Origin of the sequence: Sphingopyxis sp. BE235, assembly GCF_031457175.1 — a bacterium.
Taxonomy (GTDB): Bacteria; Pseudomonadota; Alphaproteobacteria; order Sphingomonadales; family Sphingomonadaceae; genus Sphingopyxis.
The window spans coordinates 1-56098 of record NZ_JAVDWC010000008.1 but is presented as its reverse complement, the minus strand read 5'-3'; the positions used below and the strand labels follow the sequence as shown (position 1 = coordinate 56098).

Sequence of the window (56098 nt, the reverse complement as noted above, 5' to 3'; positions counted from 1 at the left end):
GGGTGCCGCGCCATTAGGAGTTTCGCCTGCGCGCACGGCCAGATACTCGGCAAAGCGATACGGCGAGATCGAATGTGTCCGAAATTCCTATATGTTTTTCGGACATCGCCATCGCTGCGGCTGGGATCTCATGGCCAAGAATGTTCCTATTCGGTATAAATATTGACTTTAGCACAATAACGGAACATATGGACCATGAAAGGAGCCCGACATGGCAACAGCCGTAGCGAAGACGATCGACCGGAAGGATCTTACCGGCCCGGCGCTGCGCACCTTTTTCAACATCGCCGAGGCGTGGAAGCTCAGCGAAAGCGAGCAGATGGCGGTCCTCGGGCTCGACAGCCGTTCGACGCTGCATAATTGGAAACGCGGCGAGGTCGCGGCGCTTTCGAAGGATGCGCTCGAGCGGATTTCCTATGTCATGGGCATCTACAAAGGCTTGCAGATTCTCGTGCCGCAGACCGCGGACGAGTGGGTCCGCAAGCCGAACAAGGCGAAGAGCTTCGCCGGCAAGTCCGCCCTCGACCGGATGGTGTCGGGCAATGTCTCGGACCTTTATGTCGTGCGGCAATATATCGACGGGCAGCGCGGCTAAGCCCATGCCGCTCGACATTCCGGTCACGGCGACGAGCTGGTCGCCCTGCTACCGCATCATCCCCAGCCGCTTCCCGCCGATCGGCCTGTTCGAGAAGGTCGCCGATCCGGACGATCTCGAGGCGGTCTTCCAGATCGAGGCGATGACCAACGATCGCCTCCGCGACGAAGTCGGCATACTCGCGCTGGTGCCGCCCGAGGACCGTGTTTCGGGCCCCGGCACGACACCGATCATGGCGGCCTTCACCCATCTCAATCCCGAGGGCAGCCGTTTTACCGACGGCAGCTTCGGCGTCTTCTACGCCGGCCACACGCTCGACACCGCGATCGCCGAAACGCGGCATCACCGCACCAGATTCCTCACCGCGACCGACGAGCCTGCCCAGGAGATCGACATGCGCGTCTATGCCATCGACCTTGAGGCCAGTCTCCACGACATTCGCGGTCTCGCGGACAGCCATGCGCATCTCTACGATCCGGACAGCTATATCCATGCGCAAGGGCTCGGGGCGGAGCTCCGCGATGCGGGTTCGGACGGTATCCGCTACCAGAGCGTCCGCCATCCCGGCGGCGAATGCGCCGCCGCCTTCCGGCCGCGCCTCCTGTCCAATTGCCGGCAGGAACGGCATCTCTGCTATATGTGGGACGGCACGGCCATCACGACCATCTATGAAAAGAAGAGCCTCGATACGTAAAAGGGCACGATAGCGTCCGGGCTCCAAGCCGAACGGTTTTTGTCAGGCATCATCGTCCAAGAAATCTCCCCGCATCGACAGGCGTCAACTGCGACCGCAGCCCTTCTGCCAGCCGCGCCGGGCCGACGCGGCGGAGATCGGTATTGAAATCGTCGCGCTGCGGCTCAAGCGCGTGGACCGCGATGCCCAGCGGCAAGGCGCGTTCGTTCAGCGCGGCCCAAGCGGCGCGCCCCGCGGGATCATCGTCGCGCGCGACGTAGAGGCGCCGCAAGCCTGTCGGAAACAGGAGCGCCGCGAGATGCGCCGCCGAGAGGCCGGCGACGAGCGGCAGCGATGGCGCGACCTCGCGCAATGACAGCATGGTCTCGATGCCCTCACCGAAAGCCATGACCTCTCCCGCCAGCCCGAAGCGAACGCCATGCCCCAAAAGATGTCCCATCGCGCGCCGCGGATAGGCCACCGGCGCCTTGGCCGGCCGTGCCGGATCGAGCCAGGTGCGATGGACGCCCATGAGCGAGCCGTCCAAATCGGTGACAGCGGCGATTATCGCCGGGAATGCCGGCTTGACCGATGGGGCATCCTCTTCGGACCGGCGATAATAGCAATGCGGATGATATCGCAGCGCCGGCAAATCCCCGCCCCGCCGAAGAGCGCGGCCCGCGAGATAGATTGGCACCAGCGTCCCGGCGATGGGTTTCGAAGCCGCCCAAAGCCGCGCGGCCGCCTCCCTGCTTCCCGGGCTCGCCCGCCGCGGACGCGGGTTGCGCTTCACCAGGTCAGGCGGAGGCAGGCTCAGGAAGCGCCGCGCCTCGGCAAGCGTTTCGCCGAGGCTCATATGCGTGCAGCTCGCGGCGATGATGTCGAGCAAGTCGCCATGGTCGCCGGTCGCCGCATCGGTCCATTTTCCAGCGCGCGGCTTGCCGTCGTCACCGCTGAGACGGACATAAAGACTTCGCCCCGGCGCATTATGCACATCGCCGACCAGCCAATAATGGCCTTCACGGCGACCGTTCGAGAGATAGTGACGGCACACCGCCTCGGCATTTTCACCGAGACGGCGCGCGAGTTCACGGGCTGGACTTTCCATGCGGGGCTCCTTCAGGCGGCCTTGCGGTCGCTGACCCGTTCAATCGGAAACCGATCGACGAGCTTCGCGAACACATCGGCGCCAGCAGCCCCTGCCGGCACGTAGAGCTTCAATTTCCACGAGACGATCTCCGAAATCAAGCCAAATGCCTTGAGGCGCTCGATCCCCAGATCGTTGAAACCGGTGAGCTCGATCCGCCAATCGTTCATCGAGCGGACGCGCGCGACGCGCTGACCCTCAGCGAGGTGAAGGACGGCTTCGCCCGCAAGCAGCGTCGACCAGGCTTGTTCGGCCGACAGCTTCGGCGGCCCGTCATCGACGATCCGCGCGGCCCATGCGGGCGATACGCGGCGGCCGATGACGCGCTCGCCCGCATCGGTTTGCAGCCGGTAGACCCGCGTCGACTCGTTCGGCAGGCTGCGCCAGATCGGCAACAGGAGCCCCGAGACCATGTGCAGTGTTCCGGTCTCATAGTCGGGAAGCTCTCCAAGTTCGGCTTCCCACGCCGCGGTAAACGCCTCCGCATCGACGATAGTCCAGTGGCTCGCCCCGAACTGCTCGGCGAGGATCAGCACTGTCTCCATCGGGCGGATCAGGCGGAAACGGCGATGCACCGCACCCTCGTCGTCGATGAGGCTGCGCGCGCGCAGCTTGACCGCTGCCCGGCCCGAACGCCCGTTCACCAGCAACGCCGCGTCCTCGGTCCGTGCGAGATCGAGCGCCTTGCCGAGCGAGAGCGGGACGACGCGGTCCCTCCGGTCGATGGTCAGAAGCTGGGTCTCGGCGCCGGTGCCGGGATGGGTGTAGATCGTCCGGCGATCGGTGACGACGAAACTCTCGGCGCGCAGCGTTTCGAGACCGACCTCATAGCTGCCCGCCGCCACCGCCGCCTCGATCCGCGCGATGAGGAGCGCCTCGAACGCCTCGAACAATATATTCTGAAGGTCGATGGTGAGCGCGAGCATGCGGTTGAGGAAGGTCGTGATCGGCGGCAGTTCGTCGCGAATCCCGCCTTCGGCATCGAGCAGCGACAGCCCGGTTGCGGTCTCGAAGCTGAGCAGCGAACAGCCCTCCACCTTGCCGCGCACGATCAGCATGTAGAGCTGGCGGAGCGCGTCGCGGGCATAGAAGGATTCCAGATTGTCGTGCGCGCTGAACATATTCTGGCCGCCCGTCTGCCGCTGCCCCCGCGTGATCGCGCCCATCGTGTCGAGCCGCCGCGCGATCGTCGAGATGAAGCGCTTCTGCGCCTTCACGTCGGTCGATACCGGGCGGAACATCGGCGGCTGCTTCTGGTTCGTGCGGTTCGTGCGTCCGAACCCCTGGATCGCGGCATCGGCCTTCCAGCCCGCCTCGAGCAGATAATGGATGCGGCGGCGCTGGTTCTTCGCGCCAAGGTCGGCATGATAGGACCGCCCGGTGCCGCCGGCTTCCGAAAAGACGAGAATTCGCTTCTCATCGTCCATGAAGGCATGGGTCTCGCCGATATTGGCGCTGCCAGGCCGGTTTTCGACCGCGAAACGGAGGTCACCGTCATCGCCGACCCGCGGCACGATCCGCCGCGAGCGCCCGGTCACCTCGGCCACCTTGTCGGCCCCGAAATGCTGGACGATCTGGTCGAGCGCGCCCGGCACCGGGGGCAAGCTCGCCAGCTTCTCGATCATCGCATCGCGGCGGCGGCAGGCTTCGCGGCTGACGATCATATTGCCATCGCCGTCATAGGCCGGGCGCGAGGAAAGATTGCCGTCGCCGTCGGTGCAGGGTTCGAACAGCTGGACCGGGAAGCTCGATGCCAGATAATCGAGCACATATTCGCGCGGCGTGATGTCGACCGACACATCGTTCCACTCGTCCGCCGGGATCTCGGCGAGCCGCCGCTCCTGCAAGGCCTCGCCGGTCGAGACAATCTGGACGACCGCCGCATGGCCCGCCTCGAGATCGCGCGCGATGCTCGCGATCGCGCTCGGCGTCTGCATCGCGGTGATGAGATGGTTGAAAAAGCGCTGCTTGGTGCTCTCGAACGCCGATCGCGCCGCCGACTTGGCCTGCGCGTTGAGCGTGCCATGTTCGGCGCTCGTCACCCCCGCCGCCTCCATCGCGGCATCGAGATTGTTGTGGATGACCTGGAAGGCGGCGGCATAGCTGTCGTAGATGCGCCGTTGCTCGCCCGTCAGCGCATGTTCGAGCAGTTCATATTCGACGCCGTCGAAGGAGAGCGACCGCGACGCGTAGAGGCCGAGCGCCTTCAAGTCGCGCGCGAGCACTTCCATCGCCGCAACCCCGCCGTCCTCGATCGCCGCGACGAAATCCGCCCGTGACACGAACGGGAAATCGCTGCCGCCCCAGAGACCCAAGCGCTGGGCATAAGCGAGATTCTGCACGGTGGTGGCCCCCGTCGCCGAGACATAGACGATGCGTGCCTCGGGAAGCGCATGTTGGAGGCGAAGCCCGGCCCGCCCCTGCTGCGATGGCTTCTGATCGCCGCGCTCACCCTTGCCGCCCGCGGCGTTGGCCATCGCATGGGCCTCGTCGAAGATGATGACGCCATCGAAGTCGCGGCCGAGCCATTCGACGATCTGCTCGATCCGGCTCGCCTTCCCCTCGCGCCCCTGCGAACGCAATGTCGCATAGGTGGTGAAAAGAATGGCCTCGCCGAGCTTCACCGGCGCCCCCTGGCGGAAGCGCGACAGCGGGGTGACGAGCAGTTTCTCCTGCTGCAACGCCGACCAGTCGCGCTGGGCGTCTTCGAGCAGCTTGTCCGACTTCGAGATCCAGAGCGCGCGGCGGCGCCCTTTCAACCAATTGTCGAGAATGATGCCCGCGACCTGGCGGCCCTTGCCGGCGCCGGTGCCGTCGCCGAGGAACCAGCCGCGCCGGAACTGCACCGCGCCTTCCGCGTCATCGGATGCGGCGCCGACGACGTCCCAGGTGGCATCGACCGTCCACGCGCCCGAGAGATGCCCGGCATGGGCCTCACCCGCATAGATGATCGATTCGAGCTGCGCGTCGGACAGCATGCCTTCGCTGACCAGCCGCGCCGGCAGATGCGGTCGATAGACAGGCTTGGGAGGCGCGACCGATGCCATCGAGGCCGACTGGACCAGCGCGGTGGGATGCGGCCTCGCGCCGGGAATGAGGAGCGACTGGAGCGCATAGGGCTCGTAGATGGTGTCGCCGAGTTGGCCCTCGGGCGGCATCCAGTCCAATATTTCATAGCCAAGCTCGACGCCGGGATCGGCGGGCAGCGCAGCCTTTGCCGAAGCCGGGGCCCATGCGCGATCAATGTTCGCGACCGTACGGGCCGGCCCGACCGTCGTCGTTGCGGCGAGCAAAGCGGGCGGTGCCGGGCGCGGCGGCAGATCCTCCTCGACCCATTTGAGCAATGTGGAAAGGTCGGGCGCTTCACCGCGGCTTTGTAGAAGCTGCGCGGGATCGCCCGCGGGAATCTTGTCGATCACGATGAGGCGGGTAGGGATCGTCGTGCCATGCCGCGAAAAGACCTGGCCGGTGATCGCCGCCGAGAAACGAAGCGTGCCGCTTTCCTGCAAGCGGATGAAGGCGTCGCGCCATGCCGGCGCCTCGGGTGAGCAGCCGGCGCCGAGGATCGCGACGAGACGGCCGCCGTCTTTCAGACGCGCCAGCGCCGAGGCGATATGGCGAAGCGCCGCGCCCTTCATCTTGCGGTCGACATTCACGAGCGAGGAGAATGGCGGATTGATCAAAACGACATCGGGCACAACCGCCGGATCGAGCCGGTCGTCGATCGCCGCGGCATCGTGACGGCTGACGGGTGTCGGCGCGAAAAGCAGCTCGAGCAGGCCCGCGCGCAGTTCGGCGAATTCGTTGAGCGCGAGCGTCGCGCCCGCAAGACCCGCATGCACGGCGAGCATGCCCGTCCCCGCCGAGGGCTCGAGCACGCAATCGCCGGGCCGGATCGCGGCAGCGAAGGCGGCGACAAAGGCGAGCGGCAGCGGGGTCGAGAATTGCTGGAAGGACTGTCCTTCCTCGGAGCGCCGCGTCTGGGTCGGGACACGCGCCGCGATGCGCTGCCACATCGCGAGCTGGCGCTGCGGCGAGCGGCTGCGCGCGGCCAGCGCGCGCCCATAGCGGCGCAGCAGCAGGACCTGCGCCGCCTCGCACGCGTCATAGGCCATCTTCCAGTCCCATGCGCCCTCGGCATCCTTCTGGCCGTAGGCCGACGTCATCGCGATCCGGATCTGCCCGGTGTCGAAGGGCGTTCCGTCCTCAAGCAGCGGAAGCAGGCGCTGGGCCGCATCGAAGAGCCGCGCCGCCGGGGTGGCTGCAGGTGAGGAAAGAGATGAGGAAATGGGGGCGGCGCCGGCTGCGGCGTCGGGCAAAATGGTTCGCATGGCGGGAATATCCTGGAGAGGCGTTGAAGGGCAGCCGCCAGGCGCTCTCTCCTGAACCCTGGGGCTATCCCCTTCCGGCCCGTCTCTCCCTCTCAGCCAAAGCGTTCCCCGGCTTCGGTGAAGCCATAGCCATTGGCCAGGATCGCCGCGTCGACGGCTTCATCGGAGTTCAGATAATCGAACTCGCGCTCGAGCTGCCGGTAGAGCCAGCGCGCCAGATCGCGCAGCGCTTCGCCAATCTCATCCTCGGCATCCGCAGTCATCTCCCGCATCCTCGGGTCATCACGCTCGACGGTGATCGCCATGCTATATTCGTGATGATATCGGCCGCGGTGCACGACGACCGACGATAGCCGATAGAAGTTGCGGCGCTGGACCGCCTGCAACGCGCCCGCGATGCGATGAAGCTCGGCGTCTTTCGGCGCAAAGCTGCGGATATTCTTCAGCGCAGCCTTGGCGTAACGATAGACACCCTCGAAGCAGGCACCGTCGCCCTGGCTCGCAAAGCCCGAAAACCAGATGCAGCTTCGCGCGCGCGTGCCGCCGCCGAACAGCCGGACCCGCTGCGTCGCCAGTTCGACGCCGACAAGGTCGCAGATGCGCTCGAAATCGTCGAAAACCGTATCGTACCAATCATAATCGAAGCCGCCCTCGCGATACCATGCACGGGCCCGGTCCTTTGCCGGCTCGGAAAGCTCTTCGAGACCATATATGGTCGTTTCGACAATCTCGGGCATGGGCTTGCCTCCTTTGAACGGGTCGAAGAGGTGGGAAAAAGGGAGGCGGACACGCCTGCCTCCCAAACAAGGACCTACCTCCCCAAAAAGGAAAAGCCCGGCACAGAGCCGGGCTTTTCCGTCGGTTTGTCAGCACTGGATCGATCATCCCGTAGGACGGTCGCTCTGAAGCCGGCCAAGCGCCTCCTCGAGGAAGCCCGTCGTCGACATCGTGTCGATGTCGTCGGCGGTGATGAAGATGGCCATGCCGCCGAAGCCGTCGGGGCGCATCTTCGAACAGGTCCAGGCCATCATCACCTGCAAATGATCGAGTGTCTCCGATCGCCGGACGATGTCCTGGAGGATGGTCTCATAGCCGAACATCGACATGTCGATCTCAAGTTCGGTCGCCTCCGCTTCGCATTCGCCGAGTTCCTTTTCGACCAATTCGGCTGCGCAGCTTTGAACACCCTCGCTTTCCGCAAGCAGCGCCCTCGCCTCATCGACCGACAGGAACAGAAAGTCGTTCGGACCCGCGCTCGCGAAGAAATAGACGTCGTCGCCCATATCCTCATGCTCGAAGATTTCGCCAAGGATCCTGCGCTCGAGCACAGTCATCGCCGCGACCGGGACATCGGGCTGGATGACCGTCTGGGAGAAATAGTCAGCCATGACGCGCCTCCTCCACAGCAGCCGCATCCACCGGTGGGGGATCGCCCTCGACCACCAGCGGCGGCACGATAAAGGCCGCCGCGTCGAAATAGGCGAGGACCGCCTCGATGCTCCCGCGCTCGTTCACCAGATAGTGGTCGATCATGACGCGGTCGGATTCGTCGACCATGTAGGAATCGATCGAGCCGGCACCGCGAAAGACGATCCGTTCGGCGCTCCATTCGCCGGGATAGCTCCCCGACCAGCGAACAAAAGGCAGCCCCTTCTCGGCACAGAAGCTTTCGAGGGCTTCGACCCGGCCCCAGGCAACCTCATGGGCATAGAGCGACACCGCCTCGCCGACGGTGCGATGGCCGGGCTCGAAGGACGGACCATCCCATTCGGTCGACAGGCCCTCCATGGCGATCAGGCCCGCAAGCTCGGCGAAGGTCGATTGGTCGGCATAGCCGCCGATCGTAATCGAAACTGGAACACGGTCAGCCATGACGCCCTCCATGGTCTGCGCCCGGCATCGTCACCGGTGACAGTTGATTGGCAAGATTGGACATTTCAATTCTCCAGAAGAAGGAAAGCCCGGCACGCGGCCGGGCTTTCAAATTTGGGATCGGGATGGGCCGTCCTGGCCCGCGGCGGCTATTCGGCCGCGACGACATCGCCGCCCGCGACATCGTCATTGAGCGCGTCGGCGAGACCCGGCGGAAGTGCGCCCCCGGCGTCATCATTCGCCGCATCCGGAACCGGAGCGGGCTCAAGGTCAGGATTACGCAGCGGCGCCGGGAGCCAGTCGCTGTCTTCGAGCAGCCGCTCGGCCTCGCGTGCCATATCGGCCTTTTTGAGATGGTCGATCATCCGGGCAAAATTATCGCCCCGCGCTTCGGCGACGTCGGCGATGATCCGCGGCTTGGTCACGCTGCGGAAATAGCCGTCGGCCGTCGGACGCCAGCCCGCGCCGAGCACATCGAGTCCCACCGCCTGCGCCAGCACATGGCTGTGCGCGATCCGGCGCTCGACGCCATGCGCCGAGATGCGGCCATTGTCATATTTGGGCACGATCTCGGCCTGCGCGTTGACGCAGAGCGACGCACAATGCGCGAACAGCTTCGTCTGCTCCTCGCCATCGAGCGTCAGCAGATAGTCCCACACCTCCTTGTCCGACTGCGGGAGCCGCTCCTTCCATTCGGCCGCGCGCGCGTCGATCGCCTGCGCCGGGCCGCAATCGCGCAAATTGGTCGGCGCGTTGGTGAAATAGACGCGGTTCGGCGACACCTGAACGCAGCTTTCCCTGCTGCTCGAATAGAAGCAGCCGAGCACCAGGGCATGGAGAACCGAAGCGAAGGCGGTCGCCGGATCCTGCGCGAAGGCGTCCTGAAGCGCGAGCGTGCGCCACGCCGTCAGATCCGACACGAGCCGATCGGGAAGGGGCCGGAGTGTCTCCACCTCCTCGTCCTCCCCGGCGTCCGCCGACACCGCGGCTTCGCCGCCCGCGTCCGGGCCGGCGGACCGGGCATCGCCGTCCGCGGCCGAATGCGCTTCGTCTTCGGACGCTTCCGCCTTCGGCTCGTCCTCGGGCTTCACGAATCCACGCTCGACCCGCACCGAACCATCGCGATCGATCGAGACGAAGGCACCGGCGATCGCCATTTCGGCCGGGTCGAACAGCTCCGGCCGGTCCGCGAGCGTACCGAGCTCGGTCTCGACTGCATCGAGACGCGCGTGGACCTCGGCCGGAACCTCCGGGGCATCGGCCCATTCACCCTCGAGTTCCTCGGCTTCGGCCTCGAGCGTGGCGACGCGCGCCAGCTCGTCCTCGCTCATCGGGGTCACCTCGCGGTCGATTTCGCGGAGGCCGCGCGTGGCGTCCCACGGCAGGTCGATCGAGGTCGTCACCCATTTCCAGCCCTCGGCAAGGACGCGCTCGCCTTCCGCCTTCAGCTTCTCGTCGACCAGCCGATCGAGAAGCGCCGGATCGGTGAGCCAGCCGCCGCCGTCGGCTTCGAACAGGTCGCGCACGACGCCGCCACCGGCTTCGACATAGGCGCCCAGACCGACGAAGCATGTCCGTTTGTCGGCGGCGCGCACGCTGTTCTCGGTCAGCTTCTGCCGAATATAGGCCGCCGATTTGTTGAAGCTGTGTTCGAGCTGGTCCCACAGCTCTTCCTGGCGCGCATGGTCTTCCGACACGGTGAACGCCATCAGCTGGTCGAGCGTCATCGCATCGTCGGCGTAGAGGGTGTGAAGCTTCGGCGAGACACCCGCGAGCTTGAGCCGCTGGCGCACCGCGGCCGGCGTGGTGTGGAAGTGCGCGGCGATTTCCTCGATGCCGGTGTCCTTCTCGACCATCGCCAGCATCGCACGAAACTCGTCGAGCGGATGAAGCTGCTCGCGAAAGCTGTTTTCGGCGAGACTGTCCTCCTCGGCGAGGATATCATTGTCGGCAGCGCGCACGACGCAGGGGATCGGCGCATCCTTCGCGAGCCTTTTGCGCTTCACCAACAGTTCCAGCGCGCGGTGGCGGCGCCCGCCGGCCGGTATCTCATACCGGCCGGTTTCCTGGCCGTCGGCACCCAGCAGCGGCCGGACGTTGAGGCTCTGGAGCAGCCCGCGCCGGTCGATGTCGTCGGCCAGCGCGTCGATCGACACGCCGGCCTTCACACGCCGGACATTGGACTGCGACAGGACCAGCCGGTCGAGCGGGATGTCGCGCGACGGGCTGAGGGTGATTTTGGCGGCAGTTCTGGCCATGGCCATTCTCCATGACGGGCCGCCGCGAGACACTCTCCCGGCTTTCAAGCCCGTCACGAAAACCCGGCCCTCCTCTCCCTTTGGGGCCGCCGCAGGCGGACCTATCCGCACCCGGAAATCCGGCAGCCACGCCCGCTCATCCGCGCTGCCGCTTCGCGCAAACGCCGCTCGCCGAGCAGGATCGAGCCCGCGCTGCGAGCCGCCGCGGCATAGACCGAGAGCGGATGATGCGGCGTGAAGCCGAGATCACGCTCGATACCAAGGCCGAACGGCAGCCGGACCGCTTCGAGTTCGGCCAGCGCGAAGCTGCCGAGCTCGGGGCATCCGAAGCCAAGGTCGGCAAGGCCGAACAATATGCCGTCCTCGTCCATCTCGGTCGCGAGCCAGGTCGCCGATCCCACCGGGTTGAAGAAGCGCACGACGGGCGCCGGATCGGGCTCGCGCCCGCCGCGCGCGACGGCTGCACGACGGGCCGCGTCGTTGGCGCGCAGGTGCGCCGCGAGATCGGGGGTCAGGAGTTTCATGTCGCCGCCCTGCCCGCCAGGGTTGGGGCGTACATGCCGGCCGGGCGGACGCCGGGCCGCGCGAGCGCCCGGGGCAGGAAGAAGGGATGATATGTCATGCAAGGTCTCCGCGGCGGACCGGAGGCAGGGCCACTCCCGCCTCCTTCGATCCGCTCACCAGGACCCGTGCCTTCCTCTCGCTCTCTTTCCGGCGCCCCGCGGCACCGTCCGGCGACCGGAATATAGATGCAGATCTGGGGCCAATTTTCCGGGGCCCGCGCCTTTCCCGTTTCCGGCCAATCGATTAGGACCGGGAGGCGATCGCCGTCGCGCAGCAGGGGCCAGGGCAAAAGCCCGCCTCGCCGAGGGCCGGGACCAGTCGCATAATGTCCCATCTGTCGTCCGTGCCGGAGAGGAACCGGGACCGGCGACCCAGGGAGCGGCTCGCGGGATCGACGGGTTGGGAACGTGCCGGCGACCGGACGGTCACAGTGAAGCATTTTTGTTTGATGGAGGAACTCGCCCTCGAAATTTCCACGGCGACGAATGAGGACGGGCTCTTCGAAGCCCTCGCGCGCGCATCGATGCGCCTCGGCTTCGACCATTTCGCGCTCGCCTATGACCGGCGCGGCAATGCCGAGCCGGCATCCCTGCTGGTTCACAATTACCCCGATGCCTGGGCCAAGGTCTATGTCGGTTTCGATCTTGGCGGTGCCGATCCGGTGCGCCGCGCCGGCGAACGGTCGATGACCGGCTTCCGCTGGGACGAGATCGAAAGCTACATCCCGCTGACCCGCAGCGACCGGCAAATGCTCCATGTCGGCCGCGAATATGGTCTCGCCGACGGCTATACGGTGCCGCGCCACCTCCCTGGCGAGGCCAGCGGCGCCTGCTCTTTCGTCCTGCGCCCGCAAAGCGAGCTTCAGGACGATATGCTCCGCATTGCCGAAATCATCGGCGCGCTCGCGATCGTCTCGGCACGCCAGCTCGTCGGCGCCGTGCCGCTAAAAAGCAAAGCGACGCTGAGCGAACGGCAGCGCGAGTGCGTATTATGGACCGCACGCGGCAAGACCGCGGCCGAAGTGGCGGTCATTCTCGGGATCGGCGAAGTGACGGTCGTCCAGCATCTCAAGACCGCGCGCGACCGCTATGACGTGCATTGCGGCCAGATGCTGACCCTCTGCGCGCTGTTCGATGGCCTCATCGGATTCGGGGACGTCTATGACTGGTGGCACGCGCGCTGACCGCGTCAACGACGACTTGTCCGGAAATTCAGCAAGGAGGCAGGCACGCCCGGAATGACAGCCGAGGCAAGGGCGTGCCGCTCAGTCGCAGCACGCGCCCTTGCCTCCGATCTGGATCGGCGGGCAGGGCGTGGTTCCATAGGAGCAGAACACGCAGCAGTCGCCGGGCTCGGGCCTCAGCACGGCACCGCAGCCCTTGCAGTCATAGAAGAACTGACAGGCGTCGGTCGGCATCGTTTCCGTCTCGCGATGGCCGCACTGCGGACAGGTGATCGTCGAACGAAGGTCGGGGCCGGCATCAGACATAATGGTAGCCCGCCCACAGCAGCGCCGCGCCAAGCAGGAGGCCGGCAAGCGTCAGGATGCGCACCCAGCGGGGCGTGCAGGCACCGCCGGGGCCACAGCGCGCGGCCGCGCGCTGCTGGCGGAACAGCAGGAAGGCGCCGAGAATGAGGCATGCCGCCCCGATCAGAAGAAGCGGCGTGCGATAGGGCATGGCGACCATCGCGATGCCGCCGAGCCATGCGGCTCCGATCCCCGCAGAGGCCAGCAGGAAGGGCAGCGCGCAACAGGATGCAACGCCGAAAGCCGCGGCGATGCCGGCTAAGGTGAACGCGCCGGCGTCGATACCCTTGGGGCGATTCTGCATTGGGATCGGTTCCTTGTGCGGTGTGAGGGGACGCCGTAGCATCTGTAGCAGCTACAGACTCAAGAGGTATTTTTGCGATGGCCGCAACCAGAGCGATGCAGATCGGCGAACTCTCGCGCCGCACAGGCTGCAACATCGAAACGATCCGCTATTATGAGCGGATCGGCGTCCTCGACGTTCCGCTCCGGCGCGGTCGCTACCGCAACTATGGCGAGGAGGATGTAGGGCGCCTCGGCTTCGTGCGCCGGGCCCGAGAGCTCGGTTTCACCCTCGACGAGGTGCGGGCGCTGCTCCAACTCGCGACTGGAGGCCAGGCTGCCTGCGCCGAGGTGCGCGACGTCGCCTCGTCGCACCTTGCGGATGTGCGCGCGAAGATCGCCGATCTCAAGCGGATGGAGCGTGTCCTCGCCGCTTCGGTACGGGCTTGCGAGGCCGGCGACGATCCCGCCTGTCCGCTGCTCCAGACGCTTCGGGCCGGTACACCGCACGGCTGATCGTCCGGATGACACCCGCGTGACGACGAGCGACAGGCTCAACTATCAAGAGCTTCTGGAATCGCGCGGATCATCCTCATATCTGGGGATACGCGCAGTCCACGGAAAATGATTTGATTCCCGGCACCAACAGCCGAGGAATCATCATGATCGACACGACCCCGCGGGCGCCCGCCGCGCCCGGGAACGCGGCGCTGCGCGCCATGTTCGCCGCGCGCAAGAGCGTCTTCATCGACCTGCTCAAATGGGACCTGCCAGTACTCGCCGGCCAATATGAGCTCGACCATTTCGACACGCCGGCGGCGCGCTATCTCATCCTGCTCGACGCCGATGGCCGCCACCGCGCCTCGGCGCGGCTGCTCCCGACCGAGGGCGCACATCTCCTTGGCGATCATTTTGCGCATCTGTGCGCCGGCGACGTGCCGCGCGGCCCCACCGTGTGCGAGATCAGCCGCTTCTGCCTCGACCGGGACCAGGACGCAGCATCGCGCCGCGCCGCGCGCGACCAGCTGGTGACCGCCCTTGCAGAGCATGCGCTGCGCGAAGGCATCACCGATTATACCGGCGTCGCCGACCTATGCTGGTTCGATCAGGTCCGGGAGTTCGGCTGGAGATGCGACGCGCTCGGGCCGAAGGCCGCGGATCCGGGTGGGAGATTGATGGCATTGCACATCCATATCGACGCGCATGTGCTCGACGACCTCAAGCGCGGCGGCGTCTATGCGCCGCTCTCGTTCCGCCTCGCCGACGACGATGGGGAGGCGGAAGCATGACCGGTCTTGCGTCCGATGATCTTGCCCGGGAACTGCGCGAGACGGGATACTGCATCGTCCCCGACCTGATGCCGCCGGATGCGATTGGGGCGCTCGACGCCGATCTCGATCCGGTCTTCGCCGCGACACCGTTCGGGCGCGGCGACTTCTACGGTCACCGCACCAAAAGATTCGGCGCCCTGATGAAGCGCTCGGTCTGGGCGCAGGCACTGGCGCTCGAACCGACAATCCTCGCGGCGGTCGAATCCATTCTCGGCGACGCCTGCGAGAGCATCCAGCTCAATGTCGCGCAGGCGATCGAAATCCATCCGGGCGAGATCCGGCAGTTTCCACACCGCGACCATGACATGTGGGCGGGAGAAAAAGGCGCGCACGAATATCTGCTCAATGTCATCTGGCCGCTCACCCCCTTCACCGCGGACAATGGCGCAACGCACATCTATCCTCACAGCCATGGCGCGGAGGGCATGGCGAAGATCGACCCCGGCGAGCCGATCATCGCTGCGTGCGACCCGGGCGCCGCGATCTGCTTTCTGGGCTCGACCGCGCATGGCGCCGGCGCCAATATCACCGACCAGGTGCGGCGCGGTGTCGTGATCGGCTACAGCCTCGGCTGGCTCAAACCTTATGAGAATTTATGGCTCGCCTATCCCCCCGAGATCGCGCGCGGCTTCCCGCGCGAGCTTGCCGCGCTCGCGGGCTATCGCCAGCACCGTCCCAATCTCGGCAATTATGAAGGCCAATGCCCTTCGTTACTCCTCGGAGGCGATATCCCGGAGCATATCGGCGCGGTCGATGGGCTGCGTCCCGACCAGATGGCGATGCTCGCAGAGTTCGCGGCGGCCGAGCGGAACGGCGCATGAGCCCCGCGCATGTCGTCGAGCCAACTTATGAAGCGATCAAGCGCCGGCTGATGGCCGGCGGCTGGGTGCCTGGCAGCCGGCTGGAATCGGCGAAGATCGCCGATCAGCTCGGGGTCAGCGTGACGCCGGTGCGTGATTGCCTCTACCGACTGGCGGGCGAGCGCATGGTCGATTTCAGCCATGGCGACGGGTTTCACGCGCATCGCCTGTCCGAGACCGAGTATCGCGACATGCTCGAACTCCATCTCATCCTGCTGCTCGCTGCGCTTGCGACGACCCCGCGCGGGCGCGCGACGCCGGCTCCGCAGGATGGCGACTATCCCGATCGAACCGCCGGACTGTTCATCGAAATGGCAGCGCGGTCGGGCAATGGCGAACTGGTCGCGAGCATCACCGCGCTCGGCGACCGCCTCCATCTGGCGCGGCACCTCGACGAACAGCTTGTCGGCGAAACAGTCGCCGAACTGGATGCGCTCGCGGCCGCGCTGACAAGCGGCCCGCCGCATGAGACGCGCAACCTTCTGCTCCGCTATCACGAACGCCGCGCCGGCGAAGCGGCCAGCTATGCGCGGCTGCTTGGAGGCGCGTCATAGTGCCAGACCCGGTGCCCAACGTCTGATTCTGCCCATAATCCTTGTCTTTGCGCGGCCATGCTGACATGATTCGGGGTGCGGGACAGATTTGGCAACGCCCGCGCGATATTCTCGCCAGCCATTATGAACGCCCGTCCTTGTCGGACTGGCGGCCGTTCCGGACCATGCCGCTCCCACGCGGCCAAACGGCGGCACAGCGTTGGAAGATCGATAGCCGGGCAAACGCCGGCCAGCGATCTCGTGCCAATCGGCTGTGTAAATTGTCATCATACCCTGCCAAGAAACTGTCGCAGGAGCGCCACCCCTTTTCGGTGTCGTCGGCCTGTCACGCGCATCCCGACGACCGGCCCGTCGTGGCACCGGCGGACGCTTGCGACCTCGATGACGCTTTTCGGGCGCATGGTCCTTGGCTCTTTCATTTTCTTCGCCGAAGGGCTGGGCCCGAAGAAGCGCCGGATCTCGTGCAGGAAGTTTTCGCGCGCGCGGCGGGCAGCGAGCAGCGTCACAGCCTCGCCAATCCGGGCGGCTTCCTTCGCCGGATAGCGCAGAACCTGCTGATCGACCGCGCCCGGAGGCAGCGGCGCAACCCCGCGCTTTTCTTTTCCTTTCAGGAGGAAAGCGATGCCGCCAGCCCGCCGCAGCAGGAATGGAATATGGAAGCCGACGACCTTCTCCGGCTCTATGAAGAGGCGGTCGACGCCATGCCACCAAAGACACGCCGGGTGTTTCTGATGCACCGGGTCGACGAACTCAGCTATCGTGAGATACATGAATGCCTCGGCATCAGCATCGCGACGGTGGAATATCATATGATGAGGGCGCTCGGCTTTATCGCAAAGGTGGTGGACGGCGGCCGATGAGTGAGGCGTCTGACGACTATCCGGTCGACACGGTAGCGCACGCCTGGCTCGTGAAGATGCGCGGCGAGAACCCCGATGCGCACCGCGGCGAGTTCGACGCCTGGCTTTCGGCCTCGCCTGATCACAAGGCGGCCTATGAACGGATCGCGAAGAATCTCGCCGCCTCGGCGATCCTGAAATCCTCGCCGCGTCACGGCACTGCGCAAACCGAACAGCGCAGCGGCCGACGCCGGGCCGGGCGACGCTGGCTGTCGGCGGGAGCCGTGATCGCCGCCGCTGCGGTGGTGTTTCTGGCTTTCGGCGCCGGAGGCGCTCCGCTTTCCGGTCCGCTCGGAGACGGTGCGCTCGCGGCGCGCGCGGCCGAGCCGCTGGTCACCCGCCGCGGGGAGATCCGCAGCTTCCGCTTTGCCGATGGTTCCACCGCAGTGCTCGACACCGATAGCCGGCTCGAAGTCTCATTTGCGCAAGCGACACGCCATCTGCGGCTCGCCAAGGGGCGCGTCCGGCTTTCGGTGAGCAAGAATGAACAACCGCTTCGCGTCGAGGCCGGCGACGGCGTGGTCACGGCCGAGGATGCGGCATTCGATATCGGTTTCGAGGAAAATGGCGCGCTCAGCGTAACGATGCTGCGCGGCGAGGCCGATATTCGCTTCGGCGGCGCCCCGGAAACCGGCGCCCGGCACGCCCAAGTCCTGTCATCGGGACGGTCCGTGACCTACGGCCCGCACGGCAAGGAGCAGCCACCAGCCGCATCGCCGACACAGCAAGACAGCCGCGAATGGCCGTCGGGCTGGGCGGACTATCGCTCGGTCCGGCTCGATCAGCTCACTGCCGAAGCCAATCGCTACGCGGCGAAGCCGATCATCATCGACGACGCAGGAACCGCGGGGCTCGAGGCGTCGGGCCGGTTCAGGATCAGCCAGCCCGAGACAGTGGCCGAGCGGCTCGCCCAATTGTTCGATCTGGAGATCAGCAAGCGCGCCGACGGCATCCACCTGCGCCACCGATAATTATTTCATCATTCCCCTAAGGCGGTCGCCGACCCGGCGTCATCGCTCCCCCAAAGGCCGTGTGCCCAAGCACCCGGTCACAACCCAGGGGGAGTATGATGATGTCCGGAAAGTCTCGTTTTTGCTTGTCGCTGATGGCCGGTGTGGCCTGTCTGCATCCCGTTGCCGCGGCGGCTCAGTTGCAGGATCGCCAGAGCTTCGATCTGCCAGCGCAGGATCTCGACGAGGCACTGCGAAAAGTGGCTGCGCAGGCAGGAATCGAACTCTATGCGTCGAGTGCCGATCTCGCAGGCCGGAAGGCCCCAACGCTAGACGGAAACATCACTCCGCGCGAAGCAATCGAGACCCTGCTGCGCGGAACCGGGCTGACCCCGCGCTTCGAGCGCGGTTCGGTCATCATTTTGGGGCGAGCGCAGTCCGAGAGCAGTCCGGCACAAGAAGACATCGTGGTGACCGGCAGCCGTATCGCGGGCGCCCCGTCCGCAGCCCCGGTTGTCCGAGTGACGAGCGAAGATATCCGTAACGCAGGCCAGGCCGATCTCGGCGAAGTTGCGCGCAGCCTCCCGCAGAATTTCGGCGGCGGATTCAACCCCGGCATCGGCAACGGCCAGGGAGCGCCAAACGAGAACGCCAACGTCAACGGCGCCTCGACCTTCAACCTGCGCGGGATCGGTCCCAATGCAACGCTGACTTTGATCAATGGAAATCGCTTCGCCTATACCGGCGTGTCATCGGTGATCGACGTCAGCGCCATCCCTGTTTCCGCTGTCGAGCGGATCGAGATCGTCGCGGATGGGGCCTCGGCCATCTATGGCGCGGACGCCGTCGCGGGCGTGGTGAACATCCTGCTCAAGCGCGACTATGACGGTGCGTCGGCAATGGCGCGCGTCGGCGCATCGACCGATGGCGGCAATGTCCAGCAGCAGTACGGGCTGCTCGGCGGCAAGGCGTGGTCGTCGGGCGGGCTGCTCGCAGCCTATGATTATAGCCGTTCGTCGGCGATCCGCGCGGGGGATCGCGATTATGCGGACGCCGCCAATGCGGAAACGATGCTCTTTCCCGCGACCTGGCGGCACTCGCTGCTCCTGAGTGGACATCAGGCGATCGGTCCGGATGTGACGCTTGCTGCCGACCTTCTTTACAAGAAGAGTCGGCTACACTCGGTTACCGGATACAGCCTGGCGCTCGCCCCCGACCAGTTGGGGCTCGACAATGTCAGTACCTCGGAATCCTTCGGGATCGCCCCAAACATCTCTGCGGAGCTCGGCGGGGACTGGCGCTTCAAGGCGAGCGGCTTCTTCGGCACCGATCGCACGGGCGGCTTCTCCGACCTCTTTTTCGGGGGAAATTTGCTCGCACACATCGACAAACATTTTTTCAACCGCAACCTCGCGCTTGAAGCGGGCTTCCAAGGACCACTGTTCGCCCTGCCGGCGGGCGACGTGCGCATTGCCGTCGGCGGTGGGGCGCGGCGCAATCACTTCTTCGCGGCGTCCCCCACGGGCGATGTCCGGCGGCGGCGTGACAATCTCTTTGCCTATGGCGAACTGCTGGTCCCGGTCACGGCACCCGCGCAAGAGATTGCGGGATTGCACTCGCTCTCGCTCACAGCCGCGCTCCGCTTCGAGGATTATTCGGACGCGCCGAGCATTATGATCCCCAAGCTCAGCGTCGTTTGGGAGCCGGCGGAGATCCTCCGCCTCGGTGCTTCGTGGGGGCGTTCGTTCAAAATGCCGACGCTCTACCAGCAGTATAGCGGCTATTCGGCGATCATGGGACGCGCTGCCCGCTATGGGAACGGTTATCCGGCGAGCGCGAACGTCATCTTCGCGGCGGGCCCCGACAGTCGCCTCGGACCCGAGCGTTCGGAGAATATTACGCTGAGCGCGCAGCTTACTCCTGCGCGCGGCCTCGAATTCTCCGCCACTTGGTACAGGATCGATTACACCGACCGCGTCGCGACGCCGATCCCGTCGCTCGTCGGCGTGCTCGATAATCCGCTCTATGCCGATCTTGTTACGCTAAACCCCGATGCGAACGATCTTGCCGCGATCATTGACGGCGCACTTCTCGGCCTGGAGAATAGTACGGGCCGGCCCTACGACCCTGCGACCATCGTTGCTTTCATCGACGCACGCGACCGCAATATCGCGCGCCAGCGCTATTCGGGCGTCGATCTTTCGATGCGCTACCGCATTGAATTCGATGGTGGGAAAGAGCTTGCGCTCTCGACCGCGGGCAGTTTCCTGAAGAGCCGCCAGCAGATCCTTCCCGGCGCTGCCTGGACGTCGCTCGCCGGCACATTGTTCCGGCCATCGCGCTTTCGCGGGCGTGCCGGAGTTACCTATGGCGGCGACCGTTTCACGCTCGCCGCCTTCGTCAACCATATGAGCGGGCTCGATGACGATCGGCAGGCGGTGCGCATGCGCATTCCCTCCTATACCACGCTCGACCTCACGGCGCGGGTGCGCCTTGGCAAGCGGACCGACGTGTCGCTTGCCGCGCTCAACCTGTTCAATGCGAAGCCGACGGCGATTGTCACCGCCCTGCCCAGCGAGACGCCCTACGATACGACAAATTATTCACCGGCGGGGCGCTTCGTCGGCCTCACCGTGCGGCAGGAGTGGTGAGCATGATCCGCCCTCTTCTGCTCGCAGGGGCGGCACTGCTCGGCGCGGCGCTGCCGACCTCGCCGGCCTCAGCCGCACAGAAAGCCGGCCGCAGCTGGACGATCGACGATCAACTGACGGTCCCCGAGGTACGGGATCTCGCGGTCTCGGCGGATGCGAAGAGCGCGATCTATGTCGTGCGGATCGCCGACCGCCAGAGCGACCGGACGGTCGCGCTGCTGCGATATGTTGATCTGGAAAAGGGCACGACCCGCGAGCTGCAGCGAGCCGCGTGGATCGATCAGCTGAAGCGCATTCCCGGAACGGGGGACTGGAGCGCGCGGCTCGATAAGGGCGATGGCGTCCAGCTCTATCGGATAGGGGCGAGCGGCGCTGTAACCCCGATCGTCGCGCATCCTGCGACTGCAATTTATGGCGATACCGAGGGTGCTGTGCTTCCGGGCTATGGTCATGCGCCGCTTGCTACGGGGGTGCGGGCGCACAGCTGGTCTCCCGATGGGCGCTGGCTCTGGTATGTCGTCCTTGACGCCGCACCGTTCGTCAAAGCGATGCGCTACGACGACGCGGTCACTGCCGAGCGCGCGCAGCGCCGCGCCCCCGGCCGGGCCACTGCCTCGATCTACCTCCGCGATCCTGAGGGCAGGGACATTCTTCTCGCGACGCGTCCGCAAAGCGACCTTCGGACATTTTTCGACAGGAGCTTCGTCCAGTGGGAGAAGGATGAGGTGCGGTTCGATGTGATGGAAACGGACCCCGCCGGAGGGCAGCAGGTTGTGACGATAGGCTGGTCGTTCACATCGGAAAAAATTCGAGTGGTGGATGGCAAAGCCGCTCGCGGTTACTGGCGCCTCCCCGGCCTTCATGGCGGCCGGCTGTCGTCGGAAGGCACCGGCGATACGCGCGAGCTTGTCGAAACCATTCCCGGCGACGAGCGGCGGAGCTTCGGACGCTTTCCCTTTGCGGTGGGCGATGCCCGCGCGGCCGGCGGCTTCCTGTCGCCTGATGGAAGGCGCGCGATTGCGGGGTTCCGCACGATCGACAATCCTCGCTTCGGGCTAGCAATCATCGAAAATGATCGTGTCCGAACGATTAGTAGCGCTCTCAGCCTCAACTATTGCGACTTTACGGTCTCGCTCACCAAAGGCGCCTGCATCGCGCAATCGCAGACGGTGCCGCCATCGGTGGTGCGCGTCGACGTTGCGAGTGGCGGCATAACCCGCGTGGCATCGGTCTCGGCCGATCACGAAGGGATCGCGCCGCTTCGGATCGAACCCCGAACTTGGATCAATCGACATGGTTACAAGGCGACCGGTTATATCGTCTGGCCGCGCGGATACACAAAGGGTCGGCAATATCCGGCGATCGTCATTACGCATGCATCGGACGCGGACGACCGCTTTGCAACGCACGAAAATCAATGGGAATATCCGGCGCAACTGTTCGCCGAACGGGGCTATGTCGTACTGCTCGTCAATAGTCCGACGTCCCGCCAAAACGCCGAAATCGATGCCGCCTATGAAGCCTGGGTCAGCGAGACGAAGGCGGTTTCGCCAGAGAAGCTGAGGCAGCTAATTTGGTTGAACTCGGTCGCGACCTTCGAAGATTCCGTGAAGGAGCTCGTCGATCGAGGGATCGTGAATCCGGCGCGGGTTGGGATCGCAGGTTACAGCTTCGGCTCGCAAATGACGAATGTCACGATCACGAACAGCTCGATGTTCCGCGCGGCATCGAGCGGCGACGGCGGCTATCTCGAACCGGCCTTCTATTTCAACGTGGCAGGTTCTTACGGCACGGTGTTCGGCGGGCCGCCAACCGATCCGGCGGCGCTCGCAAATTATCGCCGGCTCTCTCCGTCGCTTCGTGCAAACGAAGTTTGCGGCGCGGTGCTGCAACAGGTCGCGGCACCGCTCATTCCGTCGATTGATCTTCACGCCGCGCTCCGCAAGGCCGGTGTTCCCGCGCAGCTCAGCCTTTATCCGGGCGAGAACACAGCGACAGATGAAACGCACATCTTCCACATCCCGTCGAACCGCATTCTTGCGATGGAGGAAAATATCGCGTGGTTCGATTATTGGCTCCTCGGCAAGCGCGATCCACAATCGCCTCACGCCGACCGCTACGCGCTATGGGACAAGATGCGTGACGCGGCCCCGCGCAGTTGCAGCGCCAAAACGGCGAACGATGAGAACCGACATTAGCTTTCGACCCGGCCTCCCTCCTCCCACCAGCGCGTCCATGCCTCGGCCGCCGCGAACGTCAGGATCCGGTGATCGCGTCCATCGTCCCGCCAGCCTTCCTTGCTTGCTCGGATAAGCCAGTCGGGGTCGATCAGCCCGGCGCCGACGAGCTTGCCCTCCAGAAGCATTTCGACGGCCATCGTTCCTTGAGCGTCAAACACGCGCCGGACAAACCCGCCGGGACTGCCTTTCGTCCTGCGTTCGAGAATGAGATCGGGAAGGAGATCACGGAACGCCATGCGCGCTACCGCACGATCGCGGCCCCCTCGCACCCAAAACCACGACGGAATCGATAGGCAGAGTTCGAGGACCGGTTGCGACAGCAAAGGGGTGATCTGGGGCGGGCTGATCGCACGGGGATAGAGTTCGATGCTCTTTTGGGCACGGGCCAGCATGGCAACATGCGCTGCCTTGCCCGGGAGCGCGCCCGGCGGCGCCGCGAACCAGGGATGCCGATCTCCTTCCGCCACAGCAGCGGCCCGGCCCGTAGATCCGAGGCCCGTAAGATCGATACGCCTGCGATGCCCGCCCTTCCGTCGCCGAATGCGTTCCCAGCCTGCGCGGACGACGTCGATCATGCCCGAGCCGGTCAAGTCGGCAAGGTCGCGCGCGGTAGCGAACAGTCCCGGGTGAAGTCCCTGTGCAAGAAAACGGTCGGCAAGCGGCGCCGCGCTGCGCAGGGCGCAGAAAACATTGTCGCCGCCATTGCCCGAAAAATATCCGTCGATCGGCCTGTCGCGCGCGAGTCGGCGATGCTCGGCCTGAAGGGCGGGGAAGTAGTGGGCAGCAATGGGCAGCGGCAGGTGGCGCATGACCGGCCTAGTAACGTCGACGGTGCCGAGGTCGAAGATCGGCGCATCAAGCCCGACACCGAGCCTATCGACGAGGGCCTTAGCATAGCGCCGCTCATCCCCATCGGTGCCGGGCTCGACCATGGTCAGACACCGGAACCTTGGTATGCGCGGGCCGAGCGCCGCTGCTACAATCGAGCTGTCGAGCCCGCCCGACACGCCGACTAAGATGTTGTCGAAGCCGGTCGACCAGGCGCCGATGCTGTCCTTGAGCGTGTCACGCAGAGCGACAGCCGCAGCTTCGAACCCGCAGCCCTTAGGCGGGCGAACATGGTCCCATGGGGACCATGCCTGCTCGATCCGGTTCCCGTCAGCCGTTACGACGAGACGCTCGCCGGGAAGCAGTTCCTCGACGCCATCGATGCCTGTCTTTCGGCCGATGAAGTCGATCCCGCCAAACATGCGCGCCAGCGCGCTATAATCGACGGCGACTTGTCCCGGCTCGGCGATGGCCGTCATATCGCTGGCCAGCACGACACCGCTCGCCGCGCGGCGCATATAGCATGGCATCATTCCGGACGGATCACGCATCAAGGAAACTGTTCCGTCATCGCCGATCAGCATGGCAATATAGCCACCCCAATAGCCAGCGAGCAGCGCCAAGCCGCGCGTCTCGGCGATCGATTGCCGTTCGTCCCGATTGAGATCGGTCACGCGGCCCGATGGTATTTCACGCCGGAAGAGCGGCCCGACGATGCAGCCCCTTTCCCCAAGATCGATACACGGCGCCGCACTGCATAACCGCGCAACGGACGAGCTGAAGACCGGACACTCCGTCGCGGTGCTGGCAGGCGACGGCGGAAGACCCGACGGCGCAATGTCGAGGCGGAAGGCAAGTCTCATCGCACCGTCAGCAAGGGCTTGAAATTCCGGACGCGGTCCAGGGGATCGCTGAGTACGACAGAGCCTGCCTGAACCCAGCAATGCGCTGCGAACGGCAGCATCACTCCGATGACGAGATCGACGCCCAGTCCGCGGCGCGCAAGCATCGTTCGCATGGCAAGCCCCCGGACGAGGCATTGGTCGGTCGCATCGCGATAGCGCGATGCCCGGGCAAAGGCGGCGGCAACGAGTCTGCAGGGATCTAGTCCAGTTTCGGGCAGCCCCGTCGGGATAAGGAGAGTGCCAAGCTGCCGGGCTGCGAGGTTGCGGCGAGCGCGCCATTGGGAGGCGACGGCTTCCAAGATAAGCCAAGGGTGCGATGCCCCGGTTGGACCATCGAAGATGCTTTCGGTCGGATCAGGAGCCAGCGATGGTGGGACTGTGGGAACGCCAGCCTCGACCAGATTTCGTTCGACCAGCCAAGCGGTCTGCTCTTCACTCGCCTTGCCCTTCGCAAACGCCTCAAACGCTTCGGCTGCAACATCTTCCAGCAGGAAGTAGCGGCTCGCCGAAAGATCGAGGCAAATTATCCGTGTGCCTATTGCGCAATATCTGAGGTCGGAGCGGAGGCGGTAGGAGGCCATATGAGATATATGCGTGCGTGCGGCACCGAGGCGCCGCACGCCCGGTGCATCAGTCGTCGGTCTGGATGCCGGCGTTGTATGTCCGCTGGAGCGTCGCAAGGTCGATCGGACCTTCGACACCGAGGCCGCGGGTTTCGGTGCGCGCATCGCCCAGATCGACGATACCGTTTTCACGCTTGTCCATGGCTTTTCCTTTCATCATTCGCGACCGAAATGAGTCGCAGTCCGACGCTAAGCCACAGCGAAAAGCTGCTCTATTTTATAATCCGTTTATTTTCTGAACGTGCGATCAGGGTAAAAAGGTGACCGCGCAAAGGAAACGCGCGTCGGGAGCGCATACCGTCACCTTTAGCTTTCGCCTGGACATACGTGACGGAACCCGGTCACACGCCCGTATTGATAAGGCGCCAAGATGTTCTGGTCGAAACCGGAATTGTCGCAATGGAAACTGGCCCCAAATCTGGATGTATTTTTCTGAAATCATTATCGAGGCCGAACCGTGGCTGACGGACCGCGAGCGCCCAGCGAGCGCCTGATCAATGGAGCGCACCCTGCAACAAGGCGGCCATGTGCCCAATGAGTGCGGGCGGAAAGCCGGGGCATGTCGGCTTTCAACGCCCGCAATTTGGAAATGCCGCCGGTTCAGAGTGCGGCGGGGCCCGATACATCAGGTGCCGCGCCCTCAGGAGCCGACCGACAGGCCGGCGGGAAAGAGCGCGCCCGCAGCCCCGCTCCTTCCGGCAAACCTAATCGAAGACGATGACCTTGCGCGCGGCGGGATCAAATGTCTCGATCACGACCGCTTCATCCTCGACGGCTGGCGACGAGCGTTCGAGGAGTTCAACCTTGGCCGAAAGCACTTCGGCGTAGGCTGCGGGGCAACAAAGGATGAACTCAGTGCCGTTTCCATAAATGCTGCCCCAGTTGACATAGATGGTGCTCCATCCATGCCGCCGTTCCCATTCGATCTGTCGGGGTTCGCCTCGTTCGGTTCGTCCGGGATAGGGTTCTGTCGACAATATATGGACCCGCGCTTCGGGATCGAACCAGCAATGATCATGATCCGCGACGGGCGGACGACTGTCATACTCGTGCGTCGGATAGCATCTGCGGGCGCTTGAGGGTTTGAGACCGGTTGCGTCCATGAACTGCAGCGCACGGGCGATCCGGCCAATATACCATTGGATTTCATTGGCGTGGCGCTGCTGGCCCGTCCGCTCCAGAAAGACCGAGTCCTCGATCTTGCAGGCGCCCAGATAGCCCGTCAGATGGTGACGCCGTACCAGCTCGGTCAGTGGCGCACGCAATTTGAGATCAATGTGCGCGGTGCCGCTTTCCCTTGTTTCATATCCCCACCAGTTCTGACGAACCATGACATTGTGGAGCGTGGATCGGCTTGGAAGTTTCCGTTTCGCATCGACATAGCCTTGGAACCCGCCTGCACATGCCGCGAGGTCGAGCGCATCGTGCCGAGGGACCGATTGCTCCGCCTGGATTTGCTTGGCGAGCGATTTCAACCCGGCGAGGGTGGAATATTGAAACATCATCGCAGGTCTCCGTGGGCTTCGGACCGGCGTCGCCTGCTACCGCCCCCAAAGCCACGAAATGCGATGGGTCAGTGATCAAAACAGTGCCATTATGGCTTCGCAAATGCAGACGGCAGGCCCCTGTTGAAGGCCTGCGAGAAATCTGGCGCAGCGCCAATGACAAGTCAATCGGCAAGAAGGCGGGCAGCGAGCTTGAGCCCTCTTGCGTCGAGCGGGCCTCCCCTGCACGGCTCTGAAGTCGCAACGCGCCCAGAGACGGAGAGTATGGGATGAAGAGATTTCTGCGGCGGCTCTTTGGAACGGAAACCCAAAGCGAGCTGCCCACGCGCCCAAAGATAACAGGTCTTCGCATGCAGAAGTTCGGGCACGACCTCGTTCGGATCGAGTCGATCGGGTTTTTCGGTCATCATGCCGCATCCCCCAATGGAGATTTTCACCTGATTTGGGCGGATCGAAATCGTGAAGGTACGGTCGGCGGATACCGCCGCGAAGGCCATGGTTCCTGGTCCCTGCTTCACGGCGATGAAATTGTCGCAACGGGACAGCTCGAGCGTCCCGCGGATGGAAAGACCGCGAACAATGGCAGCTTCATCATCCACGACCGCTTGTTCGGCGATGGCCTCAAGGGTCGGTTCGTAGCCTTCGGGGCCGACGGCGCAAAGCTGGTCGAAAAGGAACTGAGCGCCAATCTGATAAGCAACGGCCTGTCGGACGATGGACGCATCGCTATTTGTCAGACCGCAAATGCCCCCGGCAGCACCGACAGTTGCCGCTACATTCTTTTCGATCTCGAACTGGGGGATGAAATCGCTCGCTGGGAGGTCGAGACAGGTTGGGCGGACGGTTATGAGTTCGATACGACCAGTCGCCACGTCTACTTGTTACGGACGAACGCCTGCCGTGTCGGCTATGACTTCGACGGGGCTATGCTCGACCGCAAGAGCTGGCAGATCGAGCGCATCGGCGCTGGCGATCTTCATGTCATTCGTATGGTCCTCGCGTCAGAAAAGCCAATGGATCGCGGGATGCGAGAGGCACTTTTGGCCGGCTTGCATGTCGCGGCGCAAGGTTCTGAGCGCACGCTGCAAGCGCATGCTTTGCGGCTCTTGGGCGAATGGTACGAAAAGGAAGGCGCGATCCGGGAGGCGGTGGACGCTTATGAGAAGGCGTTGAGCATCGATGCCCGAATCGGCGTTGCTCGAAAGCTCGAAAAGCTTCGAAAATCTCTGCCATAATCTTGAAAATGGCGCCCCGTGCAGGATAAACATAACGAATATGTGTCGCCGTTTGCACTACCTTAGAGCGGGCGGACGCCGCCGACGCCAGCCTGGCGCCGTCTCCCACAGCCATTGGCGCTACTGCTTAGGCGAGATATCTGGCCGCTAGGGACCTAATGTTCGGGGGGCGAAGCTACGGTTGAATCGATCGATGTTCAATCGCGTAGGTTGATCGCTGCCATTCCAGCGGAGCGCAGATCTGCCCGATGCGAGCACGTCACTGGCTTCGGGTAACTTGAGCCGGGTGATCGACTGACCGCTGCCATGCTGCGGCAACGAGGTAGATCCCTGCCGCAATCATAGGCACCGTGAGCCACTGACCCATGTGAAGCCCTGTTCTGGCTGCGAAGCCGACAAGCTGGGCATCGGGTTCTCGGAAGAACTCGACCGTAAATCGGGCCAGACCATAGCCGATGAGAAACACCCCGACGAGCATCCCCGGCTTGCGCCGCGCGTCGGTGAACCAGAACAGGAAGGCGAGCACGGCGAACAGGACCAACCCTTCCAGCCCGGCTTCGTAAAGCTGGCTGGGATGGCGGGCGAGACCATCATGGCTTCCGGGGAACACAATCGCCCAGGGCACATCGGTGGGCTTTCCCCAAAGCTCGCCATTCACGAAATTGGCGAGACGACCGAAGAACAGGCCGATCGGCACGGTGCAGGCGACATAATCATGGACCCGCAGCCATTCGAGGCCGTGTCGTCGCGCGAACAGGATCAGCGCGAGCGAGACGCCGGCGGCACCCCCGTGGAACGACATGCCGCCATCCCACAGCTTGAGGATTTGCAGGGGGTGGAGGATCATCTCGGGACCGTAGAAGATTACATAGCCAAGGCGGCCACCCAGGATGACGCCGAGCGTCGCATAGAATACGAGATCATCAGCCTGCTGGCGGTTCATCGGGGCCGCGGGTTGGGCCAGCAGCCGCAACAGATACCACCATCCGGCAATAATGCCGGCGATATAGGCGAGCGAGTACCAGCGGATGTCTAGCGGGCCTATGGAGATGGCAATCGGGCTCAATCCGAGGCTGGCAAATGCGATATGGCTATCCAAGGATTGTATCCTGCCAGCGAGGACGGGTGCTCGAGCGCGCCATGGGATTACTCCGGTGCGATTGAAGCGCCGGCATCCTTGAGCGCCGCGAACCCGCCGGGGACGTGGGCGACATTCTCCACGCCCATATCCTTGAGTGATTTTGCGGCAAGCGCTGAGCGGGCGCCGGACCCACAATAGAGCACCAACCGCGATCCGGCGGCGAGTTTGGGATTGTGGGTGGGGCTTTGAGGATCGACCTGGAATTCCAGAAGGCCGCGCGGGACATGTACCGCACCAGACACCAGCCCTGACTTCGCGACTTCACCTGGCTCGCGGATGTCAACGAACCGTACCTCGGGATTGCCGACAAGTTTGGCTGCATCCTCAGGCGCGATAGTTTCGACAAGGGCATTCGCTTCAGAAACGAGCTGCTTCGAGGTGCGTGTTGGCATCGACTTTCTCCTGTAAATGAACCTGTAGCGGATCGCTCAGCCCTGCTCGGACTTGCCGCCTATTTGGCGTAGCCGCTCCGGCAAATCTGTTGGGCAATCACCGCAAAGCTTGTTTGCCGGAACGGCAACGTCGATCTTCTTCGGGTAGGGAAGATCGAGAGCCGCCATGATCGCGACAAATTCCTGAACGGTCTTGCCGGCAAGGCGCGGGTTTCGCTCACGCTCCTGCGCCACTGTCGTGATGTGGCGATGATTGTAGTCGTGAGCGGGGAAGATCAGACCGTCGCCCGGCAGCGTGAAAATCTTCTGCGTGACCGAGTGATAGAGCGTGGCGGCGTCACCGTTCTGGAAATCGGTCCGCCCACAGCCGTCGATCAGCAGGGCGTCGCCGGTGAAGGCGCGAAGACCATCGGGCTGATCGACCAGGTAGGTATGGTGGGCATCGGTGTGCCCCGGCGTAAACAGCGGCTGAAGCTTGAGCGCGCCGACGGTCAGGGGCTGGTCCTCGGCGACGCCGACGTCAGCACACGGAAGGCTGTCCATGGCGGGGTACGCGATCTTGGAGCCGGTAAGGCTGCGCAGATAGCAGGCCGAGGTGACATGGTCCGCATGCACATGCGTCTCCAACGTATAGGCCAGTTCGAGATCCAGTTCCTGAAGTGCGGCAAGGTCGCGTTCGATCGTTTCGAGGACAGGATCGATGAGGACGGCTTTGCGCGTTTCCGGGCAGCCGAGGAGGTAGGTGTATGTCGAGGACTCGGGTTCGAACAACTGACGAAAGATCATGATCGGCCTCCAATGGTGCTTAGCTGCCGATCCCGCCCAGGCTGCGGAACAGCATGTAGGCGGCCACGGCCAGCAGGACGAAAGCGAAGATGCGGGTGAGCAGGCCCTTATGATCGGCGAGCCGGATGGCCGTTTGCATGCCGGCCATGCCGCCAGCGACCCCGCCAGCGATGAAGAAGCCGGCCACGCGCCAGTCCACGAGGCCTGACAGGGCATAGTTGAAGGCTGTCGCCGAGCCGAACGCTCCCACCGAAAACAGCGACGATCCGACCGCGTTGAGGATGGGCATGCCGCTGCCGAGCATGATGCCGGGCACAATCAGGAAGCCGCCGCCGATGCCGAAGAACCCTGACAGCAGGCCGGCGAGAAGGCCGATCACCACGAGCCGGACAGCGATTGGCCGCGTGATCCGCACGTCCGGATCGCCGCCGCCCGACTTGCCCCGCAGCATCGAAACCCCGACCACGATCATCACGCCCGCAAACAGCACCAGGAGGTGCTGACCCGCCACCATCTTGCCCAGGGTGGAGCCGACCAGAGCGCCGACGACACCCGATGCCCCGAAGACGAGGGCACAGGGCCACTTCACGGTTCCGGCCCGGGCGTGTTGGATCAGGTTGGCGAAGGCGTTGGCAGCGACCGCCAGCGCGCTCGTACCGATCGCGACGTGCGGGTCCTTCATGCCCACGACATACAGCAGCAATGGTAGGGCCAGGATCGAGCCGCCGCCGCCGATCACCCCGAGGGTGAAGCCAACGAGGACACCGGATATGAGCGTGAGGATGTCGACCAGTGTCATAGTGCAGCTCCGGCCCTAGCCGCACGATAGTGTTCCTGAATGGCGAAGAGGCCCATGCCCACCAGCATCGCCACGATGAACACCAGCGCCGCCGGCGCCCCGAGGCTCAAAGCAACGAGGGCTGGGCCAGGGCAATAGCCGACGAGGCCCCATCCAACGCCGAACAAAGCCGCGCCGGAGAGAAGCTTCTTGTCCAGGGACCGGGACGATGGCCCATTAAACGTGGCTGCGAAAAGCGGAGCCTCGCGCCTTCGGCCGAGTGCAAATCCCAAGGCGGAAACGATGACGGCTGAGGCCAGTACCAGGGCCAGGCTCGGGTCCCACGACGGCGCGGCGACATCAAGAAACGCCAGCACCTTGCCTGGGCTAATCATGGCGGAAACGATCAGGCCGAAGCCGAAAATGAGCCCCGAGGCCAGCGCAATGAGCAGCTTCCTCATTGTCTCAAAGCTCCACGACGTGCCGGGCAACGTACACAGTCGCAGCCGCCGTGATGAGGAAGACGCCGGTCGCGGCAAGCGAGCGGGGCGAAAGCCTCGCTATCCCGCAGACACCATGCCCGCTGGTGCAACCACTCCCAAGCCGAGTCCCAAATCCCACCAGAAGGCCGGCTGCGATCACGCCGGCGACTGGGGCCGGCGACGTGAGGTCCGGCAGCACGCCGCCCGCCGCCCGGTAAAGCAAGGGCGCAGCGAGCAGGCCGACCAGGAACATTCCGCGCCACGCCACATCGCCGCGGACGGGCGCAAGCACGCCCCCGACGATGCCACTGACTCCAGCAATGCGCCCGTTGGCGATCCACAGGAGGGATGCCGAGAGGCCGATGAGCGCGCCGCCCACGATGGCCGAAAATGGGGTGAACCCCTCCATCGTCAGGATTCTCCTTGTTCAGGATCGGCGCCAGCACAAAAGAGTGCGTAGAGTTCCGTCAGGATCGGCAGCACGCGTTCGGACGTGATGCGGTAGAAGATCGTTGTTTTCTCCCGCCGCGTGCCGACCAGGCCCTCGTCGCGCAGCGTGGCAAGGTGGCGGGACAAATTGGATTGTGTCAGCCCGAGGCGTTCGCCCAGTTCGGTTACCGACAGCTCCCCGCCGAGCAAGCTGCACAGGATCATCAGACGGTGCCGGCTCGCCAGCGAACGGAGGAACGCTTCCGCTTCGCCGGCCTTTTCCTCCAGAAGTTCTGGGGACATCTTAACGAGAGAAGGTCGCACGATTGCTCCAGACATCTTATATGCAACATATATGATGGATGAGCGTTCGATCAAGCCAGCTTAGGAGATTTCCCGTGCGCTACTATTTCGCCAGACTATCGCGGCATCCTTCGAGGAAAGTGGTCCTGCGCGCTATTGAAGCGCTAGAGCGTGGGCGACCAATGCCGATCGACAAGGCTGCCGGTGGCGCTTCCAAGCTGCGCTGCGCGCAGGGCCAGATTTAGATGCTCGATCGACGTTCACTGTTGGCCGGCGGAGCGGCACTGTTCGCCACCGCCGCTTGCTCGCGCTCCACGTCTTCCCTCGGCGGGGGCGGTGCAAACCCCCTCCCGATACCACCGCTCTTGGATGCGCAGCCTGGACGATCATTCGCGCTACAGGTCCAGTCCGGAACGACTTCATTCTATCCGGGCCGTCCGAGCGACACGCTAGGGTATAACGGCAGCTATCTCGGACCGACGATCAGAGTGCGTCGCGGCGACGATGTGGCGGTTGCCGTGACCAACCGGCTCAAGGCGGACACGACTGTGCACTGGCACGGGCTTCTGATCCCTGGAGAGCTGGATGGCGGCCCCCATCAGATCATCGCGCCGGGCGCGACCTGGCGACCGACGCTTCCGATCCGGCAGCCGGCAGCGACCCTCCTTTATCACTCACACGTCCATGGGTTGACGGCCGAGCAAGTCTATTCAGGTCTGGCAGGGGCGTTGCTGATAACCGATGACGAAGAGCAGGGCTTGGGCCTCCCGTCAGAATATGGCGTGGACGACCTGCCCCTGCTCATCCAGGATCGCCAATTCGAAAATGGTCGCCTCGTCATGCCAGGCGGCATGATGGTCGCCATGCAGGGCCGGCGCGGCGACACGACCCTTGTGAACGGAGCGGTAAACCCGCTGGCGGCAGTGCCAAACCGGTTGGTTCGCCTGCGGCTCGTCAACGCATCGAATGCCCGGATCTATGAGCTGTCGTTTTCCGATCAACGAAGCTTTTACTGGATCGGAACCGAAGGGGGGCTGCTCGAACGAGCAGTGGCATTGGAATCCATAACCTTGGCGCCGGGCCAGCGCGGCGAGCTTCTCGTGGACTTCACGGACGGCAGGCCCGCCTCGCTGGTAACGGCGGCTGATACCAACAGCGCGATGATGGGCGGCATGGGCATGATGGGGCGTGGCGCCGGGAGGACCGATGCCGCGGCGCCAGCGACCGTGCTGCGGTTTGAGCCGCGGCCGTCGGGACAGGCTCGTGCCAGCGGCGCCGTGCCGACCCTTCTGGCATCACGAACTCGGCCCGATGCCAGCAAGGCGGTGCGCCGTCGCCGACTGATCCTCAACATGGGCATGGGCGGCATGATGGGCTCAGGAAACGGCGGTGGCGGCCTGACGATCAACGGCAAGCCATTCGACATTAATCGCATCGATGAGACGGTGAAGCTAGGCTCCACCGAAATATGGGAGGTGTCTGGCGAAATGATGCGCCACCCGATCCATATTCACGGCGTCCACTTTGATGTTCTCACCCGTGGGGGCGGTCAGCCTGACGTTCTCGACCAGGGGCCGCGCGACACTGTCGTCGTCAAGGAGCCGGTGGAGCTTCTCATCCGATTTGATCAGCCGGCCAAGAGCGCTCCTTTCATGTATCACTGCCATATCCTTGAACATGAGGATAATGGAATGATGGGCCAGTTCAGTGTTGCGTAGGCGGAGGCTCCCACTTCTGAAGAGTTTATGCAGCGTCTACCGTTCAACAGGAGAGCAACGTTGCCAAAAGAGCTTTTGCCGTATTTCTAATCGCGGTAACGATGCTGATGGGCGGCACCTCGCTAGCGGCAGGCCGATGACTGCCGCACATACAGGATCGCCTTGCGCTCGAGATGCTGAGCCCCGATCTTCTCAAAGATCATCGCGCATCTCCTGCAGCTCCGCGACGGGGCCGCCGTCGGCATGGGCGAGAAGCAGGCGCACGATCAATGGCGTCAGCGTCTGCCGCGTCGGCGCGGGCAGAGTCTGCCAACGCGGTGTCTGCGCGATCCCGGAACCGTGGGGCCTGGAGAACAGATCGAACTGAAACGTCATGGACTTGCGCGGCATGGAGACCTCCCCGATGTAAGTCGTGAGAGCCCGATGCTGCGCCTGAAACCAATGAAGCCGAAACCGGCCGCGTCGCCTGCAGCAGCTTCACCAAGGCAACCAGCGCGCCAATATTGACGCGGGGAGCGTGGTCGACACGCATCATGCTGCAAACCGCGCGGTCGAACATCCAGGCTGGGATCTCGAGCCAGCGATCGGCCGCCGATCCTGCGATGCTGCAACGGAAAACGCCGCACCCCGCGCGCTCGACTACTTCATGAATGTAAACCTGAAGCCCGGTCCAGGGATGCCACTGATAAAGAACTTCGCGAACGTCGGTCCTATGGGCGTTCCGTCGTCTCGTTGTACAACACCGTGCGTCCCCACAGCAGCCTCGGCGGCATGGCACCCGCCGAGTTCACCAACCGCCCCCGTCAGGGGAATGAGGACACCGAAGCTAACTTATCAGCGGCCTGAAAACGGGGAGCACGTCATTCGCGGTCCGATATGCTGAATCAAGAAGCTCGACGGTCACCGACCAGGGGCTTAGGTCTTGGTTCAGCGAATGGGGATCACACTGACAATATGGCCACGCAACCCGACCAAATTACTACCGGAGAGGATCACGGTGGCCTCGTTCGTCGTCTTATTGCCCGTTGGCGTGACGATCCTGGCGCAACCTACCGAAGCTGGTTTCTGTGGGACGAACGGTTGAAAAACTTCCGCTCGATCCGGCGTGGTATTGGCCAGGTCGTTGGTGAGATCGAGCGCGGCACGTTCGGCGTCGCCTACCGGGGATCGTCGCTCGAAACGGTCGTTCATTCCGTCGCAGAGCAGCGTCAAATTTTCAAAGGCGCCGACCACGCCTTTCTCTGGAAACCGAAGCTCCGCATACCCGATATCTACGAAAACCCGGAGAACCAGCGGGCGTTCGGTCACTTGCTCGACGCCTGTTCGTGTTGCGACACGGCCGAGGAAATTATTGGCCATATCCACACGATCGATCGCTTGAAGATCAAGGGGCTCGGGCCAGCGGTCGCCAACCTGCTCTATTTTCTTCACCCGACGCTGGTGCCGCCCTTCAACACCGCGATCGTCAAAGGCTACAACGCGCTGACCGGCGCGAAGGTGAAGCTCGGGAGCTGGGAGCATTTTCTGGCGATGCGGTCGGGTGTACTCGACTTGAACGATCGCCACCGCGACCTGCTATCGAACGACCTGGGTGCGATTGGCGGCTTGCTGTTCGACATCGGCTTCGATCGCTACCCGGCCCCTCCTCTCGATGTTAGCGGCGAGGCGCTGGCAAGTTGGGGACAACGGCTTGAGACGGCGCGCGAGGAGGCGCGCACGCTCAGCAAGGCGGCGCTACGCGAAGGCGAGAACGAGCGCACCCATACTGAAATCCAAGCATGGCTTCGCGATCTAGGACTCGCGCTCGGCTATGACGTGTGGATCGCATCGAACGACCGCAGCCGTGCCTTCAATGGATCGCCGTTGGGACATGGGTGCCTTGAGCGCCTGCCCGCCTCCATCGCAACCTCCAAGGGGGCGGATTCCATCCGTCTAATCGACGTGCTGTGGCTTGAGCGCGGCGGCGATCACGTCGCGGCAGCGTTCGAGGTCGAGCATTCGACGTCGATCTACTCGGGCATTGTGCGCATGCTCGACTTGGCGCTGAGCGGCAGCGACCTCCACGCGACCGCAGGGCTGTTTCTGGTCGCACCCGACGCCCGCGAGGCGGATGTCCGCGCGCAGTTACAGCGTCCCGCGTTCAGCCGCGTCGCCGATCTCGACATATCGTATCTTCCCTACGGCGAGCTGGAGAGAAACCGCGAGGCCATCGCCCGGTTCGGCTCGGGGCTGAAAGCGATCAAAGCCATCTCCAGCAAGCTGGCTTGATCGATTGAGGTAAGGGGTACGCGCGCGCGCCGCGTATTTTCAAATGGGCGGGGGCTCAGCTGGAGATGAATGATGCATCAGATCGATCCCGAGATGAAGGCGTGCATGGACGCCTGCCACGAATGCCATGTCACCTGCCTCCACATGGCGATGAACCATTGCCTTGAGGCGGGAGGCCGACATGCCGAGCCGCAGCACATGAAGATCATGGCCGATTGTGCGCAGATTTGCGCGGTCGCGATCGACTTCATGGCGCGGAAATCTGAGCATCACCGGCATATCTGCCGCGAGTGCGCCGAGATTTGCCGGGCGTGCGCGTCGAGCTGCGAAGGGCTGGACGGCATGGAGGATTGCGTCGCCGCGTGTCGCAAGTGCGCCGAGGCTTGCGACAAGATGGCCGCGTAAATGGCCCGAGGGCGGCGCTTTCCCCGCCGCCCTCCCGTTACATTGCGAGCCAAGGCGCGTGAGACGGTGCGATGCACGGTCAGGGTTGCGGCAACGCTTTAGAGAGGGGCGTTGTCTGCCCTGCCGCTAGTAGGCTAGCGGCCCGCCCGCCCGCGGCTTGGCGCGGCGGTTCCAGGCAAACCCGATCACGATCACGGCAAGCATCAGGAGTTGTGCCAGCACCGACTGAAATGTCGGGAACAGGCCCAACATCGAGATACGTGGCACGCTGGCGAGCGGCGCTATGTCGATGATCCCCGCCTCTTGGAGGGCAGCGACTCCCTTACCGGCCAGCACGACCGTCAGAGCGGCCATCAGCCACGAGCTGTAGCGGAAGAACTGCGTAATCGGCAGCGTCCGGCTGTAGCGGAGCATGGCCCAGGCGATGACGGCGAGAAGGCTGATCGCTGCGCCGGCGCCGGCCAGCAGCATCGCGGTGTTACCCTGTGTCGAGAGCGCGGCGTAGAAAAGGATCGTTTCAAAGACCTCCCGATAGACCACCAGGAATGCGAGCCCGAACAGGAACCATCCCGACCCGCTCGATAGCGCCCGTGACATTTTCTCCCGGATATAGCGTTGCCACTGATCGGCTTGGGCCTTGCCGTGCATCCAGATTCCGACCGAGAGCAGCACGATCGCGGCGAACAGCGAGCCGAACCCTTCGGTCAGCTCCCGGCTCGCGCCGCTGATCCCGATCGCATAGGTGGCGACGGCCCAGGTAAGCCCGCCCGCGATGAGCGCCCCGATCCACCCGCCATGCACATAGCGCAAGGCTTCTGGCCGTTCCGCTTTGCGGAGGAACGCGATCATGGCGACCACGATCAAAAGAGCTTCCAGCCCCTCACGCAGCAGGATCGTAAAGGCCCCCAAGAAGGTGGACGCCTGCGTCGCGGCGTCGGGCGCGAGCGCCGCCTCGGCATCATCGAACAGGCCGCCCAGCACTGCCACTCGTTCGGCCACATCATCGGCCGACGTGCTGCTCTCCACAGCGGCGCGATATTCTCCCATCGCGCCTTCGATCCTGGACATGAGCGCCGGGTCGCGCGCCGAGAGCGTCGGTTCGATCGGCTCGAACCCGTCGAGATAGGCGGACAGCGCCAGTTCCTTTGCGCCGCGCCGGTCGCCGCGCCGGAACGCGGCGAGGCTTTGCGCAAGCTTGGAGCGAGCGACCGCGAGCGAGCCCGGGGCTTGTTGCATCACCTGATCGGGGTGGCGCCGCAGATAGGCGAGCACCGCGTCGGCTTTCGCCTGCCCGATGCTGCCCGCAAGCGCGGCGGGGGTGAGCGCGACCAGGGTTTTCAAATCGGGGATCCGCGCCCGCAAGCTCGGCTGGGACTTCCACAGCCGTTCGCCTTCGACCGCTTGCGCGTCGGTCAGGGCGAAGCTGCCAGCGCGGAACGCCAGCGCCCAGCGTTGATCGTTCGGCAGATCGGCGAAGCTCTGCATCGCGGTCCCGTCGATGCCTTGGCTTATCACCTGATAGAGCGCGAACACGCTGCGCTGGCGCGCCCGTTCGGCGTCGGTGAACGCGATCGGCGGCGGGTCGAGTCTGGCAGCGTCAGGCCCATGTCCGTCGCCGGTGAGGCCGTGGCAGGACGAGCAGCTTTGGACGTATAGCCTTGTTCCCATGGCGGGGTCGGGTGCCTTGGCGGGAGCGAGCGGCACCGGATAGGCCTTGAGCAGATCGGCGGCGAGGCCATGCGCGAGTGTCGCGACCTCTCGGGACGATCCCTTGCGGCCGATCACGGCTTCGAGCTGCGAAGCGCTTTGGATTAGAGATTGCCGCTCAGGCGTCGCGGGAAGTGCGCGGAGGCGCGTCGACACCCCAGCGGCGAACTCCGTCATCTCCGCGTATTCGGACGCGCTTATGACCGCGCCGTTGGCGACCGCACCGCCATAATCGACCGCCATATAGTCGAGCAGACGCCAAGCAGTTTGAACATCGCGGGTATCGGCCATCGCCGCAGCGGGGATCAACAGCAGCATAAGCGACGCGACCAGCGCGACCAGAGGTGACGGCATATGGGTGATCGATTCCAAGCTTCACTCGTCGCGGACTATGCGAACAGCTCTCATTAGCAGTATTGGGCAGCGTGCGCGACCACCAATGGCAGGATGATGAACATCGCCGCCGGAGAGCTGGCGGGCGATCGTCTCCGGCGACAAGATCGTGACCGCGAACCCGGAGACGATCGGGGGGGTAGAAAAGCGGCAGCGAAGGCGCGTGACGGTGTGCGATGCACGATCAAGGTTTTCGATGAGGCTAAGCAGTGATTGAAGATACTTTCAGATCACGTACTTGTCCCAGCTTGCATAATGCTCGGCGCTGCGCTTTCCCCTTGGAAAGCTGAGGCCGACGAGCGCAATGCCGGCTACGACCGAGGCCACGGCCCCAAGGTGACCAACGCCGTCGAGGAGGAAAGGCGCGGCCACAAGCCAGGCTCCGAACGCGACGTTGATCAGCCGCAGCGCGCGGGCAACTTCTGCGGTGGCGATGATCGCGACCGTGATGACCAGCGCACCCACAACGTGATCGCTGTTCGCCATACCGCCTTCCGTGCCGAACAGTATTCGGGTCAGCATCAGCAGGACGCCGATGACGATGCTCGCAGTCAGCGTCCATGGCAGGGTCAGTCCCTTCTTTGCGTCCGCCCAGAAGGTGCTTGGCGAGGCCATCGCGTCCGACGCGTCCACCGCTCCCGCCTCTATCGCGTCACCCTGGAAGAAGGTGCGGATCAGCGGTTTGCCTTGCCGGCGCGCCCAGAGAAGGAACTGACCCATCGCAATCACCTCGTCGAGCGCGAAGGGGATCATGATCAGCATGGCGAGCGCGGCGATCAGCGCCAGCGTGCTCCATGTGCCGATGACGATGGGCTGACTGATGATGAAATAGATGCTGATGACGCCGAGCGGGATGACAAGGATGCCGAAGAAGGTCACCATCCACGGCATGGTCCGCCAGCGGTCGCGGGTGCCCATTACCGCCATCAGGATCTCGAGGACATAGCTGACCGTGCCGAGCCCACCATCGGGAATCGGCCAGGCCTTGGACATGTCCGAGGTGATGATCTCCTCGGTGCCGTTGCGTGGATCGCTCAGGGAGCCGGCGAAAAACGGCTCCCAAACGCCGTCAATATGCCCCAGTTGGTAGGCGGTGAGGATGCGCGAGGTGAGAAGGCCGATCAGACCCATGGCGACGATCGGCAGCCGCTGTGCGTCGGTGGATGGCGAATAGGTCCAGCCGGGCGGGATGTTCTTGGGGTCCATCATGCCCGCCATGCTCATGCCCGGCATCATCGGCACGAGCACCGACAGGGCGATCACGGCCGAGCCGATGAGCAGGTTGTTGTTGTACTGAGCGGCGCTCGGGCTCCAGAAGATCAGCGGGGCGAAGAACAGCCAGATGCCGACGAACGCGACCGCCCACTGCGCCCATGTCTTCGTGCGGGCTGACAGGGAAAGTGCACCGAACAGCGCGATGGCGAACCCGCTGACGACGTCGCTGATGGCCAGCGCGTTCGCCCGCCACTCGATCGACGGCAGCCCGCGATCAATAGTTACGAAGCGCGCGGCTTCGCCGACACTCTGCGTGGTCACGGAATCGTATATGAGCGGGCTGGAGGCGAGCCACAGACCGAGACCGATGTTGGCGTAAAGCGCCCAGCGGGCACGGCGCTCATCGCGGTCCATCAAGGCCATGTGATCGCCGTGCCCGCCATGGCCCGACATCGCCGCGCCCGCGCCGCCGGTCTCGTGCCCCATCGCCGCGTGGTCCATCTTGCTGTGGTCCATCCCGCCGTGATCCATACCGGCCATTCCGGCGACTGCCGCTTCAGCTTGGCGGTGGTCCGGCTCCGCAGGTTTGGAAGCTTGATTGTCGTTCCAGGCGACCAGGTTCTCGTTGAGCTTGTTGTTCCGATACCAGGCGCCGGGATGACGCTTCAACGCGGCAACGATCGTCGGCAGCGAGTCGCGAAGATTGTGCTTCGGCTCCCATCCGAGCAGCGAACGCGCGCGGGAGACATCGAGGATATAGTGGTCGTTGCTGCTGTCGATCATCCAGGGCTGGATGAAGTCGTCGCTGCCGAGCGCTTCGTTCTGCAGGATGATCCCGGCTTTCGCGAGCGGCTGCGGAATCCGGATCGTCTTCCAGCCCTCACCGTGGAGCGCCTCGCCGACGATGTCCTGGATCTCGGCATAGCCGGGTGCGTCGGGCTCGCCGATGAGCAGCGGCAGTTCTGACGGCAGTTCGTGCCGCCGATCGACCAGACGCAGCACGGCGTCAGCCAAGTCGTCGCGGTGCACCGATGACTGCGCCGCACACAGCATGCCGGGATAAAAATGCGAAATCAGGCGGTGCTCGTAAATCTGCGATATCTGCTGCGCGAGAAAAGCCGAGCGTCCGTCGTCGTCGTAAACTCCGGCGGCGCGCATATAAACGACGGAGATGTTTCCGTGGCGCTCATGCAGCAATGTCTCGGCGTCGACCTTGGACTGCGGATAGGCCCAGGACGCGCCGATCGGCGAGTCCTCGTTGATGCGCTCGTCGGGTGTGGGGGTCGGCTTATGAACGAGCATCGTGCTGGCGAAGACGAATTGTCCGACTTCGAACGATTGCAGCCCGTCAATCAGCCGGCGGGTGCCCTGCACGGTGACCTTGTCGTAGAGCGGATTGGGGTCACCCGTGATATCATAATAGGCGGCGAGGTGGATCACCGAGGCGATGCGGTTGCCGTACCGTGCGCGCACCTCGTCAAGCGCAACTCGGACCGCTTCGTCTGACCCGAGGTCTATGTCGATCGCCGCCGCGGGCGGCGGTGGGTCGGGAGGGCCGGCGCGATCAAGGCCGACGACCGTGTAGCGCTCGCCGAGCTGGGCAATCAGCGCTGCGGCGATAAAACCGCTCGCACCCGTGATGAGGACGACTTCGCCACCCTGGCCGCTGCCGGCTTCACTGCGTTTGCCATCGGTCATGACTTTGCCACCCTTGTTCATTCATCTCTGAAAACACTGACAGGCCCACCCGGACCAACCCTCTCGCACGCCCAGCTTTGCAGCGCGACGCGGCCTTCCCGCAAGCGCCTGTGGGCGACTTAGGGCGTCGGACACGTAAGCTCAGTCCAAGCGGGGGGTGTCTTGGGAGGCGAGGGTTAAGCCGCGTAAGTGGGTAAAAGAAGGTGGAAGGCCTGAGCGGCGCTTGCGTGGACGGTTGGTCCATAGCGCTTACATGCCCGACGCGGGTGGCGCGAGGGTGCCTAGCCATGCCACGAGCGCCAGGATGCCGATCACGCAGGCTGTCTCGACCGCAAGGCTGACCCGCAGCGCCGTAAGCGCCCCGCCATGGTCGTTCATGGCAATCGAGCGCTCGAAGGCCGGCGTGAGGCGGAACCGATTGAGCGAAGCGAGCCCCAGCATCGCTGCGAACAAAACCAGCTTGGCGAGCAGCAGCAGGCCGTAGAGCGTCGTCCCCAAGGCCGCGAAATTGGCTGGGCCGACGAGCAGCCAGCTGTTGATCAAACCAGTTACCACCAGGGTAACAACAACGAGCGTACCAACGGAGCCAAACCCGTGCAGGGCGCGATGGGTCAGCCGAAGGTGCGCAGCATCGATCTCCTCGGCGCGCCGCGCCATCAGGAGAAGCAATCCGAACAGCGCCCCGACCCACAGACCGGCAGCAAGGAGATGGAGGATGTCCGCAGTGAGGTGAAGCCATCCCGTGCTTCCCTCGCTCGCGGCACCATGCCCGTTCCACGCGAGTGTCGCCAATGCCGCGGCTGCCGCAATCATGGCCATAGCCAGCCATGATGCTCTGCCTCGCGCCAGCAGGGCTGCACCGCCGGCGATGACGAGCGCCACCATACGCACCTTCCAGGCGGTGCCAACCGCCGACCCTCCGAGCAGCGCGGCCGCAGCAGCCTGATCGATCGGCCAGAACGGAGATCCGGCCATCGCCGAGGCCATGAGGATCAGGCCAGCGGCCGAGAGAAGCAACCCGAGCGCCGCGCTTGCCGTGAGCCAAGGCCGCAGCGCGATTGCATCATCGCGCTCGCCAAGGCGAAGGCCGTAGAGGCTGAAGGCCGACAGGCCGAACAGCGCCGCCAGGACCAGGTACAACGCCAAGCGGATGGCGACGGTCGGCCAGTCGAGCATTCGCTCACTTCACCGTGAAATTGTAGCTGCCGGTGATTTTGTGTGTATCGCTAGAGACGACCTGCCAGCCGACGCTGTAGCGCCCACGCGGGAGGCGCTGCTTCGGGGTGATGGTGAGCGTCCGGCCATCGGCGCCGACTGCGGCGCTGCTGGGCATTTTCATGGCCGCCATGCCCGGCATCGCTGCCATGGTAAGGTCGGCCTTGGAGAAAGCCGGCACGAGTTTCTCGCTGAACTGAAGGCTGATCTTCTCGGGGGTCGCGACGGCCGCGTTGGCGGCGGGGCTGGAGGACACCAGCTTCGGGTGCGCGTTCGCCACGCCGCCTGCGAAGAATAAGGCTGCGGCGGCAGTCGTGATGAACAAGCGACGCATCAGGGTAATCTCCATTTCGATTGGGTTCACCTGTATTACGCAGCCGGGCGGGTCACCCCTCACGATCTTTTTCGTGCCGACGCACCGCTCTCGATGAGGGGCCGGCGGTGGCGGCGCGTATTCAGAAGGGAGCATGGGGCGCTTTTCACCGCGTCTCCTCTCGAGACGAACTGTGGCCGCGGGCCTGGACGGGCGCATGCGCGGGGTAATGATGAGGTTGCGATTGACCGATCAAGGCTGGACGGGCGACCCCGAGGAGGTCATCGACTGTCTGATTGTGGGCGGCGGTCCAGCGGGCCTCATGACCGCGATCTATCTGTCGCGGTTTCTCAGGAGCTGCGTCGTCTATGACGCGGCGGCAGGGCGCGTCGCCTCCATCCCGCACTCGCGCAACCTGCCAGGATTTCCCGGAGGCATTTCCGGCGTCGCGTTTCTTGCGCGATTGCAGGCTCAGCTGCGCGAATATGGCGGTACGGTCCAGAGCGGTGAGATCGACGCAATTGTCGCCTTAGGCGACCACTTCTCGGCAACCTGCGAACTGAACATCTTGCGCGCGCGGACCGTTGTCCTCGCGACCGGTGTCCTCAACCGGCGTCCCGAGATGCCCGATGCGATGCATGACATCGGCGTGGCGCGTGGGCTTCTCCGCTATTGTCCGATCTGCGATGGTTATGAGGCCCGGCGGATGAACGTGGCGGTGCTCGGCGGCAGTGGTCATGGCGCTGAAGAAGCTGAATTCCTGAGGGCTTATGGGGCCAAGGTCACGCTTCTGGCTGAGCGCTCGCTCGATCTCGGGCCGACCGAACTTGCCAAGCTGAACCAGCAGGGCATCGATGTCGCCCCCTCGCCTGTCGAGCAGCTGCGTCTTGGCGACTGTGTCGAGGTGCGGTTGGCCAATGGCCTGGAGCTGCAATTCGACACGCTTTACCCTGCGCTCGGCTCGTCGCCTCGGACGCGGCTTGCCACTTTGCTGGGCGCGAAGCTCAGCAAATTAGGGTGCGTGCTGACCGATGCCCACCAACAAACCTCGGTTGATGGCGTGTACGCAGTCGGCGACGTAGTAGAAGGGCTCGATCAGATCAGCGTCGCAGCCGGGCAAGCGGCAATCGCTGCGACTGCAATCCATAATCTGTTGCGCGACCGCGACAGCGGATTGTCGTCCGCCATCGCCGGGCTGTATCCCGCTCGGAGCGTACCGCCGACGTAGTGGGAGCCACTGGCGGTGCACCGAGCGAAAGCCGCCAACAAAGCGCTGATCGCCGGCTCGCTTGTCATCTTCTTCGGCTGCTTCGCGCTTATTCGTATCCACACGACGATCGGCGACACGGCCTTCCTCCGTTCGATGATCCCGCACCACGATCCCGAGGCTTGCGCGGGAGTGCATCGAGACAGTGTGCTATTACCAGCGTCGGGGGTTGCTCGACACGCCCTAGCGGGGCCGGGCTCGCCGGCGGCATCCGACGCTATGCTTGAAAAGGCCTACGGCACGAAGGTCGGCGCTGCCGCATTTCGTCGCATTCTCCTTCGCAGCGCGCCAACACGCGACCGGCTACTAAGCGTCGGGGCCCCTCAGAACGCCAAGTGGTTTATTCCGCCGTGCATGAAGGTTCCGCCGAGGAACCCCTGGATTGAGATCGCGAGTGTCATCAGGCCAAGCACCGCCCAATACAACGACCGCGACCGCTCGGGACCCTTGCGGTGGCGCGCTGCCATCCAAGCCAGCGCGACGCCGAAGACCGCGATCGATGTCCCGAGCCAGCGATGCGTCATCAGGATAGGGTTGCGGTCGGTCAGGTAGAACCCGCCTGCGAACCAGCCCAGGAACGCCGCCACGATCGCTCCCAGCGCGCCGACGACCAGCATTATGTGTGCGACATGCTGATAATCCCGGTTGCGGCGCCACAACCCGAACAGCTCCACCCCGAACGCACCGATGAACAGGGCGATGGGAAAATGAATGACCATGGTATGCACCCGGCCCAGCCAGCTCACAAGCCGTTCGCCGAAAGTCTTGTTCTTGTTGGCGGTCTCCTCGTGCATGCCGCCCATGTCCATGTCGTCGCCGGCGATGTCGCGGCCGCCCATGTTCATGTCCACGGTCGACATAGAGCCCATGCCCATGTGGCCGTCGCCAGCGTCCGCCCCATCTGCTTTCTGCGTCTCGGCTGCGCTGCTAGCGGCCGGCCCGGGACCGGCCCCGAGCGCATCGTGATCTTCGTGCGCCGATGCCGACGTGCTTACTGAGATTGCAACCGCAAGGAGTAGAGCGAAAGCCCCGCCTCGTTTACCGCCCATCACCCAACCCCTTGAACCGTGTTGTTTCAATCCAGTTTACGCACGCCGCGCCTTCTTCCCTCACCTGCCCAGCTTCCTTTGTGAAACTTTCCGTCTGCTCTTCAAGACGGACTGGACGCCACAGCTACGCTGGCTGCGGCGACCGCGTCATGCCACTCCGCCAAAAAACATCGACCGATCAGCTGCCGTGGCGGGCGAACAGGCGGCGGCCGCTGGGACCAAAGGCGACCACGTCATAGGCTTGCGCCTTGACGCCCGGCACTTCCATTCCTGGCGAGCCGAACGGCATGCCGCCGACCGCGAGGCCTCGCACGCCCTTGGGCCGGGTCGAAAGAGCCCGCTTCATGTCGGCGATCGGCACGTGGCCCTCGAAAGCGATGCCATCGGCGATTGCGGTGTGGCAGGACGAGACGTCCGCGGGAACGCCCGCGCGCTTCTGCAGCGCCGGGCGGTTGGGATCATCGACGACGCGCACCTGACGGCCGAGCTGCTGCTGCACCTGCGCCGCCCACTTGGCGCAACAGCCGCAGCCGGGGTCGCGGTGCATAACGATCGGGGTAGCCGCGCTGGCGGCAACCGGAACCAACAAGGCTGCGGCAGTAAGCGCAAATCGCAACGCTGACTTCATGGAAAAATCTCCTTGGTCGTTCCTCCCGTCTCCTCGCTGGGGGCGGGAGGAACGAGGCTTATTACTGAGGACGCTTGCCCATCGACCGGAGCATCGCCTGGAGTTCACCGATGCTCTTGTTCTGCTCGGCAATCGATTTCTGGGCCATTTGCCGGGTCTTCGCATCGGGCGACTCCCGGAGAACGATCTGCGACATGGCGATCGCACCGCGGTGATGCTCGATCATCTTGCGGACCCACGTCTCGCTCGCATTAGCGCCCTTGGCCTTCATCATCTTTTCGTGCATCGCCATTTCGGCGGGCATGAAAGGCGTGTTCATGCCAGGCATGTTGTCGTGGTTCATGCCTTGCATTTTCGAATGGTCCATGCCCTGCATCTGCTGCTGAGCCAAAGCGGGGCTCGCCGACGTCGCGGCCAGAGCCAGAAGTGTTACTGTCTTGAACATCGACTTCTCCTTCTTGACCTCAGCCAACCCGACAAGACTAGTCGGCCTCAAAACCATGTGCGAATGCCCAGAACTAGGCTGGTCGACGCCGCCCCCTGGCCTTCGGCGCGTGCGAAGCGAGCCGTGTCCCCGAAGCTGCGGTCGTACGATATGCCCACATAGGGCGCGAACTCGCGCCTGATCTCGTAGCGGAGACGCAGACCGAGTTCGGCCGTGGAAAGGCCTGAGCCGATGCCGATTTCCGGCACGTCCTGCGCGGCGAAGTTTAATTCGGCGCGGGGCTGAAGGACTAGCCGCTGCGTGATCCGCTGATCGTAATAGCCTTCCAGGCGCCCGAGCAGGTCGCCCTTGTTGGACAGGAATAGCGCGCCCTCGACATCGAAGAAGCCGGGTGCCAGCGTTTCGAAGCCGACCGACGCATAGACGCGCGAGGGGTTGGGCTTGAAATCGTAGCGGACGCCAAGCTGTATATCGGTGTATGGGCCAATGGCGCGCGAATAAAGCGCCTGTACCTCCGCCGCTTCCAGACTTCCCCCGATATTCCCTTCGCCCTCGGTCTTGAGCACCAGCCGGTTGATATCACCCCCATACCAGGCACTGCCGTCCCACCGGTAACCATCGCGACCGTCCCGGATCTGGACTTCAGCCAGATTGAATATGACCTGGGAGAAATTCTGCCCGCCGTGCATCGACCGCAGATGCTGCTGCGAATGCGCCATGGCAGCGGCAGAGTAGACCTGGTCCGCGGCCCGATCCGTCGGGATGGGCGGCGGCGGAGCGGTGCCGGCCTGCAGGTTGGTGCCGATCATCGCCGCGCCCGTGGCTGAGGGCATGCTTCCCATGTCGTGTCCCGGCATGCCTTGCATCGCGCCCGAACTCTGGCCCATTCCCGGCATCGATCCATGGTCCATGCCTTGCCTGGTGCTTGGCTGGCCGGAGGCGGCACCGCCGGAGGCACTTGGCATGGCCGACATGTCGTGCGCGGTATTGGGGTTGGGGTTGGCTCCAGGCGTATTCATGCCCGGCATGGTCGTCATGTCATGACCGGCGTGAGGATCGGCAACGATCGTTGCAGGGGCCGGAGGCTTGGCGGGCTGATTCGCAGCGGGCTTGGCCCCCGATCCCGTTTTCGCGGGCGGTGTCGATCTAGCGGCGGGCTTTGGGGACGCTTTGCGCGCGACGGGCTTGGTCGCTGCGGGCTTCTTGGCGGCCGGCTTTTTAGCGGCCGGCTTTTTCACCGCTGGCGTATTTGACGGCGGCATCTTCATGCCCGGCATATTGGAATGGTCCATCTGCGCGGCCACCGGACTTGCGAGGCCAAGTGCCGCGCCGCCAGCGATCAAGAGGAACTTAGGCTGCATCGCGGTTCTCCTCGCCCATCGGGCGAACCGTCACGACACGCATCATCCCCGCGGTCATGTGATAAAGATTGTGGCAGTGGAACGCCCAGTCGCCGGGCGCATCGGCCGTTACGTCGAATGTCATCTTACCGCCGGGCGCCACATTCACCGTGTGCTTGCGAGGCGCGAAGTCGCCATGTCCGGTCACCAGCTCGAAGAAGTGGCCGTGCAAATGAATTGGGTGCGGCATCATCGTGTCATTGACCAGGGTGACGCGCGCGCGCTCGTCCTTGCGGAACGGGATGGGGTCGGCAGGGTCGCTCATCTTCTGGCCGTCAAAGCCCCACATGTAGCGCTCCATATTGCCCGTCAGGTGGATCTCCAACTGACGCGACGGGGCGCGAACGTCCGGGTTGCGGTCGAGCGCGACAAGATCGCGATAAGTGAGCACGCGATGATCCGCGTCCTCCAGCCCCTGCGGCGGCTCGCCCGTGCGGTCCTTCGGCATCGGCGAGATGGTCTGCACTCCCGGCCCCATCTTGACGCCGGGCGCGTTCTTGGGGTTGCGCATGTTCATGTCCATGCTGCCGCCTGACCCATGATCCATCCCGGCCATGCCGCCGCTGCTCATCTGACCATGGTCCATGCCCGCCATCCCGGCAGCGCCCGCCGCCATTTGGCTATGGTCCATCCCTGGCATAGCGCCGCTCATCTGGTCGCCCCCCATCCCAGCCATGCCGGCCATCGCAGCGCCTACCGCCTTCGTTCCGTGATCGGTGGGCTCTTTCCACCCGGTGAGCTTCCACAGGTTGCGCGAGGCATTCTGCATCAACGTGGGATCCGGCCCGCGCTTTGCGACCGGGTTCTCGTCCGCCATACCGGACATCCCCTCCATCCCGCTCATGTCCATGCCCATGTCGGTCATGGTCAGCAACGTGCGCGGGCGGAGCGGCGGGACCGGGGCGATCATGCCCTCGCGCGGGGCCAGTGTCGCGCGCCCCATGCCGGATCGGTCGATCGCCTCGGAAACGAAGCTGTAGGCGCGGTCCTCGGGCGTCACGATCACGTCGAAGGTTTCCGCGACGCCGATCTGGAATTCGTCCACGGTTACCGGCCGGACGTTCTGGCCGTCGGCCTGCACCACCGTCATCGGCAAGTCAGGGATGCGCACGTTGAAGTTGGTTTGCGCCGCAGCATTGACGATGCGCAGCCGAACCCGCTCGCCCGGTCGGAAGAGGCCCGTCCAGTTGTCGTAAGGGCCAAAGCCATTGACGAGGAAGGTGTAGGTCGACCCCGTAACATCCGCAATATCGGCCGGGTCCATGCGCATCTTGCCCCATTCCATCCGATCCTTGAGGCGCATCTCGCGGCCGGCGAGCAGCCCGCTCAGCGTCGGGCGCTGATAGTTGAAATAGGCGCCGCCCATCTGCTTGAGCTTGCGGAAAATTTCCTCGCCCGTCATTTCGCTATGGTCGGAGAGGACGATCACATGCTCGCGGTCGAACGCGATCGGGTCGGCACCGGCCGGATCAATCACGATGGGTCCGTAGAGCCCTGCCTGCTCCTGTTCGCCCGAATGGCTGTGATACCAGTAGGTGCCCGACTGCAAGATCGGGAATTCGTATACGAAGGTCGAACGCGCCTTGATGCCAGGGAAGCTGATGCCGGGCACGCCGTCCATTTGGAACGGCAGAATGAGCCCGTGCCAGTGAATCGAGCTATCCTCGTCGAGATTGTTGGTCACTGCGAGACGGACGTTCTGGCCCTCCTGGAGGCGGACGAGCGGTGCGGGCACGGTGCCGTTGACGCCGATTGCCGGCGTCGTGATCCCGTCCATGACGAGCTTCATCCTGTCGATCGTCAGCGCGATGTTTGTGCCCGACACGGTCGGCAGGGGCCTGGCGATGCCGCGCGACACAGGTTGCGCCCAAGCCGGCAGGTAGGCCGACATGGCCAGCGTGCCGCCAAGCATGGCGGTTCCGCGCATTACGTCGCGCCGGTTTAGATTGCGGCTCATGCCTTTCCTTCGCTCCAGTTCAATGCTTGCGGCCGGCGGCGGGGGGGGGGGGGGGGGGCGCCGACCTTATCTTTCATTACGCGCAAATAGGCTCATCCCCTCACGCGAAGTCGAGAATTTTCGATAATCTTTCACGCGCACGCCGGAGCCGCGTCTCCACGGCCTTTCCGCTGATCCCCAGCGCGGCGGCGGTTTCCGCCTGGGACAAGCCCTCCACGGTCCGCAGCAAAAGCGTCTCCTTGAGCGTGGCCGGCAGCTCGGACACCGCGCGCGAAAGCCGCGCGAGCTCTGCGCGATCGAAGGTGATGGCGTCGGCACCCGGTGCCTCGTCCCGCTCACTCTCCATGGTGTCGGGCGGCAGCGAAGAGGCGAACGATAGTATCTGGCGTATGCGCCGCCGCCTGTGCCAGTCGCGGCTCTTGTTGATCGCCACGCGGGTCAGCCACGCAGCGAGCGGCCGATCTCCGTCATACTTTCGCAAGTTCTGAAAGGCGGCCACGAAGCATTCCTGAGTGAGGTCAAGCGCCTCTTCGGCGTCGCCGATATGCGAGCGGATCAGGCGGTAGACCGGTCTTTGGTGCCGCCGCATGATCTCAGCGAACGCAGCCTGACGTCCGGCGAGCGTCAAGGCGGCGAGTTCGCCGTCCGTGCAGGCCGCGAGATCAAGGCTCACCGCGCGTCTGCGGTCAGCGCCTTCACCACCGCGCGGTCAAACGTCCTCGCCTGGTCGGGCCGCAGGATCTGCCGCATCGCGAACATATGGTTCAACGTCTCCTTCTGGAGCTCACCCATCGCGCCGTGCGAACGATCGACGGCGGCCGCGACCTGCGGCCCGTTACCATGTTCGGCCTCGATGGCGGCGGCGAGCCGGGCGTTGTCGGCTCTGAGTTCCAGCTCCAAGGCACGCCTTCGAACGGTGAAGTGAGACTCCAGCATCTGGAGCTTGGTCTGTTGAGCTTCGTCCAGCTCGAGCCCGTCGTGGAGCAAGCTGTGAAGCTCAACGCCCGGGCTTGGCGGGGAGGGGAATAACTCACGTCCAGCCCACACGCCTGCGACCGCCGCCACGAACGCGACGATGGCGATCAGCATCGTCCTCCGGGCGCCGCTCGTCACTGGAACGCGAGTAAGGTCGAAGGCGCTAGCGGCATGGCAGGCCCGAAGGGTGTTAGCGTCGGCACCTGCGCAGTCGTCGCTGCGGACGACAATCCGCCGCCCACCACTCCCAAGGCGACTGCGCCTAGCGCTGCCAGCATGCCGGATCGCAGCGTAACTCCGCCGCCCGCGCGCCGCTCCGCCGCGATCAACCGCATGACATCGCCTTCCAGTTCAGCAAGCCGTGGATGAAGCGGTTGCTCGGCAAGGCGGCGCAACGCGCTGTCTAAATTCATGTCCATGTTCATTCCTCCGCCGTCCTCACATCCATTACGCACGGCCGGTGAACACCCCTCGAGTCCGAAGCGAGCGAATGTCACACACCCCCCGGACGCGGCTGCGCACTCTTCCATTGCGTCCAATCGCTGGCAGCTCGCTAGACAGGCCGGGCAAACGCGTCCCGCTGTTCGAATTCCCTGTTTTATGGGAGGTCAAAATCGGTCGGATGACACGCAGACCGGCAATCGATGCGGTTCCGCGGCCTCGCCGTCGCAGAACCCCCGTTCAGAACGATGAGGGCGGCCCAATCGGGCGGCCACGCCTTGATATCAACCCACCCCCAAGGCCGGCCTGAGGCCAGTGAACGGGCTGGGGCGACGGCGCGATGTTTGCTATTTCCGATGACGTTAGCGTTCAAATTGCGCGGGCACGGATGAGCGCGTCACCGAGTCGAGCCTGGTAGCTCGTTGAGGGGACGGCACTTACCCTGCGAAAAGCGCCCGAGCAATCCTTGACGCCCCACATTTCAAATGCCCTGACCGCCGTCTTTTCCTCCAGCTGGAGCTAGAGTCCGGCCTGACGGTGAGGGTCGCGTCGTTCGTCTTTCCCGGCGTTCTGGCGGCATTCGCCGTCGTGCTCAGCCTGGGTTTGTCCCGAAGACTCTGGAAAGCCCGTCCGGTGCCCGCCACCGGATCAGGTACATAAGCCGGACCGCGGAGCCGACTTTAAGCCCGCAGGACAGCGAGAGGGAAACGGCTTAGGATATGGGGGAAAGGGGCAAAAGGGTGCCGCGGACGGCTCCGCGCGCCTGGTAAGCTTCGACTTCCGAGCTGAGACGAGTTCCCGGCGTAAGGTGCTTCCGTCCCGTCTTCACGCGAGCTGCCGAGACTATTCAAACCCGGTTCAGCACGTTCGGCGCACACATCTCTCCAGCCCGATCGGCCACTCGCGGTACGACGAGCGTAGTTGTGGAGAAGGAACATGTTCAAGCTCGCGATCGCCGGATTGGCACTCATCGTAGCCGCACCGGCCCTCGCCGAACCGCCGGCCCATGCCGGCCAATCCAACGGCCATGGGTATCAGAACCAGAGCTACTACAGCCAAGGCTATGGCTATGTTGAACCGCAGGGTCACGGCCGAAGTTACGGCTCTTACCAAGGCCAAGGGCATAGCAGTTACGGTAACGGTTATTCCAATTACGGCAACTATGGCTACGCCTCGAACCGGCACGCCCGTCGGGACTACCGCCGGGAAGTACGTCATGCGCGTCGCGACGCGCGCCGGTACAACGAGCATGGTTACAACCACTAGGATGCACAACGGCGCGGGCCACCGCGCCGTTGTCACTTCTGAAGAGTGACAACGCGTCTGACACGCAAGAGTACGGAGAAGGTCGCGGGCGTGCGGCTTTAGGCAATCTTTGCTCTGACACCCGCAATTAGGAGCCTCCGCGCCACTTCGAGAGCCACGCCGAAAACTAGGTGCGAGACAAAGCCGCGCAGGTGCGTCGAAGCCGCGACCTCCGAAGCGGGGGGACTAAAGCCCAACGCCGGCATCGCCATCTCGTCGGCGACCAGCGACACCGCCGCTCCGTAGGCGGTTCCGAACCCAGCGCTGGTCTCTGGGCGAACCTCCACCGCGGCTCCGTAGAGAGCGCCGAGAAACACCCCAAAGCCGTAATGAACAGCTGCTCCCGCAGGCTCACGATATCCCTCCGGTACCGGTTTCCCTACGGTAGCTTCCGTTACAGCGTCGGCCACCTTGACGGTGTTGGGCTCGTCTCCGACATCCCTATCGCCCGAAGCGGCTTTCCAGGCTTCGTGGAACTCGGACATTACCCACGAGGCCACCAACCCCGCCGCCGCGCCCGTCACAGCGCCTTCGATTACGCGCTCTGTGTTCACATCCATCTCTCCGGCGCCTTGTCTAAAAGCTCATTCTAACCGTCGCTCGCACTGTCATCGGCGCACCGGGCATGATGTTGTTGTCGTTGTAGGCGGACGAGAAATAGTTGCTGTTGAGGAGGTTCTCGACGTTGATTTGCGCCTCGATCTGGGGGGTGAGCTTGAAGAATGCGGCGGCATCGACGCGGGTGAAGGCGGGCAGGATGGCGGTGTTGCTGATGGACGTGAAGCTCCTCGACTGGTGATAGACCCCGACCCCGGCCCCAAGGCGAGGGGTGAGGTCGTAGCGGGTCCACAGCGAAGCCTGCTGTTTGGGAACCAGCGGAACCTCGCGCCCGGCCGGGGCGGCACTCGTCGTTTTGCGAATTGTCGCGTCCTGCAGCGCATAGCCCGCGCTGATCTGCCACTGGGGTGTGATCGCGCCGCTAAGGCCGAGTTCGAGCCCTTTGCTGCGCTGCGCGCCCGTGAGCACCGTCCGTGCGGGGTCATTGGGGTCGGCCGCGCGGGTGTTGGTGCGGTCAAGCTGGTAGATGGCGGCGGTCAGGTTCAGCGTCGGGCGGATATCCCATTTGAGGCCAAGCTCGTAATTGTCGAACCTCTCCGGCTCCAGCGCGGCGCTGGTGACATCGAGCGATGAGAATTGATCCCCCGACTGCGGCAGGAAGGACCGGCTATAGCTGGCGTATATCGAGACAGGTTGCACCGGCTTGAGCACCACGCCCACTCGGGGAGACCAAAGCGTGTCGGTCCGGCGATAGCTCTGCCCGGCAACCAGGTCGTCGACGTTAAGCGTGAAGCGGTCGCGGCGAACGCCGCCGATCAGATCGACATGGTCGCCGATCGAGATCTGGTCCTGCACATAGAAGGCGGCGGCGTCGGCGTTCGTGCGGATTGACCGGTAGCCGGTATTGGGAGTGGTGCGCAGCGTGACCGGCGGCACCGTGATCGGGTCGGCCAACCCGACAAAGACGCGCCGCCCCCCGTTGACGATATCACCACCCCCGAAAAAGCCGTTGATCCGCTGGTTGCGCGTGCGCTGGTCGCTAATTTCGAAGCCAGCGAGCAGCACGTGGCGGACGGGTCCAGTGGTGACCCTCCAAACAAGGTCGTTCTGGTTGAGCAGGTTCTTGCGTGTCGTGGGATCGCTATACGCTTCGAGGCCGACGCTCTGGACGCCGCCGCGCGACGTGACCGGGGTGACCGGAAAGGCGTTCCGATAGAGCTTGTCGTAATCACCATACAGGACCCGACTGGTCAGGGTCAGATTGTCGCTGAAGCGGTGCTCGACGCGCCCATTCAGGACCTTGGCCTCGAAATCGCTGACGTTGAATCCCGGCACACCGAAGAAGGTGTCGCGGGCGCCGGTGAGCGGGCGTGACGGGCTCGTCAGCGAGCCCTGAACGGCCGAGGGGACGCCTCGGTCGATCGTTCGCTTGTCGCTGTTATATTCGAAGCCCAGATCGATCCGAGTCGCACCGCCGAGCGAGAGCGCGACGGTCGGGTTGATCGCAACCCGGCGCCCGTCATAGAAGTCGCGATTGTTTCGGAACTCCTCGTAAACGGCGTTCATCCGGGTGGAGACGGACTCGCTGAGTGGCTGACTGATGTCGGCGTCGACATACCATGCGCCATATGTGTCCGCCGAACCGCTGCCGCTGATGAAGGCGTTGGCGACAGGGCGCTTGGTGACGCGGTTGATTACGCCCCCGCCGCCGCCGCGCCCGAAGATCATCGCGTTGGGACCTTTCAGAACCTCGATCCTCTCTGCATTGTAGAGGCCGCGATAATATTGCACGTCGTCCCGCAAGCCATCGACGAAGAAGTCTGCGGTGCTGCTGTTCCCGCGCAGGATGATCTGATCGCGGTGGCCCTCACCTTGAGAGATCACCGCGCCGGGGACATAGCGCAGCACGTCGGCGATCGAACGCATCGCCTGGTCGTCGATTTGCGCCTCGGTGATAATCGAGACCGCTTGCGGGACGTCGTTGAGATCGGTCGGTGTGCGGGTGGCGGTGCTGCTCGCATCGACCTGATAGCCGTCCCGGACGCCGGTCACGATGATCGTTTGCGATGTGCTGCCGGGTCCCGATAGCAGCTGGTCCTGGGCCATTGCCGGGACGGTGAGCAGCCCGAAGCCGAGCACAGTTCCGATACCAAGATTTCTCACAGTCAGCCCTTTTGCGAATCTTTCTCAACCAACGCAATAGATGATTTGAGAGTGCGTCGCAATAGCCCTTCGGGGTGGTCGCTGTCGGGCCCGTTGGCTTGCTCTCTAAAATATGAGGCCAGCGAAACGGACTACGGCAATGTTACGAAGCCCGACGAGATCACTTATCAGAGCCTGAGTTGGCTTTGCCGTTGCATTACGCCGAACGTCCTCAGCCATGACATGGAAGAGAGCCGAGCCAGTGACGCTCACCGGACGACGATCTTGCCTTTCATGCCGAAAATCGAGTGCATGAAGTGCGAACAATGCACGTCGTAGGTTCCGATCCGGTTGACAACCAGGCGCACGTCCCCGCTTTCTCCGCCTCCCAGATCGACCTCACCCTTGTTGATCGTCGACCGGCTGGCAGGGTCAATAGTGGCTTGCTCGAAAAAGGCCTTGGCGACAAAATTGTGGCCGCCCCCTGCCGTGTTAACAAAGCGCAAGCGGTAGGGAGCACCGCGTTGAAGCGTGATCGTGGCTGGAACGAAAGCGAAATTCTTCATGTCGATTTCGATCGTCCGGGCGTTCAACCAGTTCGGCGATTGAGCAAAGCCAGGCCCCGCGAGAAGAAGGCCGCAAACAGCGAGGCTTAGCGAGCGCATCGAACATCCCCATTACAAGCGTATCATAGCACGGATTGAGCCGCAGGCTCTTTTGGCCGTTCAAAAGCTGCATCGAAGCGAAAATCCCGAGAAAGGGTGAGGATCAGCGTGCAATAGGCACCCCCTTCGTGGGGTGATCGGCGTGCAAAAAGGACCCCTTCATCCCGGGGATTTAGTCGGCCGACTGGTTTT

Annotated in this window: 53 protein-coding genes and 1 pseudogene; 18 read left to right on the top strand and 36 right to left on the bottom strand. The window is 64.0% G+C overall.

What is annotated here, in order from left to right:
* The first annotated feature begins 211 nt into the window (after positions 1-211).
* Both J2X38_RS22500 and J2X38_RS22495 read left to right on the top strand, forming a co-directional pair.
* Positions 212-595 carry an antitoxin Xre-like helix-turn-helix domain-containing protein gene (locus tag J2X38_RS22500; RefSeq protein WP_286750102.1) on the top strand — a complete coding sequence of 128 codons (384 nt, stop codon included), beginning with the start codon at positions 212-214 and terminating at the stop codon, positions 593-595.
* Positions 596-599: 4 nt separating this feature from the next.
* Positions 600-1289: an RES family NAD+ phosphorylase gene (locus J2X38_RS22495; RefSeq protein WP_310257566.1), complete on the top strand. Its 690-nt coding sequence runs from the start codon at positions 600-602 to the stop codon at positions 1287-1289.
* 49 nt (positions 1290-1338) lie between these two features.
* On the opposite strand, the gene J2X38_RS22490 is transcribed toward J2X38_RS22495, so the two are convergent.
* The 7 genes from J2X38_RS22490 to J2X38_RS22460 all read right to left on the bottom strand — a co-directional run bounded on the left by J2X38_RS22490 (position 1339) and on the right by J2X38_RS22460 (position 11400).
* Positions 1339-2376, bottom strand: coding sequence for a toprim domain-containing protein (locus tag J2X38_RS22490; protein WP_058818180.1), 1038 nt, complete (start codon positions 2374-2376; stop codon positions 1339-1341).
* A gap of 11 nt (positions 2377-2387) precedes the next feature.
* Positions 2388-6746 (bottom strand): strawberry notch family protein, encoded by a 4359-nt coding sequence (locus tag J2X38_RS22485; RefSeq protein WP_058818181.1) that lies wholly within the window; start codon positions 6744-6746, stop codon positions 2388-2390.
* 92 nt (positions 6747-6838) lie between these two features.
* Positions 6839-7483, bottom strand: coding sequence for a hypothetical protein (locus J2X38_RS22480; protein ID WP_058818182.1), 645 nt, complete (start codon positions 7481-7483; stop codon positions 6839-6841).
* A gap of 144 nt (positions 7484-7627) precedes the next feature.
* Positions 7628-8134 (bottom strand): hypothetical protein, encoded by a 507-nt coding sequence (locus J2X38_RS22475; RefSeq protein ID WP_058818183.1) that lies wholly within the window; start codon positions 8132-8134, stop codon positions 7628-7630.
* Complete coding sequence (locus J2X38_RS22470) at positions 8127-8618, bottom strand: hypothetical protein (protein WP_058818215.1); 492 nt, start codon at positions 8616-8618, stop codon at positions 8127-8129. Before J2X38_RS22470 ends, J2X38_RS22475 begins: the two co-directional genes overlap by 8 nt.
* A gap of 149 nt (positions 8619-8767) precedes the next feature.
* Complete coding sequence (locus J2X38_RS22465; RefSeq protein WP_310257560.1) at positions 8768-10876, bottom strand: ParB/RepB/Spo0J family partition protein; 2109 nt, start codon at positions 10874-10876, stop codon at positions 8768-8770.
* Between the two features lie 101 nt (positions 10877-10977).
* Positions 10978-11400: a DUF2958 domain-containing protein gene (locus J2X38_RS22460; protein ID WP_053555749.1), complete on the bottom strand. Its 423-nt coding sequence runs from the start codon at positions 11398-11400 to the stop codon at positions 10978-10980.
* Positions 11401-11888: 488 nt separating this feature from the next.
* Between J2X38_RS22460 and J2X38_RS22455 the strand changes: the two genes are divergently transcribed.
* On the top strand, positions 11889-12623 hold the full coding sequence (locus J2X38_RS22455) for a LuxR family transcriptional regulator (RefSeq protein ID WP_053555750.1): 735 nt from the start codon (positions 11889-11891) through the stop codon (positions 12621-12623).
* An 81-nt stretch (positions 12624-12704) separates the two neighbouring features.
* On the opposite strand, the gene J2X38_RS22450 is transcribed toward J2X38_RS22455, so the two are convergent.
* Both J2X38_RS22450 and J2X38_RS22445 read right to left on the bottom strand, forming a co-directional pair.
* A complete protein-coding gene (locus tag J2X38_RS22450; protein WP_053555751.1) occupies positions 12705-12929 on the bottom strand; it encodes a GDCCVxC domain-containing (seleno)protein in 225 nt (74 codons plus the stop codon).
* Positions 12922-13272, bottom strand: a complete 351-nt coding sequence (locus J2X38_RS22445) for a mercuric transporter MerT family protein (RefSeq protein WP_053555752.1) — start codon at positions 13270-13272, stop codon at positions 12922-12924. The genes J2X38_RS22450 and J2X38_RS22445 overlap by 8 nt, the downstream gene beginning before the upstream one ends.
* Positions 13273-13349: 77 nt before the next feature.
* On the opposite strand from J2X38_RS22445, the gene J2X38_RS22440 reads away from it, so the two are divergent.
* From J2X38_RS22440 to J2X38_RS22405, 8 genes are all read left to right on the top strand, one after another.
* Positions 13350-13766: a helix-turn-helix domain-containing protein gene (locus J2X38_RS22440; RefSeq protein WP_053555753.1), complete on the top strand. Its 417-nt coding sequence runs from the start codon at positions 13350-13352 to the stop codon at positions 13764-13766.
* Between the two features lie 146 nt (positions 13767-13912).
* A complete protein-coding gene (locus J2X38_RS22435) occupies positions 13913-14539 on the top strand; it encodes an acyl-homoserine-lactone synthase (RefSeq protein ID WP_053556400.1) in 627 nt (208 codons plus the stop codon).
* On the top strand, positions 14536-15402 hold the full coding sequence (locus tag J2X38_RS22430) for a phytanoyl-CoA dioxygenase family protein (RefSeq protein WP_058818185.1): 867 nt from the start codon (positions 14536-14538) through the stop codon (positions 15400-15402). The genes J2X38_RS22435 and J2X38_RS22430 overlap by 4 nt, the downstream gene beginning before the upstream one ends.
* Complete coding sequence (locus J2X38_RS22425) at positions 15399-15995, top strand: GntR family transcriptional regulator (RefSeq protein WP_058818186.1); 597 nt, start codon at positions 15399-15401, stop codon at positions 15993-15995. Before J2X38_RS22430 ends, J2X38_RS22425 begins: the two co-directional genes overlap by 4 nt.
* A gap of 65 nt (positions 15996-16060) precedes the next feature.
* Positions 16061-16855: an RNA polymerase sigma factor gene (locus J2X38_RS22420; protein ID WP_286750098.1), complete on the top strand. Its 795-nt coding sequence runs from the start codon at positions 16061-16063 to the stop codon at positions 16853-16855.
* Positions 16852-17865, top strand: coding sequence for a FecR domain-containing protein (locus J2X38_RS22415; RefSeq protein WP_058818187.1), 1014 nt, complete (start codon positions 16852-16854; stop codon positions 17863-17865). The genes J2X38_RS22420 and J2X38_RS22415 overlap by 4 nt, the downstream gene beginning before the upstream one ends.
* Positions 17866-17966: 101 nt before the next feature.
* Positions 17967-20495, top strand: a complete 2529-nt coding sequence (locus J2X38_RS22410) for a TonB-dependent receptor (protein WP_058818217.1) — start codon at positions 17967-17969, stop codon at positions 20493-20495.
* 2 nt (positions 20496-20497) lie between these two features.
* Entirely contained in the window at positions 20498-22693 is a 2196-nt protein-coding gene (locus tag J2X38_RS22405; RefSeq protein ID WP_058818188.1) for a prolyl oligopeptidase family serine peptidase, read from the top strand.
* Here J2X38_RS22405 and J2X38_RS22400 read toward each other — a convergent pair.
* The 4 genes from J2X38_RS22400 to J2X38_RS22385 all read right to left on the bottom strand — a co-directional run bounded on the left by J2X38_RS22400 (position 22690) and on the right by J2X38_RS22385 (position 26596).
* Positions 22690-24426, bottom strand: a complete 1737-nt coding sequence (locus tag J2X38_RS22400; RefSeq protein ID WP_082660507.1) for an asparagine synthase-related protein — start codon at positions 24424-24426, stop codon at positions 22690-22692. The genes J2X38_RS22405 and J2X38_RS22400 overlap by 4 nt on opposite strands.
* The gene (locus J2X38_RS22395; protein WP_058818190.1) at positions 24423-25049 is read right to left on the bottom strand and encodes a lasso peptide biosynthesis B2 protein; all 627 of its coding nucleotides are present in this window, start codon (positions 25047-25049) and stop codon (positions 24423-24425) included. Before J2X38_RS22395 ends, J2X38_RS22400 begins: the two co-directional genes overlap by 4 nt.
* A 49-nt stretch (positions 25050-25098) precedes the next feature.
* Positions 25099-25233, bottom strand: coding sequence for a hypothetical protein (locus J2X38_RS22390; protein WP_269433469.1), 135 nt, complete (start codon positions 25231-25233; stop codon positions 25099-25101).
* Between the two features lie 562 nt (positions 25234-25795).
* The gene (locus J2X38_RS22385; protein WP_058818191.1) at positions 25796-26596 is read right to left on the bottom strand and encodes a hypothetical protein; all 801 of its coding nucleotides are present in this window, start codon (positions 26594-26596) and stop codon (positions 25796-25798) included.
* A 269-nt stretch (positions 26597-26865) separates the two neighbouring features.
* Here J2X38_RS22385 and J2X38_RS22380 point away from each other — a divergent pair, with 269 nt between their 5' ends.
* The gene (locus tag J2X38_RS22380; RefSeq protein WP_058818192.1) at positions 26866-27831 is read left to right on the top strand and encodes a tetratricopeptide repeat protein; all 966 of its coding nucleotides are present in this window, start codon (positions 26866-26868) and stop codon (positions 27829-27831) included.
* Positions 27832-28090: 259 nt separating this feature from the next.
* Here J2X38_RS22380 and lgt read toward each other — a convergent pair whose 3' ends face one another.
* From lgt to J2X38_RS22345, 7 genes are read right to left on the bottom strand one after another with little or no spacing between them, the layout of a single operon-like run.
* On the bottom strand, positions 28091-28930 hold the full coding sequence (lgt, locus tag J2X38_RS22375) for a prolipoprotein diacylglyceryl transferase (RefSeq protein WP_082395462.1): 840 nt from the start codon (positions 28928-28930) through the stop codon (positions 28091-28093).
* Positions 28931-28977: 47 nt separating this feature from the next.
* Complete coding sequence (locus tag J2X38_RS22370; RefSeq protein WP_054725933.1) at positions 28978-29364, bottom strand: rhodanese-like domain-containing protein; 387 nt, start codon at positions 29362-29364, stop codon at positions 28978-28980.
* Positions 29365-29400: 36 nt separating this feature from the next.
* Positions 29401-30150 carry an MBL fold metallo-hydrolase gene (locus tag J2X38_RS22365; protein WP_054725930.1) on the bottom strand — a complete coding sequence of 250 codons (750 nt, stop codon included), beginning with the start codon at positions 30148-30150 and terminating at the stop codon, positions 29401-29403.
* 19 nt (positions 30151-30169) lie between these two features.
* Entirely contained in the window at positions 30170-30949 is a 780-nt protein-coding gene (locus J2X38_RS22360; RefSeq protein ID WP_089216930.1) for a sulfite exporter TauE/SafE family protein, read from the bottom strand.
* Positions 30946-31389 carry a DUF6691 family protein gene (locus J2X38_RS22355; RefSeq protein ID WP_054725928.1) on the bottom strand — a complete coding sequence of 148 codons (444 nt, stop codon included), beginning with the start codon at positions 31387-31389 and terminating at the stop codon, positions 30946-30948. The genes J2X38_RS22360 and J2X38_RS22355 overlap by 4 nt, the downstream gene beginning before the upstream one ends.
* A gap of 4 nt (positions 31390-31393) precedes the next feature.
* Positions 31394-31819, bottom strand: a complete 426-nt coding sequence (locus J2X38_RS22350; RefSeq protein WP_054725925.1) for a YeeE/YedE family protein — start codon at positions 31817-31819, stop codon at positions 31394-31396.
* Between the two features lie 2 nt (positions 31820-31821).
* Positions 31822-32163: a helix-turn-helix transcriptional regulator gene (locus tag J2X38_RS22345; protein ID WP_235600759.1), complete on the bottom strand. Its 342-nt coding sequence runs from the start codon at positions 32161-32163 to the stop codon at positions 31822-31824.
* Between the two features lie 224 nt (positions 32164-32387).
* Here J2X38_RS22345 and J2X38_RS22340 point away from each other — a divergent pair, with 224 nt between their 5' ends.
* On the top strand, positions 32388-33860 hold the full coding sequence (locus J2X38_RS22340) for a multicopper oxidase family protein (RefSeq protein WP_058818194.1): 1473 nt from the start codon (positions 32388-32390) through the stop codon (positions 33858-33860).
* A 192-nt stretch (positions 33861-34052) separates the two neighbouring features.
* Here the strand turns inward: J2X38_RS22340 and J2X38_RS22335 are convergent, their stop codons facing one another.
* Entirely contained in the window at positions 34053-34250 is a 198-nt protein-coding gene (locus J2X38_RS22335; RefSeq protein WP_058818195.1) for a hypothetical protein, read from the bottom strand.
* 564 nt (positions 34251-34814) lie between these two features.
* Here J2X38_RS22335 and J2X38_RS22330 point away from each other — a divergent pair.
* Positions 34815-36128 (top strand): hypothetical protein, encoded by a 1314-nt coding sequence (locus tag J2X38_RS22330; RefSeq protein ID WP_058818196.1) that lies wholly within the window; start codon positions 34815-34817, stop codon positions 36126-36128.
* Positions 36129-36197: 69 nt separating this feature from the next.
* A complete protein-coding gene (locus J2X38_RS22325; RefSeq protein ID WP_231735705.1) occupies positions 36198-36533 on the top strand; it encodes a four-helix bundle copper-binding protein in 336 nt (111 codons plus the stop codon).
* 126 nt (positions 36534-36659) lie between these two features.
* On the opposite strand, the gene J2X38_RS22320 is transcribed toward J2X38_RS22325, so the two are convergent.
* The 4 genes from J2X38_RS22320 to copC form a co-directional block, all read right to left on the bottom strand.
* Positions 36660-38594, bottom strand: a complete 1935-nt coding sequence (locus J2X38_RS22320) for a cytochrome c/FTR1 family iron permease (protein ID WP_310257599.1) — start codon at positions 38592-38594, stop codon at positions 36660-36662.
* Between the two features lie 264 nt (positions 38595-38858).
* Positions 38859-41546, bottom strand: coding sequence for a vitamin K epoxide reductase family protein (locus J2X38_RS22315; RefSeq protein ID WP_058818197.1), 2688 nt, complete (start codon positions 41544-41546; stop codon positions 38859-38861).
* Between the two features lie 249 nt (positions 41547-41795).
* Positions 41796-42722, bottom strand: coding sequence for a copper homeostasis membrane protein CopD (gene copD, locus J2X38_RS22310; protein ID WP_058818198.1), 927 nt, complete (start codon positions 42720-42722; stop codon positions 41796-41798).
* 4 nt (positions 42723-42726) lie between these two features.
* Entirely contained in the window at positions 42727-43095 is a 369-nt protein-coding gene (copC, locus tag J2X38_RS22305; protein WP_030541571.1) for a copper homeostasis periplasmic binding protein CopC, read from the bottom strand.
* Positions 43096-43318: 223 nt separating this feature from the next.
* Between copC and J2X38_RS22300 the strand changes: the two genes are divergently transcribed.
* Positions 43319-44302, top strand: a complete 984-nt coding sequence (locus tag J2X38_RS22300) for an NAD(P)/FAD-dependent oxidoreductase (RefSeq protein WP_231728232.1) — start codon at positions 43319-43321, stop codon at positions 44300-44302.
* Positions 44303-44326: 24 nt separating this feature from the next.
* Positions 44327-44452 (top strand): annotated as a pseudogene (locus tag J2X38_RS22295) (DUF305 domain-containing protein); the annotation flags it as partial.
* 212 nt (positions 44453-44664) lie between these two features.
* Here the strand turns inward: J2X38_RS22295 and J2X38_RS22290 are convergent.
* The 8 genes from J2X38_RS22290 to J2X38_RS22255 all read right to left on the bottom strand — a co-directional run bounded on the left by J2X38_RS22290 (position 44665) and on the right by J2X38_RS22255 (position 51220).
* Entirely contained in the window at positions 44665-45201 is a 537-nt protein-coding gene (locus tag J2X38_RS22290) for a DUF2231 domain-containing protein (RefSeq protein WP_030541569.1), read from the bottom strand.
* A gap of 367 nt (positions 45202-45568) precedes the next feature.
* Positions 45569-46018 carry a DUF411 domain-containing protein gene (locus J2X38_RS22285; RefSeq protein ID WP_046407136.1) on the bottom strand — a complete coding sequence of 150 codons (450 nt, stop codon included), beginning with the start codon at positions 46016-46018 and terminating at the stop codon, positions 45569-45571.
* 61 nt (positions 46019-46079) lie between these two features.
* On the bottom strand, positions 46080-46490 hold the full coding sequence (locus J2X38_RS22280; protein WP_405053484.1) for a DUF305 domain-containing protein: 411 nt from the start codon (positions 46488-46490) through the stop codon (positions 46080-46082).
* Between the two features lie 20 nt (positions 46491-46510).
* Positions 46511-47824: a copper resistance protein B gene (locus J2X38_RS22275; protein ID WP_058818200.1), complete on the bottom strand. Its 1314-nt coding sequence runs from the start codon at positions 47822-47824 to the stop codon at positions 46511-46513.
* Positions 47814-49820, bottom strand: a complete 2007-nt coding sequence (locus tag J2X38_RS22270) for a copper resistance system multicopper oxidase (protein ID WP_030541566.1) — start codon at positions 49818-49820, stop codon at positions 47814-47816. Before J2X38_RS22270 ends, J2X38_RS22275 begins: the two co-directional genes overlap by 11 nt.
* Positions 49821-49920: 100 nt before the next feature.
* Positions 49921-50493 (bottom strand): RNA polymerase sigma factor, encoded by a 573-nt coding sequence (locus J2X38_RS22265; protein ID WP_004212943.1) that lies wholly within the window; start codon positions 50491-50493, stop codon positions 49921-49923.
* Positions 50490-50909 carry a periplasmic heavy metal sensor gene (locus J2X38_RS22260; RefSeq protein WP_030541565.1) on the bottom strand — a complete coding sequence of 140 codons (420 nt, stop codon included), beginning with the start codon at positions 50907-50909 and terminating at the stop codon, positions 50490-50492. The genes J2X38_RS22265 and J2X38_RS22260 overlap by 4 nt, the downstream gene beginning before the upstream one ends.
* A 20-nt stretch (positions 50910-50929) precedes the next feature.
* The gene (locus J2X38_RS22255; RefSeq protein ID WP_231727568.1) at positions 50930-51220 is read right to left on the bottom strand and encodes a hypothetical protein; all 291 of its coding nucleotides are present in this window, start codon (positions 51218-51220) and stop codon (positions 50930-50932) included.
* Between the two features lie 952 nt (positions 51221-52172).
* Between J2X38_RS22255 and J2X38_RS22250 the strand changes: the two genes are divergently transcribed.
* Complete coding sequence (locus tag J2X38_RS22250; protein WP_125458964.1) at positions 52173-52502, top strand: hypothetical protein; 330 nt, start codon at positions 52173-52175, stop codon at positions 52500-52502.
* A 98-nt stretch (positions 52503-52600) separates the two neighbouring features.
* Here the strand turns inward: J2X38_RS22250 and J2X38_RS22245 are convergent, their stop codons facing one another.
* The 3 genes from J2X38_RS22245 to J2X38_RS22235 form a co-directional block, all read right to left on the bottom strand.
* Complete coding sequence (locus tag J2X38_RS22245) at positions 52601-53101, bottom strand: DUF1440 domain-containing protein (protein ID WP_066551370.1); 501 nt, start codon at positions 53099-53101, stop codon at positions 52601-52603.
* Between the two features lie 16 nt (positions 53102-53117).
* Positions 53118-55262: a TonB-dependent siderophore receptor gene (locus tag J2X38_RS22240; RefSeq protein ID WP_231728233.1), complete on the bottom strand. Its 2145-nt coding sequence runs from the start codon at positions 55260-55262 to the stop codon at positions 53118-53120.
* Positions 55263-55510: 248 nt separating this feature from the next.
* Positions 55511-55906, bottom strand: coding sequence for a cupredoxin domain-containing protein (locus tag J2X38_RS22235; protein ID WP_197411996.1), 396 nt, complete (start codon positions 55904-55906; stop codon positions 55511-55513).
* Between the last annotated feature and the right edge of the window lie 192 nt (positions 55907-56098).

What these genes read in the sequence shown, in the direction of transcription:
- J2X38_RS22500 (WP_286750102.1), top strand. Translation starts at nt 212, where the DNA reads ATGGCAACAGCCGTAGCGAAGACGATCGACCGGAAGGATCTTACCGGC.
- J2X38_RS22495 (WP_310257566.1), top strand. Translation starts at nt 600, where the DNA reads ATGCCGCTCGACATTCCGGTCACGGCGACGAGCTGGTCGCCCTGCTAC.
- J2X38_RS22490 (WP_058818180.1), bottom strand. Translation starts at nt 2,376, where the DNA reads ATGGAAAGTCCAGCCCGTGAACTCGCGCGCCGTCTCGGTGAAAATGCC.
- J2X38_RS22485 (WP_058818181.1), bottom strand. Translation starts at nt 6,746, where the DNA reads ATGCGAACCATTTTGCCCGACGCCGCAGCCGGCGCCGCCCCCATTTCC.
- J2X38_RS22480 (WP_058818182.1), bottom strand. Translation starts at nt 7,483, where the DNA reads ATGCCCGAGATTGTCGAAACGACCATATATGGTCTCGAAGAGCTTTCC.
- J2X38_RS22475 (WP_058818183.1), bottom strand. Translation starts at nt 8,134, where the DNA reads ATGGCTGACTATTTCTCCCAGACGGTCATCCAGCCCGATGTCCCGGTC.
- J2X38_RS22470 (WP_058818215.1), bottom strand. Translation starts at nt 8,618, where the DNA reads ATGGCTGACCGTGTTCCAGTTTCGATTACGATCGGCGGCTATGCCGAC.
- J2X38_RS22465 (WP_310257560.1), bottom strand. Translation starts at nt 10,876, where the DNA reads ATGGCCAGAACTGCCGCCAAAATCACCCTCAGCCCGTCGCGCGACATC.
- J2X38_RS22460 (WP_053555749.1), bottom strand. Translation starts at nt 11,400, where the DNA reads ATGAAACTCCTGACCCCCGATCTCGCGGCGCACCTGCGCGCCAACGAC.
- J2X38_RS22455 (WP_053555750.1), top strand. Translation starts at nt 11,889, where the DNA reads ATGGAGGAACTCGCCCTCGAAATTTCCACGGCGACGAATGAGGACGGG.
- J2X38_RS22450 (WP_053555751.1), bottom strand. Translation starts at nt 12,929, where the DNA reads ATGTCTGATGCCGGCCCCGACCTTCGTTCGACGATCACCTGTCCGCAG.
- J2X38_RS22445 (WP_053555752.1), bottom strand. Translation starts at nt 13,272, where the DNA reads ATGCAGAATCGCCCCAAGGGTATCGACGCCGGCGCGTTCACCTTAGCC.
- J2X38_RS22440 (WP_053555753.1), top strand. Translation starts at nt 13,350, where the DNA reads ATGGCCGCAACCAGAGCGATGCAGATCGGCGAACTCTCGCGCCGCACA.
- J2X38_RS22435 (WP_053556400.1), top strand. Translation starts at nt 13,913, where the DNA reads ATGATCGACACGACCCCGCGGGCGCCCGCCGCGCCCGGGAACGCGGCG.
- J2X38_RS22430 (WP_058818185.1), top strand. Translation starts at nt 14,536, where the DNA reads ATGACCGGTCTTGCGTCCGATGATCTTGCCCGGGAACTGCGCGAGACG.
- J2X38_RS22425 (WP_058818186.1), top strand. Translation starts at nt 15,399, where the DNA reads ATGAGCCCCGCGCATGTCGTCGAGCCAACTTATGAAGCGATCAAGCGC.
- J2X38_RS22420 (WP_286750098.1), top strand. Translation starts at nt 16,061, where the DNA reads ATGATTCGGGGTGCGGGACAGATTTGGCAACGCCCGCGCGATATTCTC.
- J2X38_RS22415 (WP_058818187.1), top strand. Translation starts at nt 16,852, where the DNA reads ATGAGTGAGGCGTCTGACGACTATCCGGTCGACACGGTAGCGCACGCC.
- J2X38_RS22410 (WP_058818217.1), top strand. Translation starts at nt 17,967, where the DNA reads ATGTCCGGAAAGTCTCGTTTTTGCTTGTCGCTGATGGCCGGTGTGGCC.
- J2X38_RS22405 (WP_058818188.1), top strand. Translation starts at nt 20,498, where the DNA reads ATGATCCGCCCTCTTCTGCTCGCAGGGGCGGCACTGCTCGGCGCGGCG.
- J2X38_RS22400 (WP_082660507.1), bottom strand. Translation starts at nt 24,426, where the DNA reads ATGAGACTTGCCTTCCGCCTCGACATTGCGCCGTCGGGTCTTCCGCCG.
- J2X38_RS22395 (WP_058818190.1), bottom strand. Translation starts at nt 25,049, where the DNA reads ATGGCCTCCTACCGCCTCCGCTCCGACCTCAGATATTGCGCAATAGGC.
- J2X38_RS22390 (WP_269433469.1), bottom strand. Translation starts at nt 25,233, where the DNA reads ATGGACAAGCGTGAAAACGGTATCGTCGATCTGGGCGATGCGCGCACC.
- J2X38_RS22385 (WP_058818191.1), bottom strand. Translation starts at nt 26,596, where the DNA reads ATGATGTTTCAATATTCCACCCTCGCCGGGTTGAAATCGCTCGCCAAG.
- J2X38_RS22380 (WP_058818192.1), top strand. Translation starts at nt 26,866, where the DNA reads ATGAAGAGATTTCTGCGGCGGCTCTTTGGAACGGAAACCCAAAGCGAG.
- J2X38_RS22370 (WP_054725933.1), bottom strand. Translation starts at nt 29,364, where the DNA reads ATGCCAACACGCACCTCGAAGCAGCTCGTTTCTGAAGCGAATGCCCTT.
- J2X38_RS22365 (WP_054725930.1), bottom strand. Translation starts at nt 30,150, where the DNA reads ATGATCTTTCGTCAGTTGTTCGAACCCGAGTCCTCGACATACACCTAC.
- J2X38_RS22360 (WP_089216930.1), bottom strand. Translation starts at nt 30,949, where the DNA reads ATGACACTGGTCGACATCCTCACGCTCATATCCGGTGTCCTCGTTGGC.
- J2X38_RS22355 (WP_054725928.1), bottom strand. Translation starts at nt 31,389, where the DNA reads ATGAGGAAGCTGCTCATTGCGCTGGCCTCGGGGCTCATTTTCGGCTTC.
- J2X38_RS22350 (WP_054725925.1), bottom strand. Translation starts at nt 31,819, where the DNA reads ATGGAGGGGTTCACCCCATTTTCGGCCATCGTGGGCGGCGCGCTCATC.
- J2X38_RS22340 (WP_058818194.1), top strand. Translation starts at nt 32,388, where the DNA reads ATGCTCGATCGACGTTCACTGTTGGCCGGCGGAGCGGCACTGTTCGCC.
- J2X38_RS22335 (WP_058818195.1), bottom strand. Translation starts at nt 34,250, where the DNA reads ATGCCGCGCAAGTCCATGACGTTTCAGTTCGATCTGTTCTCCAGGCCC.
- J2X38_RS22330 (WP_058818196.1), top strand. Translation starts at nt 34,815, where the DNA reads ATGGCCACGCAACCCGACCAAATTACTACCGGAGAGGATCACGGTGGC.
- J2X38_RS22325 (WP_231735705.1), top strand. Translation starts at nt 36,198, where the DNA reads ATGATGCATCAGATCGATCCCGAGATGAAGGCGTGCATGGACGCCTGC.
- J2X38_RS22320 (WP_310257599.1), bottom strand. Translation starts at nt 38,594, where the DNA reads ATGCCGTCACCTCTGGTCGCGCTGGTCGCGTCGCTTATGCTGCTGTTG.
- J2X38_RS22315 (WP_058818197.1), bottom strand. Translation starts at nt 41,546, where the DNA reads ATGACCGATGGCAAACGCAGTGAAGCCGGCAGCGGCCAGGGTGGCGAA.
- copD (WP_058818198.1), bottom strand. Translation starts at nt 42,722, where the DNA reads ATGCTCGACTGGCCGACCGTCGCCATCCGCTTGGCGTTGTACCTGGTC.
- copC (WP_030541571.1), bottom strand. Translation starts at nt 43,095, where the DNA reads ATGCGTCGCTTGTTCATCACGACTGCCGCCGCAGCCTTATTCTTCGCA.
- J2X38_RS22290 (WP_030541569.1), bottom strand. Translation starts at nt 45,201, where the DNA reads ATGTCGACCGTGGACATGAACATGGGCGGCCGCGACATCGCCGGCGAC.
- J2X38_RS22285 (WP_046407136.1), bottom strand. Translation starts at nt 46,018, where the DNA reads ATGAAGTCAGCGTTGCGATTTGCGCTTACTGCCGCAGCCTTGTTGGTT.
- J2X38_RS22275 (WP_058818200.1), bottom strand. Translation starts at nt 47,824, where the DNA reads ATGCAGCCTAAGTTCCTCTTGATCGCTGGCGGCGCGGCACTTGGCCTC.
- J2X38_RS22270 (WP_030541566.1), bottom strand. Translation starts at nt 49,820, where the DNA reads ATGAGCCGCAATCTAAACCGGCGCGACGTAATGCGCGGAACCGCCATG.
- J2X38_RS22260 (WP_030541565.1), bottom strand. Translation starts at nt 50,909, where the DNA reads ATGCTGATCGCCATCGTCGCGTTCGTGGCGGCGGTCGCAGGCGTGTGG.
- J2X38_RS22255 (WP_231727568.1), bottom strand. Translation starts at nt 51,220, where the DNA reads ATGAACATGGACATGAATTTAGACAGCGCGTTGCGCCGCCTTGCCGAG.
- J2X38_RS22250 (WP_125458964.1), top strand. Translation starts at nt 52,173, where the DNA reads ATGTTCAAGCTCGCGATCGCCGGATTGGCACTCATCGTAGCCGCACCG.
- J2X38_RS22245 (WP_066551370.1), bottom strand. Translation starts at nt 53,101, where the DNA reads ATGGATGTGAACACAGAGCGCGTAATCGAAGGCGCTGTGACGGGCGCG.
- J2X38_RS22235 (WP_197411996.1), bottom strand. Translation starts at nt 55,906, where the DNA reads ATGCGCTCGCTAAGCCTCGCTGTTTGCGGCCTTCTTCTCGCGGGGCCT.